At 70.4% G+C, this 56,551-nt stretch carries 52 protein-coding genes (2 of these 52 cut by a window edge); 18 read left to right on the plus strand and 34 right to left on the minus strand.

The genetic code is table 11. The features are described from left to right. From pruA to LL946_RS01605, 5 genes are all read right to left on the minus strand, one after another. Window positions 1-795, minus strand: the 5' portion of a protein-coding gene (pruA, locus tag LL946_RS01585) for an L-glutamate gamma-semialdehyde dehydrogenase (RefSeq protein ID WP_404384097.1). Its footprint begins 837 nt before the window's first position; the window shows 795 of its 1,632 coding nt (coding positions 1-795); it begins with the start codon at window positions 793-795; its stop codon lies beyond the left edge, outside the window. A 321-nt stretch (window positions 796-1,116) separates the two neighbouring features. After that, complete coding sequence (locus tag LL946_RS01590; RefSeq protein WP_404384099.1) at window positions 1,117-1,548, minus strand: DUF6912 family protein; 432 nt, start codon at window positions 1,546-1,548, stop codon at window positions 1,117-1,119. Between the two features lie 11 nt (window positions 1,549-1,559). Further along, window positions 1,560-2,990, minus strand: a complete 1,431-nt coding sequence (locus LL946_RS01595) for a wax ester/triacylglycerol synthase family O-acyltransferase (RefSeq protein ID WP_404384101.1) — start codon at window positions 2,988-2,990, stop codon at window positions 1,560-1,562. A 146-nt stretch (window positions 2,991-3,136) separates the two neighbouring features. After that, entirely contained in the window at window positions 3,137-4,606 is a 1,470-nt protein-coding gene (locus LL946_RS01600) for a CpaE family protein (protein ID WP_404384103.1), read from the minus strand. After that, window positions 4,603-5,280 carry a hypothetical protein gene (locus tag LL946_RS01605; protein ID WP_404384105.1) on the minus strand — a complete coding sequence of 226 codons (678 nt, stop codon included), beginning with the start codon at window positions 5,278-5,280 and terminating at the stop codon, window positions 4,603-4,605. Before LL946_RS01605 ends, LL946_RS01600 begins: the two co-directional genes overlap by 4 nt. 250 nt (window positions 5,281-5,530) lie before the next feature. Here LL946_RS01605 and LL946_RS01610 point away from each other — a divergent pair, with 250 nt between their 5' ends. Continuing rightward, entirely contained in the window at window positions 5,531-5,743 is a 213-nt protein-coding gene (locus LL946_RS01610) for a helix-turn-helix domain-containing protein (protein WP_404384107.1), read from the plus strand. Between the two features lie 30 nt (window positions 5,744-5,773). Here LL946_RS01610 and LL946_RS01615 read toward each other — a convergent pair whose 3' ends face one another. Then, on the minus strand, window positions 5,774-6,316 hold the full coding sequence (locus LL946_RS01615) for a hypothetical protein (RefSeq protein WP_404384109.1): 543 nt from the start codon (window positions 6,314-6,316) through the stop codon (window positions 5,774-5,776). A 72-nt stretch (window positions 6,317-6,388) separates the two neighbouring features. On the opposite strand from LL946_RS01615, the gene LL946_RS01620 reads away from it, so the two are divergent. Both LL946_RS01620 and LL946_RS01625 read left to right on the plus strand, forming a co-directional pair. After that, window positions 6,389-7,459, plus strand: a complete 1,071-nt coding sequence (locus tag LL946_RS01620) for a LysM peptidoglycan-binding domain-containing protein (protein ID WP_404384110.1) — start codon at window positions 6,389-6,391, stop codon at window positions 7,457-7,459. Beyond that, window positions 7,456-8,001: an Rv3235 family protein gene (locus LL946_RS01625; protein WP_404384112.1), complete on the plus strand. Its 546-nt coding sequence runs from the start codon at window positions 7,456-7,458 to the stop codon at window positions 7,999-8,001. Before LL946_RS01620 ends, LL946_RS01625 begins: the two co-directional genes overlap by 4 nt. 250 nt (window positions 8,002-8,251) lie before the next feature. On the opposite strand, the gene secA is transcribed toward LL946_RS01625, so the two are convergent. After that, on the minus strand, window positions 8,252-11,137 hold the full coding sequence (gene secA, locus LL946_RS01630; RefSeq protein ID WP_404384114.1) for a preprotein translocase subunit SecA: 2,886 nt from the start codon (window positions 11,135-11,137) through the stop codon (window positions 8,252-8,254). Between the two features lie 165 nt (window positions 11,138-11,302). Here secA and LL946_RS01635 point away from each other — a divergent pair, with 165 nt between their 5' ends. After that, window positions 11,303-12,445: a GNAT family N-acetyltransferase gene (locus LL946_RS01635; protein WP_404384116.1), complete on the plus strand. Its 1,143-nt coding sequence runs from the start codon at window positions 11,303-11,305 to the stop codon at window positions 12,443-12,445. Between the two features lie 46 nt (window positions 12,446-12,491). Here the strand turns inward: LL946_RS01635 and LL946_RS01640 are convergent, their stop codons facing one another. The 7 genes from LL946_RS01640 to mtrA all read right to left on the minus strand — a co-directional run bounded on the left by LL946_RS01640 (window position 12,492) and on the right by mtrA (window position 20,354). Beyond that, complete coding sequence (locus tag LL946_RS01640) at window positions 12,492-13,691, minus strand: winged helix-turn-helix domain-containing protein (protein WP_404384118.1); 1,200 nt, start codon at window positions 13,689-13,691, stop codon at window positions 12,492-12,494. A 56-nt stretch (window positions 13,692-13,747) separates the two neighbouring features. After that, window positions 13,748-14,356 (minus strand): LuxR C-terminal-related transcriptional regulator, encoded by a 609-nt coding sequence (locus tag LL946_RS01645; protein WP_404384120.1) that lies wholly within the window; start codon window positions 14,354-14,356, stop codon window positions 13,748-13,750. 182 nt (window positions 14,357-14,538) lie between these two features. Then, complete coding sequence (gene hpf / locus LL946_RS01650; protein ID WP_404384122.1) at window positions 14,539-15,204, minus strand: ribosome hibernation-promoting factor, HPF/YfiA family; 666 nt, start codon at window positions 15,202-15,204, stop codon at window positions 14,539-14,541. A 119-nt stretch (window positions 15,205-15,323) separates the two neighbouring features. Further along, window positions 15,324-16,055, minus strand: a complete 732-nt coding sequence (locus LL946_RS01655) for a ComF family protein (protein WP_404384124.1) — start codon at window positions 16,053-16,055, stop codon at window positions 15,324-15,326. Between the two features lie 98 nt (window positions 16,056-16,153). Then, window positions 16,154-17,935 (minus strand): GerMN domain-containing protein, encoded by a 1,782-nt coding sequence (locus LL946_RS01660; protein ID WP_404384126.1) that lies wholly within the window; start codon window positions 17,933-17,935, stop codon window positions 16,154-16,156. Continuing rightward, window positions 17,932-19,545, minus strand: a complete 1,614-nt coding sequence (mtrB, locus tag LL946_RS01665; RefSeq protein WP_404384128.1) for an MtrAB system histidine kinase MtrB — start codon at window positions 19,543-19,545, stop codon at window positions 17,932-17,934. Before mtrB ends, LL946_RS01660 begins: the two co-directional genes overlap by 4 nt. A gap of 131 nt (window positions 19,546-19,676) precedes the next feature. Continuing rightward, entirely contained in the window at window positions 19,677-20,354 is a 678-nt protein-coding gene (gene mtrA, locus LL946_RS01670; protein WP_404384130.1) for an MtrAB system response regulator MtrA, read from the minus strand. Window positions 20,355-20,639: 285 nt separating this feature from the next. On the opposite strand from mtrA, the gene LL946_RS01675 reads away from it, so the two are divergent. Together LL946_RS01675 and LL946_RS01680 are read left to right on the plus strand one after the other, a co-directional pair. Continuing rightward, window positions 20,640-21,545, plus strand: a complete 906-nt coding sequence (locus LL946_RS01675; RefSeq protein ID WP_404384132.1) for a peptidoglycan-binding protein — start codon at window positions 20,640-20,642, stop codon at window positions 21,543-21,545. Between the two features lie 116 nt (window positions 21,546-21,661). Beyond that, on the plus strand, window positions 21,662-22,129 hold the full coding sequence (locus tag LL946_RS01680) for a T6SS immunity protein Tdi1 domain-containing protein (protein ID WP_404384134.1): 468 nt from the start codon (window positions 21,662-21,664) through the stop codon (window positions 22,127-22,129). 27 nt (window positions 22,130-22,156) lie between these two features. On the opposite strand, the gene LL946_RS01685 is transcribed toward LL946_RS01680, so the two are convergent. The 10 genes from LL946_RS01685 to LL946_RS01730 all read right to left on the minus strand — a co-directional run bounded on the left by LL946_RS01685 (window position 22,157) and on the right by LL946_RS01730 (window position 31,710). Further along, window positions 22,157-23,251, minus strand: coding sequence for an acyltransferase family protein (locus tag LL946_RS01685; protein WP_404384136.1), 1,095 nt, complete (start codon window positions 23,249-23,251; stop codon window positions 22,157-22,159). A 39-nt stretch (window positions 23,252-23,290) separates the two neighbouring features. Further along, complete coding sequence (locus tag LL946_RS01690; protein ID WP_404384138.1) at window positions 23,291-24,196, minus strand: type II secretion system F family protein; 906 nt, start codon at window positions 24,194-24,196, stop codon at window positions 23,291-23,293. Window positions 24,197-24,199: 3 nt separating this feature from the next. After that, window positions 24,200-26,161, minus strand: coding sequence for a type II secretion system F family protein (locus LL946_RS01695; protein ID WP_404384140.1), 1,962 nt, complete (start codon window positions 26,159-26,161; stop codon window positions 24,200-24,202). Beyond that, window positions 26,158-27,525, minus strand: coding sequence for a CpaF family protein (locus LL946_RS01700; protein ID WP_404384142.1), 1,368 nt, complete (start codon window positions 27,523-27,525; stop codon window positions 26,158-26,160). The genes LL946_RS01695 and LL946_RS01700 overlap by 4 nt, the downstream gene beginning before the upstream one ends. Further along, window positions 27,522-28,688, minus strand: coding sequence for a CpaE family protein (locus LL946_RS01705; protein WP_404384144.1), 1,167 nt, complete (start codon window positions 28,686-28,688; stop codon window positions 27,522-27,524). The genes LL946_RS01700 and LL946_RS01705 overlap by 4 nt, the downstream gene beginning before the upstream one ends. Continuing rightward, complete coding sequence (locus LL946_RS01710; protein WP_404384146.1) at window positions 28,685-29,512, minus strand: RcpC/CpaB family pilus assembly protein; 828 nt, start codon at window positions 29,510-29,512, stop codon at window positions 28,685-28,687. Before LL946_RS01710 ends, LL946_RS01705 begins: the two co-directional genes overlap by 4 nt. Before the next feature lie 28 nt (window positions 29,513-29,540). Continuing rightward, window positions 29,541-30,806 (minus strand): pilus assembly protein TadG-related protein, encoded by a 1,266-nt coding sequence (locus tag LL946_RS01715; RefSeq protein ID WP_404384148.1) that lies wholly within the window; start codon window positions 30,804-30,806, stop codon window positions 29,541-29,543. Then, window positions 30,803-31,222, minus strand: a complete 420-nt coding sequence (locus tag LL946_RS01720; protein WP_404384150.1) for a TadE/TadG family type IV pilus assembly protein — start codon at window positions 31,220-31,222, stop codon at window positions 30,803-30,805. The genes LL946_RS01715 and LL946_RS01720 overlap by 4 nt, the downstream gene beginning before the upstream one ends. 114 nt (window positions 31,223-31,336) lie before the next feature. After that, window positions 31,337-31,507: a Flp family type IVb pilin gene (locus tag LL946_RS01725; RefSeq protein WP_404384152.1), complete on the minus strand. Its 171-nt coding sequence runs from the start codon at window positions 31,505-31,507 to the stop codon at window positions 31,337-31,339. 35 nt (window positions 31,508-31,542) lie between these two features. After that, a complete protein-coding gene (locus LL946_RS01730) occupies window positions 31,543-31,710 on the minus strand; it encodes a Flp family type IVb pilin (protein WP_404384153.1) in 168 nt (55 codons plus the stop codon). 342 nt (window positions 31,711-32,052) lie between these two features. On the opposite strand from LL946_RS01730, the gene LL946_RS01735 reads away from it, so the two are divergent. From LL946_RS01735 to LL946_RS01745, 3 genes are all read left to right on the plus strand, one after another. Then, window positions 32,053-32,676 carry a methyltransferase family protein gene (locus LL946_RS01735; RefSeq protein WP_404384155.1) on the plus strand — a complete coding sequence of 208 codons (624 nt, stop codon included), beginning with the start codon at window positions 32,053-32,055 and terminating at the stop codon, window positions 32,674-32,676. A gap of 68 nt (window positions 32,677-32,744) precedes the next feature. Then, a complete protein-coding gene (locus LL946_RS01740; RefSeq protein ID WP_404384157.1) occupies window positions 32,745-34,142 on the plus strand; it encodes a hypothetical protein in 1,398 nt (465 codons plus the stop codon). Between the two features lie 125 nt (window positions 34,143-34,267). Further along, window positions 34,268-36,535, plus strand: a complete 2,268-nt coding sequence (locus tag LL946_RS01745; protein ID WP_404384159.1) for a spermidine synthase — start codon at window positions 34,268-34,270, stop codon at window positions 36,533-36,535. Window positions 36,536-36,599: 64 nt separating this feature from the next. Here LL946_RS01745 and LL946_RS01750 read toward each other — a convergent pair whose 3' ends face one another. Together LL946_RS01750 and LL946_RS01755 are read right to left on the minus strand one after the other, a co-directional pair. Continuing rightward, a complete protein-coding gene (locus tag LL946_RS01750; RefSeq protein ID WP_404384161.1) occupies window positions 36,600-36,851 on the minus strand; it encodes a hypothetical protein in 252 nt (83 codons plus the stop codon). A 176-nt stretch (window positions 36,852-37,027) separates the two neighbouring features. Continuing rightward, window positions 37,028-37,663: a DUF1294 domain-containing protein gene (locus tag LL946_RS01755; protein ID WP_404384163.1), complete on the minus strand. Its 636-nt coding sequence runs from the start codon at window positions 37,661-37,663 to the stop codon at window positions 37,028-37,030. A 188-nt stretch (window positions 37,664-37,851) separates the two neighbouring features. Between LL946_RS01755 and LL946_RS01760 the strand changes: the two genes are divergently transcribed. After that, window positions 37,852-38,631, plus strand: coding sequence for an NYN domain-containing protein (locus LL946_RS01760; protein WP_404384165.1), 780 nt, complete (start codon window positions 37,852-37,854; stop codon window positions 38,629-38,631). Window positions 38,632-38,665: 34 nt separating this feature from the next. Here LL946_RS01760 and ahcY read toward each other — a convergent pair whose 3' ends face one another. Then, window positions 38,666-40,099 carry an adenosylhomocysteinase gene (gene ahcY, locus LL946_RS01765; RefSeq protein WP_404384167.1) on the minus strand — a complete coding sequence of 478 codons (1,434 nt, stop codon included), beginning with the start codon at window positions 40,097-40,099 and terminating at the stop codon, window positions 38,666-38,668. Between the two features lie 182 nt (window positions 40,100-40,281). Here ahcY and LL946_RS01770 point away from each other — a divergent pair, with 182 nt between their 5' ends. From LL946_RS01770 to LL946_RS01780, 3 genes are all read left to right on the plus strand, one after another. Continuing rightward, window positions 40,282-40,608, plus strand: coding sequence for a hypothetical protein (locus LL946_RS01770; RefSeq protein ID WP_404384169.1), 327 nt, complete (start codon window positions 40,282-40,284; stop codon window positions 40,606-40,608). A 249-nt stretch (window positions 40,609-40,857) separates the two neighbouring features. Continuing rightward, a complete protein-coding gene (locus LL946_RS01775; RefSeq protein WP_404384171.1) occupies window positions 40,858-41,874 on the plus strand; it encodes a DUF808 domain-containing protein in 1,017 nt (338 codons plus the stop codon). 5 nt (window positions 41,875-41,879) lie between these two features. After that, window positions 41,880-42,428, plus strand: coding sequence for a YbaK/EbsC family protein (locus LL946_RS01780; protein WP_404384173.1), 549 nt, complete (start codon window positions 41,880-41,882; stop codon window positions 42,426-42,428). Between the two features lie 207 nt (window positions 42,429-42,635). Here LL946_RS01780 and LL946_RS01785 read toward each other — a convergent pair whose 3' ends face one another. The 3 genes from LL946_RS01785 to LL946_RS01795 are packed head-to-tail and all read right to left on the minus strand — an operon-like array spanning window position 42,636 to window position 45,467. Beyond that, a complete protein-coding gene (locus tag LL946_RS01785) occupies window positions 42,636-43,817 on the minus strand; it encodes an SIS domain-containing protein (RefSeq protein WP_404384175.1) in 1,182 nt (393 codons plus the stop codon). Between the two features lie 29 nt (window positions 43,818-43,846). Next, window positions 43,847-44,032 (minus strand): Trm112 family protein, encoded by a 186-nt coding sequence (locus LL946_RS01790; RefSeq protein ID WP_404384177.1) that lies wholly within the window; start codon window positions 44,030-44,032, stop codon window positions 43,847-43,849. 1 nt (window position 44,033) lies between these two features. Then, on the minus strand, window positions 44,034-45,467 hold the full coding sequence (locus tag LL946_RS01795) for a phosphomannomutase/phosphoglucomutase (RefSeq protein ID WP_404384179.1): 1,434 nt from the start codon (window positions 45,465-45,467) through the stop codon (window positions 44,034-44,036). Window positions 45,468-45,532: 65 nt separating this feature from the next. On the opposite strand from LL946_RS01795, the gene LL946_RS01800 reads away from it, so the two are divergent. Then, window positions 45,533-47,905 (plus strand): ATP-binding cassette domain-containing protein, encoded by a 2,373-nt coding sequence (locus tag LL946_RS01800; protein ID WP_404384181.1) that lies wholly within the window; start codon window positions 45,533-45,535, stop codon window positions 47,903-47,905. 42 nt (window positions 47,906-47,947) lie between these two features. Here the strand turns inward: LL946_RS01800 and LL946_RS01805 are convergent, their stop codons facing one another. Further along, a complete protein-coding gene (locus LL946_RS01805) occupies window positions 47,948-48,271 on the minus strand; it encodes a DUF3499 domain-containing protein (RefSeq protein WP_404384183.1) in 324 nt (107 codons plus the stop codon). 108 nt (window positions 48,272-48,379) lie between these two features. Here LL946_RS01805 and LL946_RS01810 point away from each other — a divergent pair, with 108 nt between their 5' ends. Further along, window positions 48,380-48,805 carry a metallopeptidase family protein gene (locus LL946_RS01810; protein ID WP_404384185.1) on the plus strand — a complete coding sequence of 142 codons (426 nt, stop codon included), beginning with the start codon at window positions 48,380-48,382 and terminating at the stop codon, window positions 48,803-48,805. 23 nt (window positions 48,806-48,828) lie between these two features. Here the strand turns inward: LL946_RS01810 and LL946_RS01815 are convergent, their stop codons facing one another. Genes LL946_RS01815 through LL946_RS01825 form a run of 3 tightly spaced genes read right to left on the minus strand, consistent with a single transcriptional unit; the run spans window position 48,829 to window position 53,607 of the window. Further along, the gene (locus LL946_RS01815) at window positions 48,829-50,283 is read right to left on the minus strand and encodes a DUF5719 family protein (RefSeq protein ID WP_404384187.1); all 1,455 of its coding nucleotides are present in this window, start codon (window positions 50,281-50,283) and stop codon (window positions 48,829-48,831) included. Beyond that, entirely contained in the window at window positions 50,280-53,324 is a 3,045-nt protein-coding gene (locus tag LL946_RS01820; protein ID WP_404384189.1) for a glycosyltransferase, read from the minus strand. The genes LL946_RS01815 and LL946_RS01820 overlap by 4 nt, the downstream gene beginning before the upstream one ends. Window positions 53,325-53,343: 19 nt before the next feature. Beyond that, window positions 53,344-53,607 carry a WhiB family transcriptional regulator gene (locus LL946_RS01825; protein WP_147061817.1) on the minus strand — a complete coding sequence of 88 codons (264 nt, stop codon included), beginning with the start codon at window positions 53,605-53,607 and terminating at the stop codon, window positions 53,344-53,346. A 196-nt stretch (window positions 53,608-53,803) separates the two neighbouring features. Between LL946_RS01825 and cofD the strand changes: the two genes are divergently transcribed. From cofD to LL946_RS01840, 3 genes are all read left to right on the plus strand, one after another. Beyond that, window positions 53,804-54,772 carry a 2-phospho-L-lactate transferase gene (cofD, locus tag LL946_RS01830; protein WP_404384191.1) on the plus strand — a complete coding sequence of 323 codons (969 nt, stop codon included), beginning with the start codon at window positions 53,804-53,806 and terminating at the stop codon, window positions 54,770-54,772. A gap of 18 nt (window positions 54,773-54,790) precedes the next feature. After that, on the plus strand, window positions 54,791-56,002 hold the full coding sequence (locus LL946_RS01835; RefSeq protein ID WP_404384193.1) for a coenzyme F420-0:L-glutamate ligase: 1,212 nt from the start codon (window positions 54,791-54,793) through the stop codon (window positions 56,000-56,002). Window positions 56,003-56,116: 114 nt separating this feature from the next. Further along, window positions 56,117-56,551, plus strand: the 5' portion of a protein-coding gene (locus LL946_RS01840; RefSeq protein ID WP_404384195.1) for a hypothetical protein. Its footprint extends 195 nt past the window's final position; only the first 435 of its 630 coding nucleotides appear in the window; its start codon is at window positions 56,117-56,119; its stop codon lies off the right edge, out of view.

Consider the following 56,551-nt stretch of genomic DNA (forward strand, 5'->3'; position numbering starts at 1 on the left):
GGTGAAGTGCAGGCCGGCGAACTCGGGGTGCTTGAGCACGACGTCCGAGACCTCGGTGCCGTGACCGGTCACGAGGTTGATGACGCCGGGGGGCATCCCGGCCTCCTCGAGGATCTCGAGGACGAACTGGGCCGCGAGCGCCTGCGTGTGCGACGCCTTCCAGACGACCGTGTTGCCCATGAGCGCGGGGGCGGTCGGGAGGTTGCCGGCGATCGCGGTGAAGTTGAACGGCGTGATCGCGTAGACGAAACCCTCGAGCGAGCGGTAGTCGGTGCGGTTCCAGATGCCGGGGGCGTTGGCCGGAGGCTGCTCCTCGATGATCTGGCGCGCGAAGTGCACGTTGTAGCGCCAGAAGTCGATGAGCTCGCAGGCCGCGTCGATCTCGGCCTGGTATGCCGTCTTGCTCTGTCCCAGCATCGTCGCGGCGTTGACCTTGGCCCGGTAGGGACCGGCCAGCAGGTCCGCGGCCTTGAGGAGGATCGAGGCACGGTCGTCGAAGGACATGTCGCGCCATGCCGGAGCCGCGGCGTTGGCTGCGTCGACGGCCGCCTGCGCGTCCGCCTTGGTGGCGTCGCGCAGGGTGCCGAGCACGGACCGGTGGGCGTGCGGCTGACGGACGTCGATCTTTGTGCCACGGCCCTCGACCCGCTTGCCGCCGATCGTGTGCGGGAGGTCCCACTTCGTGCTGCCGACCTCGGCGAGCGCGAGCTCGAGCGCTGCCCGCTCGGGGCTGCCGGGTGCGTAGTCGCGCACCGGCTCGTTGATCGGGGCGGGGACGTGGGTCACAGCGTCCATCGGTGTCTTCCTCGATTCCGTGGGGGTCTGGGGGTTGTCCCCATGGTGTCACGCGTGCGAGAGGTGCTCCGAGGTGAGCCGGGTCAGGCGTCGGGCCTCGACCCCGTCGTCGCCTCCGACCCCCGCGCGCCCCACGCGCAACCTTCGACCAATTGGTCAGAAGGTGTCGCGCAACTTTCGACCAATTGGTCAAGAAATGTCGCGTGGCCCAGCCGTCGGGCGGCGCGCCCGCGCGCAACTTTCGACCAATAGGTCAGAAGGTGTCGCGCAGCTTTCGACCCATTGGTCAGAAGGTGTCGGGCAGATCGGAGGTGCGCCGGGTCAGGCGTCGGGCTTCGACCCTGTGACGAGGGCGATGACGTCGTCGAGCTCGGTGACGTCGTACCAGAGGAGGTCGGCGACCTCTCCGCCCGGCTGCTCGTCGATGTGGAACGACGCGATCCGCGGCAGGGCCACGACGCTGTCGAGCTCCACCGCGGTCTCACCGTCGGTCACGGGGCGCACGACCGCCGCGTCGACGTCGGCGGAGGCGACGACGCGCCGCTCTCCCTCTGCGGCACGCTCGGCGGCGTCCGTCGCGGCAGCCGACCACGCGGCATACTCGCGCTCCTCGTCGTCGTTTCCGAGTCCCGGACGGGTGCTGGCCGGCACGGCGGCGTGTCCGAGGACCGGGGCAGGGCCGAGCTCACCGGTGCGGCGCAGGCCGTCCAGGGCGGAGGAGTCGAGCGGGAGGTAGACACGTACCAGGGGCATGGGGGGTCCTTTCAGCGCGCTCGGGCGCGCGGAGCCTCGAGCAGCTCCTGCAGGGCGTCGACGATGGACTGGCCGAGCACGTCGGCGTCGGGCAGGGCATCGCGGTCGGCGTAGAGGCCGTAGTAGACCCCGCCGTCGTAGGACGTCAGGCCGATCGAGAGCGCCCGGGACGGCCCGAGGGGCATGACGGGGTAGGTCGAGGCCATCTGGGCACCCGCGACGTAGAGCGGGTGCTGCGGGCCGGGAACGTTGGTGATCGCGACGTTGAAGAGCCGGCGCGAGACGGCGCCGCCGAGCCGGGCCGCGAGGGTGTGCATCGTCGGCGGGGCGAACCCGCCGAGCCCCGCGAGGGTGTCGGCACCGACCGCTCGGCCGGCCTCCATCTGCTGACGCATCGCGAAGGCGATCTGGTGCAGGCGCATCGAGGCACCCGGCTCGCCGACGGGCAGGTCGACGAAGCACGCGGCGAGGTGCCGACCGGCCGAGAGCTCGCTCTCGTCGTCGTGGACGCTCACCGGGACCATGGCCCGGATCGTCGTCGAGCCGTGCACGCTCTCGCCGCGGGTCATGAGCCACGTGCGGAACGCACCGGTCACGGTCGCGAGGACGACGTCGTTGATGCTCACGTCGTCGGCGAAGGCGCCCTTGGTGAGTCGGGACCGCACCTTCTTGTAGTCCTCGAGGTCGGTGCCGACCATCACGAAGCGACGGGCCCGTCCGACGCGGGCGTTGAGCGGCGACTCGGGCGCGGGGCTGGTCGAGGCGCGGGCCAACGCGGAGACGACCTCGCCCGCGGCACCGAGGACACGCCCCGCGGTCGCCTTGACGTCGGTGATGCCGGACTGCACCGTGTCGACGATCTGGCTCGGGGCGCGCACCGTGTCGGCGAGGGCGCTCACCACGAGCTCGGTCTGGGACGGCTCACGACTCGGGCGCCAGGTGTCGTGGACGCTCTCGGCACTCGGCGTCTGCGAGTCCTCGAGGATGAGGTGGGCGATGTCGACGGCATTGACGCCGTCGACCAGGGCCTGGTGGGTCTTGGTGATGATCGCGAACCGGTCGTCGGCCAGGCCCTCGACGAGGTAGACCTCCCAGAGCGGACGGCTGCGGTCGAGCTGGCGCGGCTGGATGCGGGCGATGAGCTCCTCGAGCTGCTCGTCGTCGCCCGGTCGGGGCAGGGCCGAACGGCGCACGTGGTAGGTCACGTCGAAGCGCTCGTCGTCGATCCACACCGGGTTCGCGAGGCGGCCCGGCACGAAGCGCACCCGTTGCCGGTAGCGCGGGACGTAGGCGATCCGCCGCGAGATGATCCCGACGAGACGGTCGTAGTCGAAGCCACCGTCGGGGGCGTCGAAGACCATGACCGACCCCACGTGCATCGGCGTCGACGAGTTCTCGAGCGTGAGGAAGCTGCTGTCGAGGGTGCTCAGGCGGTCGGACACGAGCCCATGGTGTCAGATGGTCACGCAGCACCGAGTGAGCACGGCACCGGTGTGACGGGTCACCCAGCCGTCGCTCCCGCCAGGTCCGCTCGCAGCCGGGCCCATCGCGCCCGTCGGGCTCACCGGGCCCATCGCGCCCGTCGGGCTCACCGGGCGCGGCGCGAGGGCAGACCGAGCCGGCGACCGCGGGACCGACGCCCGCTCCGCGTCGCACCCGCGGCGAGTTCGGGGCTCACCGCCTCGACGACGCGACCGTTCGCACGCGTCACCGCAGAGTCGGGCGCCTGCTCGACGAGGCTGCGGCCGGCCAGCAGGGCGGCGTCGCACTCCTCGGGCGCCCACGGCACGAAGATCGGGTCCTCGAGGCCGGCGAAGCGCCCGAGCACCTCGGCGATGGCCTGCTCCGGCTTCGACCCGGTCGCCGACGCCCTGACCTTGTTGACGACGACGACCGGCTCCGGTGAGGGCACGACGCCGACGTCCTGGACGGCCCGGACGAGCCGTTGGAGCCCGATCGGGTCGGCTGACCCCACGACGACGAGGCTGTCGGCGCACTCGAGGGCGGTGAGCGTCGTCGCGTTGCGGCGTGGGGCCGCGGTGTCGTAGCTCAGCTCCTCGTCGTCCTCGATCGAGAACCCGCAGTCGACGACGACGTGGCCGACGAGCGCGCGCGACTTCTCGAGGACGTCCTCGACCGCCGCGGCCCGGAGCTCGGGCCACCTCTCCGGCTTCGGTATGCCGGTCAGCACCCGGAGCCCGGACGTCACCTCGGGTGCCACGCGCGACAGGGAGGCACTGTCGAGGGTGCCCTGCTCGGAGGCCCGGGCAGCGGCCGCCACCCCGGGTGCCTCGTCGATGAGGGCGAGCGCCTGCGCGATGCTGGCGCCCCAGGTGTCGAGGTCGACGAGGAGCGTCCGGACACCCCGGCTCGCGAGCACCGACGCCATCGTGACGGCGAGCGTGGTGCGGCCCGGCGAGCCGGTCGGTCCCCACACCGCGGTGATGGGCGCGCGGGTCGGCCCGCCGTCGAGATGCCCGTCCTCGTCGCCCGACCCGGGTCCCGCGTGCGTACCGTTCGACCACGGGTCCGACGCCGTCCCCGCGGGCCCTCCCGGGGAGCCGCCATCGAGCCACCGCGTGAGGTCCTCGTCGCTCACCGTCGAGGGGGGCATCGCAGCCGTCCATCCTCCGGGCCCGGCAGGTCCACCCGGCCTACCGGGTCCGCCGCTCGCTCCCGGCGCGCGTGGACCCGTCGCCGCGCCGCCCTCGGCGAGGTCGACGAGGGTGCGGGCGATCTCGTCGGGCTCGGTGCCCGGCCGCAGGAGGGTGCCCACGCCAAGCTGGCGCAGTCGGGCCTCACCCACGTCGTCCCCTGCCGCGACGAGTCCCGCGACGCGGACCCCGTGGCCGGCGAGGTGACGCAGGGCGTCCCGGTCGAGGCCGCGGAAGTCCGCCGAGACGACGGCGACGTCGGCCACCCCGGAGGCGCCGGTCGACAGCAGCTCGGCGACGTCGGCACAGCGGCGCACGACCGCCACGCCGGACGACGAGTCCACCGCCGTGACGAGCTCCTGCTCGTGGTGGTGGGAGACCCCCGTGATGACGCCGGTGGTCATGAGGCCCGCGCTCCGATCGCGCCGGGAACGGCGACGAGGGTGATCTTGGCGCCGAGGTCGACGTCGCCGACGAGCGACTGCACCTTGTCCTTGGGGACCATGACCTGCACCGGCCTGGTGTCGCCCGAGCCACCCATGACCCCGTCGTCCTTGGACACCGCGACGACGGTGACGCCCTCGAGCGCGAGCTCGGGACCCTCGAACGACTCCGTCCCGACGCTGCCCCGGGCGGGCGCCGAGGGACGGTTGACGTAGACGTCGACGACCGACCCCTTCTCGAGGGTCGACGCCGAGGTGGCGTGGACCTGCAGGGCCACCGGCTGGCTCGTGGCCTGCGCGCGCGGGCCCACCGCGGAGAGCGGGATGAGCTCACCGGCTCGCACCTCCCGCAGGACGACGTGCTCGGCCGGCAGCCCTGCGTCCGCGCCGACGTAGTCGCTGCCGGCGTCACCCAGCTGGACGTCGACGCGCACCACGTCCTCGGCGGTGAGTGGCTGCCCGGCCATGAGACCGGACTTCGCGGCATACATCGGGACGCGGTCGTCCGCACGGCTCACGACGTAGGCACCGATGGCGGTCGAGGCGAGCACGAGGAGCAGGCCGACGAGGAGTCGGCTGTCGCGCCAGGAGGGTGCGCGCAGTCGCTGGGCGGTGGGCGTGGGCAGGTCGCTCATCGGGATGCTCCGTGTCGTGGGAACTCGGCGGTCGGGGCAGGGCCCGACGGATCAGCACGTCCCTCCCCCGTCACAGATTGTGGCCCACCGGGAGACCTGCCGCCCGTCGAGCGCCGGCGCCTGTGGACAACGTCGCCGACGCGCGCGCTCTGTGGACGAGCGCCTCGGTGGCGCCGACCGTGCGTGGCAGACTGGATCGACGCGCACCCGAACGCGCACGCCCGACCGGAACCACCTGAGGAGCAAGCCCGTGGCCAAGCGGTTCATCCCGCTCACCGAGGTGTCCGAGATCCTCGACATCTCCTCGGCGCAGGCCTACGCGCTCGTGCGCTCGGGCGAGCTGCCCGCGATCAAGATCGGCGGCCGGGGCCAGTGGCGCGTCGAGACCACCGTGCTCGAGGACTACATCCAGCGGATGTACTCGCAGACCCGGGACTTCGTCCGCGCCAACGGCGACGACTGACCCGCCGCCGGACCTCGCGCGCGGCTCGGCTCAGCGTGCCTCGACGACGACCACGGCCCCGAAGGGCACGGTCTGGCGGCTCCTGACGTTCTCGGTGCGCCGACTCTCCCCCAGCTCGTGCTCGGCGAGGTCCACGAAGTCGGCACCGACGACATCGATCGTCCCGGTGACGACGTGGCCACTGGTGTCGGTGACCGCCACCGGGGCACGGTCCCGCGAGAGCCCGCGCAGGGCGTAGCCGAGGCCGAACCGCCGAGCCGTCCGGGCCGACGACGCGCGCAGCGGCAGCCCCACCACGCCCGTGACGACAGCTGCCGGGATGACAGCCTCTCGACCGGACGCGAGCCGGACGAGCAGCCAGTCCTCACCGACGTCGACCAGCTCGCCCTGGACCTCGGCCCCGGTGACCAGCCGCAGGCGCAGGGACGCACCCAAGGCTGCCACGAACCGGGCTGCGAGCTCGACGTTCGCCCGCTCGCGCCGCGTCCGGTCCGCCACCTCGGAGTCACGGTCTCGACGCTCCTCGGCATCGAGCTGGGCCTCGAGGTCGTCGAAGAGCTGGTCCCACCGCATGCGGGGAGCCTAGGGCGCTGGGCGCCACTGTTCCTGTTGCGCCACCGAAAGACATGAAATACCGTCAATCTCATGCAAACTGCACCAAACGGCCTCAAACGGCATACGGCGAGCTCTCCTCGCAGATCGCTCACCCGCGTGGCACGCGTGGCCGCCGTCGGTGCGACGGCGACCGTCGTCGTCGTGGGCGCCTCGTGGCTGCTGGCCCTCGCGTGGCTCACGGCTCACGCCCAGGTCGACGCGCCCGGGCCCGCCTCGACCGACGAGCTCCTGGCCCTCACCATCGCGACCCTCGCGGTGGGGATCGCGGGGTGGCTGGGGCTCGGCGTCGTTCTCGAGGTCCTGTCGCACGCACCGGGCCGGCTGGGTCAAACAGCCGGGCGCTGGGCCCACCGGCTCACGCCGGCTCTTGCTCGCCGGGTCGCGGCGTTCGTCCTGGGCGTGGGCGTCGGCGTCGCGGGCGGTCCGTCCCAGGCCGTCGCCGGCTCACGGGCGGCCCACGCGGTCGCGGTCCCCGCCGACGCGCCGTCGGATGTGCGTATGCCGGCCGACCCGGGCTTCGTCCCCGCAGGCTCGTCGGCCGGGCTCGGTGTGCCGGCCGACCCGGGCTTCATGCCGGCCGACCCGGGCTTCGTGCCGGCCGACCCGGGCTCCCTCTGGGCGGACCCGGGCTTCGTGCCGACGGGCTCGGGCTTCGGCTCGGCAGACCCGTCGGCCGGGCTCGGCCTCCCGGCGGACCCCGGCTTCGTGCCGACCGGTGCCGAGGCGGGCGCCCGCACCGACGCGGTGCCGGGGGCCACTTCCGCTCCCACGCCTGCCCCTTCGGGCACCCAGGTGGCGCCTCCTCACCCCGGCTTCACGCCCCGGGCCCCGCGTGTGCGCCCGCAGGCCGACCCGGGGCTGCTCGGTACCCGCGGACGGTCCTTCACCGACCACGAGGTCGTCGTCCACCGTGGGGACTCCCTCTGGTCGATCGCCGCCCGGCACCTCGGCCCGGACGCCGTCGACGCCGAGATCGCCCACGCCTGGCCCCAGTGGTACGCCGCGAACCGCGACCGGATCGGCGACGATCCCGACCTCCTCCTCCCCGGCCAGGTCCTGCGTGTCCCCGACTCCCGCCAGAACGAAGGTGCCCACCGATGAGCCCGTCCGTGACGTCGCACCTCCGACCCGTCACCGTCCACTCCCCGACGAGCCGACGCCCACCGGCCATCCCGCTCGTCGAGGCCATGCAGCGGTCGGCCGACTCCCTGGGGCACCCGGGCTACATCCAGGACGCGCTCGCCGTGGACCTCGCCTCAGCCAGCGACGAGCAGATGTTCGGCCCGCAGAGCACTGCGCGAGCAGACCTTCCCGAGCCCGAAGCGTGGGCCGCCCAGATCGCTCAGGCGATCGTCGAGGTGATGTCCGGACTGCGCCCGGCGGCCCAGGTCGTCCGCTGGACGACACCCCAGGTGTATGCCGTCGTCGCCCGTCGCGGAGCCCTCGCCGCCCGCCGCCGCGCCTCCGGCGCGCGCGCGAGCGCCACCCGGGCGCTGGTCCGCTCGGTCCACGTGTGCGAACCCGCGGACGGGGTCGCCGAGTGCAGCGTCGTCGTCACCGAGGGTGCTCGCGTTCGCGCCATGGCGGTGCGCCTCGCCGGGCAGGACGGCCGCTGGCGCGTCGAGGCGCTGCAGATCGGCTGACCCGCCGCCCTCGCGAGCCCGAACCCGCCGCGCCCCGAGCTGGAACCGCCGCCCTCGCGAGTCCGAACCTGCCGCTCCCCCGAGCTGGACCCGCCGCTCTCCCGAGTCCGCCGCCATCCCACGACGTGAGCGACGCCGTCGACCGACCGGGGGCCGTCAGGACGACGAGATCGGGCAAAGTGCTCGGGATCGCGGGGATCCTCGACACTCCGCCCGATCTCGTCGGACCTCGGCTGCTGAACCCTGCGGCTCAGGCGTCCTTGCCGTGGCACATCTTGAACTTCTTACCCGAGCCGCAGGGGCACGACGCGTTCCTCGGCGTGTTCGCCAGCTGCTCGGCGGTGAGCCCGCCGCGACCGCTGCCGTTGCTGCTCGCCCCGGCCGCGACGTCACGCTCGATGACCTCGCCGGACTCCGACGGCGCGGTGTAGTGCAGCTGCGCGGGCTGGCGCGGGCGCTCCACGCCCACACCGGCGACCTCGACGTGAGGGGCAGCCTCGGCGGCCGCAGCCTCAGGCTCCTGCATCCCGCCCGAACCCGCCAGCCCGCCGAACATGTCGGACACGTGCTGCGGCGCGGTCGCCACCTGCGGGGTGGTCGGCTGGTCCACCTGGACGTCGACGTGGAAGACGAGACCGACGGCCTCCTCCTTCACCGACTCGTTCATGGCCTGCCACAGCTGGAAGCCCTCGCGCTGGTACTCGACCAGCGGGTCGCGCTGGGCCATGGCACGCAGGCCGATGCCCTCCTGGAGGTAGTCCATCTCGTAGAGGTGCTCACGCCACTTGCGGTCGAGGACGGAGAGCATGACGCGCCGCTCCACCTCGCGCATGACCTCGCTGCCGAGCGCCTCCTCGCGAGCGTCGTAGGCGTGGTGCGCGTCGGAGAGGATCTCCTCCTTGAGGGTGTCCGCGTTGAGGCCGGAGCGCCCGCCGGCAGCCTCGACGACCTGCTCCTGCGTGAGCGAGATCGGGTAGAGCGCCTTGATCGCGGTCCACAGCCGGTCGAGGTCCCAGTCCTCGGGGAAGCCCTCGGCGGTCTCGGCGTCGACGTAGCCCGAGACGACGTCGTTGACGAAGAAGCGCATCTGCTCGTGCAGGTCCTCACCCTCGAGGACGCGGCGCCGCTCCTCGTAGATGACGGTGCGCTGACGGTTGAGGACGTCGTCGTACTTGAGGACGTTCTTGCGGATCTCGAAGTTCTGGGCCTCGACCTGGCTCTGGGCGGAAGCGATGGACCGCGACACCATCTTCGACTCGATCGGGGTGTCGTCCTCCATACCGGTGGAGCTCATGACCCGGTCGACCATGCCGGCGTTGAACAGCCGCATGAGGTTGTCCTGGAGGGACAGGTAGAAGCGGGACTCGCCCGGGTCACCCTGACGGCCGGAACGACCTCGCAGCTGGTTGTCGATGCGGCGCGACTCGTGCCGCTCGGTGCCGAGGACGTAGAGACCACCGAGGTCGGTGACCTCCTCGTGCTCGGTCGCGACCTTGCCCTCCGCCGCCTCGAGGGCGGCGTCCCACGCGGCCTCGTACTCGTCCGGCGTCTCGACCGGGTCGAGCCCACGGTCCTTGAGCGCGCCGACGGCCATGAACTCGGGGTTGCCACCGAGCATGATGTCGGTGCCTCGACCGGCCATGTTGGTGGCGACCGTGACGGCGCCCTTGAGGCCGGCGTCGGCGACGATCGCAGCCTCACGCTCGTGGTGCTTGGCGTTGAGGACGGCGTGCTTGATGCCGCGGCGGCGCAGCTGCTCGGAGAGGTACTCGCTCTTCTCGACGCTCACGGTGCCGACGAGGACCGGCTGGCCCTTCTCGTGGCGCGCAACGATGTCGTCGACGACGGCGGTGTACTTGGCCTCCTCGGTCCGGTAGACGAGGTCGGCCTGGTCCCTGCGAACCATGGGGCGGTTCGTGCGGATCGGCACGACACCGAGCTTATAGATCGAGTTGAGCTCGGCGGCCTCGGTCATGGCCGTACCCGTCATGCCCGAGAGCTTGTCGTACATGCGGAAGTAGTTCTGGAGGGTGATCGTCGCGAGGGTCTGGTTCTCGTTCTGGATCGTCACCCCCTCCTTGGCCTCGATGGCCTGGTGCATGCCCTCGTTGTAGCGGCGGCCCTTGAGGATGCGACCGGTGTGCTCGTCGACGATGAGCACCTCGCCGTCCATGACGACGTAGTCCTTGTCGCGGGTGAACAGCTCCTTGGCCTTGATCGCGTTGTTGAGGTAGCCGATGAGCGGGGTGTTGGAGGACTCGTAGAGGTTGTCGATGCCGAGGTAGTCCTCGATCTTCTCGATGCCGGGCTCGAGGACGCCGACGGTCTTCTTCTTCTCGTCGACCTCGTAGTCACCACGGCTCGGGATGCCGCGCATCTGGTCGCCACCCTCGCCGCGCTCGAGGTGCTGCACGGCCTTGGCGAACTCGCCGTACCACTTCGTCGGCTGGTCGGCCGGCCCCGAGATGATGAGCGGCGTGCGGGCCTCGTCGATGAGGATCGAGTCGACCTCGTCGACGATGGCGAAGTTGTGGCCGCGCTGCACGAGCTCGTCGGTCGACCACGCCATGTTGTCGCGCAGGTAGTCGAAGCCGAACTCGTTGTTGGTGCCGTAGGTGATGTCCTTCGCGTACTGCTCGCGACGCTGGTCCGGCGTCATGCTCGCGAGGATGACACCGGTCTCGAGGCCGAGGGCGCGGTGGACGCGACCCATGAGCTCGGCCTGGTACTCGGCGAGGTAGTCGTTGACGGTGACGACGTGGACGCCCTTGCCCTCGATGGCGTTGAGGTAGGACGGCAGCGTGGCGACGAGCGTCTTGCCCTCACCGGTCTTCATCTCGGCGACGTTGCCCATGTGCAGCGCGGCGCCACCCATGAGCTGGACATCGAAGTGCCGCTTGCCGAGGGTGCGCTTGCCCGCCTCGCGGACCGCGGCGAAGGCCTCGGGGAGGATGTCGTCGAGGGTCTCGCCGTCGGCGAGGCGGGACCGGAACTCGTCGGTCATGCCGCGCAGCTCCTCGTCGCTCATGGCGACGAAGTCCTCCTCGATCGCGTTCACCTGGTCGGCGATGTTCTCGAGCTTCTTGACGATCCGGCCTTCACCGGCGCGCAGCAGCTTCTCGACGATCTTCACCACGGGTAGGACTCCTCGTTCAACAATGTCGTTCTCGGCCGTCCCTGTGACACTCCACGAGACCTGCCAAGGGTAGTCGAGCCATGGGCTCGGGCCGCACCTGATGCGGCTCTGCACCACACTCCAACGTGGCGCACGGGTTATTCGGTTCCGGCCCTCGGCGCGTCCGTGGTCAAATCCCGTATGCCGTTCCCCGACTCCGTGCCGATCCTCACCGATGGCGTCGTCCGCCTCCGTCCGCACGGCGAGGCCGACGTCGACCGGATCGTGGATCAGTGCACCGACCCCGAGAGCCTGCGCTGGACCCAGGTCCCGCGTGGCTACTCCGCGCACATGGCCCGGGAGTGGCTCCGGGACATCGCGCAGGGCTGGGACGAGGGCGGCGACCAGCGCTGGGCCATCGAGGAGGTCACAGGGGTCGACGGCGACGGGTTGTTCCTCGGCTCGATCGACCTGCGACCGCGTGATGCAGGCCGCGCCGAGATCGGCTACGGACTGCACCCGCAGGGCCGCGGCCGGGGCCTCATGGCCCGAACGCTCAGGCTCGTCTGCCAGTTCTGGTTCGACGCCGGCGGGAAGCGGGTCGACTGGCACGCCGAGCGCGGCAACTTCGCCTCGTGGGGCGCGGCCCGCGCCGCCGGCTTCGAGTTCGTCGCCACCCTCCCCGAGCACGTGGCCCACGGTGAGGGTCATCTCGTCGACGCCTGGTTCGCCAGCCTGGGGCGTGACGACCCGATGGAGCCCCGGTCCGAGTGGGTCACTCCGCCGGTCCTGGAGGGGGACGGCATACGGCTGCGGGAGTGGCGGGACGGCGACATCGAGAGTATCGAGTCCTCGGACCACCCACCGCACTTCGTCCCGGCCCGCGCGATCCCGACCGCCGAGACCTGGGGCGACTGGCTCATGCGGCGACGCCTCTTCATGGCACGCGGGGCGAGCGTCAACTGGTGCGTCGCCGATTCCGAGTCCGATGTCGCCCTCGGTGAGGTGCTCGTCTTCGTCCACGACGGGGCGCTGGCCGACGGGGACACCGCCGAGCTCGGCTACTTCCTCTACCCCCGCGGCCGCGGCCGGGGCGCCGCCCGCATCGCCGCCCGCCTCGCCGTGGGCCACGCCTTCGCCGCACGTGGGGCCGGGGGCCTCGGCCTGCGACGCCTCGTCGCCGAGACCGCCGCCGACAACGCGGCGAGCAACGCGGTCCTGACCTCCACCGGCTTCAGCCGGTGGGGACACGAGGCGGCAGCCACCGCACCCGACGGCTCGGTCGGCCCGGCCGACCACTGGGAGCTGCTCACACCTTCTCTCGACTGATTGCCCGTTCGGACGGAAGTCACCGGCGAGCGGTCCCAACGGCCAATCAGGCGCTGAGCGGCACGACCTCGACCTCGGGGAGGCCGAGCCACTGCGCCATGAGGTCGAGCTCCTCGTGCAGCTCACGCGTGTCGTCGACTCCCCCGCGACCGGGCTCCCACGTGATCCTGCGGGCGAGCAGCCGGCCACCGATCCGGTCGGCCTTGAGGTCGACCCGCGCCACGAGGTCCTCGCCGAGCAGGAACGGCAGGACGTAGTAGCCGTGGACGCGCTTCTCCTCGGGCACGTAGATCTCGAGGCGGTAGTCGAAGCCGAACAGCGCGCTCGTCCGGTCGCGCTGCCAGATGAGCGAGTCGAACGGCGAGAGCAGCGCCCGCGCGGCGATGCGTCGTGGTCGTCTCGCGGTCGGGTCGAGGTATGCCGGCCGCCTCCACCCGTCGATCGTCACCGGCACCAGCTCGCCCGCCTCGACGAGCGTGGCGATGGCCGGGCCGGCCTGCTCGGGCCTGAGCCGGAAGTAGTCGCGCAGGCACTGCTCGGTGCCGACCCCGTGGGCGCGGGCCGAGATCCTGATGAGCTCGACGAACGCCTCCTCGTCGGTGGGCCGCAGGTCGACGGACTCGGCCACGTCGCGAAGGTGGGGTGGAAGGACGCGGGAGGGGACGGCATACCGGCGCTCGAACTGCGTCGTGCGCCCGGCGGAGCTGACCTCACCCGACCAGAAGAGGTGCTCGAGCGCGGCCTTGACGAGCGACCAGTTCCAGCCCCACTGCTCACGGTCTCGCGGCAGGTCGTGGGCCAGTGCGGTCTCGACCTGACGGCTCGTCATCGGGCCGCGAGAGCGGACCTGGGCGAGGACGGCGGCGACGAGCTCGGGGTGCTCGCGCTGCACGCTCTGCATGCCACCCCAGGACTCCTCGAGCGCCCGGCGCATCCGGAAGGTCAGCAGCGGCCAGGTCGCGGGCGGGACGAGCGAGGCCTCGTGCGCCCAGAACTCGACGAGGCGTCGCGGCGCGCGGTCACGGGCCCGGTCGACGAGGTCGCGGTCGTAGGGACCCAGGCGGGAGAAGAACGGCAGGTAGTGGCTGCGCGAGACGACGTTGACACTGTCGATCTGCACGACGCCGACGGTGTCGATGACCCGCTGGACGTGACGCGAGGTCGACGACCACGGCTCGGGGCGCGGGACACCGAAGCCCTGTGCGGCGAGCGCGATCCGTCGCGCGGCGATCGTGCTGAGTCGCATGCGCCCATCATGGCCGCCGTCACCGACAGCCGCGCGGGTCGCGCCCTCGGAGCGGCTCAGGCTTCGGGCTCGATGAGGTTCCGGCGCATCGCGTAGAGGGCAGCCTCGACCCGCGAGTGCAGCTGGAGCTTCTCGAGGATGTTGCGGACGTGGTTCTTGACCGTGTTCTCGCTGATGAACAGCTGGGTCGCGATCTCCTTGTTGGCCTTGCCCTTGGCCACGAGCGAGAGGACCTCGAGCTCACGGTCGGTGAGGCGCGGACCACCGACCGCGTCCTTGGGCGGCTCGTTGCTCAGCCGGGAGAACTCTGCGATGAGCTGGCTGGCCATGTGGGGCGGGATCATCGACTGGCCTGCGTGGGCCAGCCTGACGGACTGGGCGATCTGCTCCGTCGGGAGGTCCTTGAGCAGGTAGCCGCTGGCCCCCGCCTTGATGGCCGAGAAGAGGTCTGCCTCGTCGTCGGACGCGGTGAGGATGAGGATCTTGGTGCGCGGCGCCTTCTCCTTGATGGCCATGCATGCCTCGATCCCGCTGTTGCCAGGCATCCGGACATCGAGCAGGACGACGTCGGGGTCGTACTCGAAGACCTTCTCGACGGCCTCAACGCCGGAGGCTGCCTCCGCGACGATCTCGAGGTCGGGCTCGAGGCCGATGACAGCCTGCATGCCACGTCGGTAGAGGTCGTGGTCATCAACAATGACTATGCGGATTCGTTCGCTGACCTCCCCATTGGATGAGGCCAGTGAACCCGGCTCATAGGGGGGCGGACTCATGTGGCAATAGTGACACGGTGGGTCCGCCCCCGTCCGAATTTCGCACAACTAGCCCGGTTCAGCCGGGTGAGGTGCTAGGACGCGGCTGCGCGCTCCGCCTGGCTACCTGCGGTCGCCTCGGCATCGCTGGCGACGTGGGTCGCGCTGCCGTTGAGGTCGAGGTGCAGGACGCCATAGGACCAGCCGCGCCGCCGGTAGACGACGCTGGCCTTGTCGGTGTCGAGGTCGTGGAAGAGGTAGAAGTCGTGGCCCACGAGCTCCATCTCGCGCAGGGCCTGGTCGAGCGTCATCGGGGCGGAGGTGTGGACCTTCTCGCGGACCTCGATCGGCGAGTCGCCGTAGGCGCCACCGTCGTCGTCGGTCGACGCGTCACTGTCGGTCTCGGGCTCCGGAGGCACGAACGCGGTCGCCGTGGCCACGGACTCCTGGTGCCGTCCGCGCCGGACCGTGCGGTCGTGCTTGCGGCGGAGGCGTTCGAGGAGCTTCTCGAGGGCGACGTCGAGGGCGGCGTACTTGTCCTCCTGGCACGCCTCGGCTCGCACGACGGGACCCTTGATGTGACACGTGATCTCCACACGGTCGCAGGCCTTGGACTGTCGGCGGTTCGCCTCGTGACTGAGAACCACCTCGATTCGGCGAGTTCGCGGAGCCAGCTGTTGAACCTTCTCGAGCTTCTCTGCGATGTGCTGCCGGAATCGGTCCGAGACGGTCGTGTGACGGCCGGTGACGACGATGTCCACTTGTCCTCCTTGGTTCGGGGGGCGTGCCTGGAATGCCTGTCGAGGGCTAAGGGCGGCGGCACCACCTCCGGGGGAGGATGCGTCTCATGCAATGACGTTAGACCCCTCCCCAGACCCTTTCAAGGGAGGGGCCCCGGCAATGTCGCGCGAGCCTCGATCTGTCTCCTCGTGGCCCCGATCGCCGCCGCCAGGACTCGACTCGCACCTGCCTCGCGCAGGGCCCGAGCCGCCTCGGCGAGGGTCGCACCGGTCGTCACGAGGTCGTCGACGACCACGCAGACATTGCCCCTCACGACGCCCTCCTGTCGCTCACGCACCACCATCGCGCCCGCCAGGTTGGCTGCGCGGGCGGCCGCGTCGAGCGTGGACTGGTCGCGCGTGACCCGCGTCGGTCGGAGCACGTCGGCCACCGTCGCGCGGCCCGCGAGGCCCTCGACCGAGCGCGTCACGAGCGGCATGAGCGGCACGTCCCCGCGTCGCCGACGGGCCCGCGGCGACCCGGGCACCGGGACGACGAGCAGCCCTCTCCCCCGCAGCGCCTCACGCGCCGCGACGTCCGCCCCCACGGCCGCCCGGAGGGCGGGGGCGAGCCAGCCGGCCAGCGTCCGGTCGAGGTCGCGCCGCCCTTCGTCCTTGTATGCCGTGACGACCGCCCGCAGCGCACCGCTCGCCTCCGCGGAGACCCAGCAGGACGGCATACCGGGTGGTGGGGGTGAGGGCATGGCCTGACGAGGTGACGGGTGGAGGCACTCGCCGGCTGCGTCGCGGCACGAGGGGCAGAGCGGACCGCCCGGCCGGTGGCACAGGGCGCAGGTGGCCGGGAGGACGAGGTCGAGCAGCTCGGCGAGCACCCCTGCAGACTGGGGCCCGTGGCGATGCCCGCGCCAGCCCGCTCAGGGGCCTCTGTGGACGACTGCGGTGCCGAGCCGGGGGTGTGGACCGATGTGCGTCAGCGGGTCGGGACGAGGACGTCCGTGCCCGGCCCGAGCGAGAGCCACTGCTGGCCGGCCCGGCTGATCACGGTGCCGTCCGAGTTCGAAACGAGGATGTCGCGCTCCCCGCCCGCCGAGGTGATCGAAATCCCCCGTGGGGTCTCACCGAGCGCCTGCGCCTGACCGTCGATGGAGAGGACGTAGGGCCGCCGCTTCTCGGTGGTGCCCGCACGCTGGGCGAGCGTCGCCACGGACGTGTTCGACAGCCACACCAGACCGGTGGGCCGGAGCAGGTGCCAGCCGAGGCGCAGCGGCGTGGCGAGCCGGACCGGCTGGCCACCGGCTCCGCGCGCCACGCCCGAGACCGCGACCTGGGCGTCGGTGCCGTTCTCGGCCGTGTGCAGGATGGCGACGCGGTCACCGGAGGGCGAGGGCTTGGACTCGACCACACGGCGCTTCGAGAGCCAGTCCGCGGCCACGGCCACCCCGGCCGGCAGCCGTTGCGCGGCGGGGTCACCCGCGACCGAGTGGGCCCATAGGCGCTTGGCCGAGTCCTCGTCGAGACCGATGCCTCCGACCCAGAGGAAGTTGCGCGTGTCGTAGGCGGGGTGGCCCACCTTCGTGCCGAAGAACGGGACCTCGTAGCGGTTCTCGCCGCGGAAGCGCGACAGGCCGGAGCCGTCCTGGTCGACGGCGGCGATGTCGGAGCCGTCGACCGACAGGGCGAGCGAGTGGAAGTCCTCGACGATGTCGACGTTGCCGGACTCCTGTGGGTCCTTGTCGATGAAGCTCGTGCTCGGCAGGAGGTAGAGCGTCTCGCCCCTGCGGATGAGCGGCCGGCCCAGCGGCACCACGGGCGGGGCCGGGAAGCCCACCTGCTCGATGGTCCTCACGGGGAGGTCGACGTCGGGCAGCTCGAGCGTGACGTCGCGCACCCGGATGGTGACGCCCTGCACCATCGGGTCCTGCAGGAGGGTCGAGACGAGCTGGGCCCAGACGTTCTCGCGCTGGGTCTTGTCGGTGGGGACCCGTCCGGTGATGTCGACGCGCGCCACCCCGTCGGTCACCGAGACGGAGTCCGCGGTGAGCCGTGAACCGCGCGGGATGTCGTTGCGCACGGCGTCACCGAGGTATGCCGGCGGGTCGGAGAGCTGGGCTCGCGCGAGTCGCGTGGCGAGGTGGTCGGGTGGGAACCAGCGCCGGTCGGGGACGAGGGCCCGACGGTCTGAGGCGAGGTAGTGGAGGGAGTACGGCTGGAGGAGCCGCCCGAGGTCCGAGGTGGTGATCCAGCGGCCAAAACCCTTGGGGACATTGCTGATTCGCCACTGCCCGTCGATGCGGGCGAACTGGAACTCGAGCCGACGGGTCGCGCCGCCCGCGGCGTTGACATAGCGGCCGTCGGTGCCGATCGAGGCCTCCACCGGGCCGGAGAGGACGGCGACGTCGGGGGTCCGGTTCGTCACGTTCAGCGGCGTGGTGGCCGAGTAGAGCACGACCTCGCCCTCGGGGTTCCAGCCCTTCTCGCCGTCCTGCGTGAGGAAGCTGCGGGCCGTGTCGAAGTTGCCGTCGCTCGCTGCTCCCGCTCGGACGAAGCCGAGCACGATGTCGCGCTGGGTGGCCCCCCTGGCCGGCCCGGGGAAGAACGCACGCACGGGCTGGACGTCGCCACCGCGGACCTCGAGCCCGGGCTGCACCGTGGTGTCACTGCCGATCCCGCTGCAGGCGCTGAGGAGCGCGGCGACCAGGACCAGCACCCCGCTGAGGCGCAGCCGGTGACGCCGTCGCTCGCGCAGGCTCACGTCCGCTCCCCCGGCGAGAGTGCGAGCGGCGAGGAGGTCAGCGAGTGCCCTGACTTCTGCGGCAGCGTGAGGCGGAAGCGCGAGCCGATACCGGGCTCACCCCACGCCTGGAGCCAGCCGTTGTGGAGCCGGGCGTCCTCGAGCGCGATGGAGAGCCCGAGGCCCGTGCCGCCGGTCGTGCGGGCCCGGGCAGGGTCGGCGCGCCAGAACCGGTTGAAGACCATCGACGCCTCCCCCTGGCGCAGGCCCACCCCGTGGTCCTCGACGACCACCGCGACCGCCCCGTCGCCCTCGCGCAGGTGGACGGTGACCGGCTTGCCCTCACCGTGCTCGACCGCGTTGACGACGAGGTTGCGCAGGATGCGCTCCACCCGGCGTCCGTCGACCTCGGCCTCGACCGGACCGGAGTCGACGACGTGGATCGTCGAGCCACGCCGGTCCGCCAGCGGCCGGGCCGCGTCGACGACGTCCTCGACGATGTCGCGAAGGTCGATCGGCTCGAGCTCCAGGGCCGCCGCACCGGCGTCGAACCGGCTGATCTCGAGCAGGTCCGCCAGCAGCAGCTCGAAGCGGTCGAGCTCGCCCTGGAGGAGCTCGGCGGACCGGCTCACGACGGGGTCGAAGTCGGAACGCGAGTCGTAGAGCAGGTCACCGGCCATTCGGATCGTCGTGAGCGGCGTGCGCAGCTCGTGCGAGACGTCGGAGACGAACCGCTGCTGGACCCGGCTCAGCCCTTCGAGCTGGCGGATCTGCGACTGGAGGCTGTCGGCCATCGCGTTGAACGACGTGCCGAGGAGGGCCAGGTCGTCCTCGCCACGGGACGGCATACGTTCGTTGAGCTTGCCCGACGCGAGACGCTCGGACACCTCGGCGGCCCGACGGACGGGAGACACCACCTGCTTGGTGACCACCCACGCGACAGCGCCGACGAGCGCCGTGAGGATGATGCCGGCGATGCCGAACGCCGTGGAGATCAGACTCATCGTCCGGAGCTCCTGCGTCATCGGGTAGATGTAGTAGAGGTCGTAGCGGCCCGCACGCGGCACCTCGACACCGGTGCCCACGAACACGGCCGGCACCTGACGTCCGTTGATGAGGACGTCGCTCACCATCGTGTGCTGCCGGGTCGGGTCCTCGGCCACGGCCTGCCGGATCGGCTGGGTCACGGCGGCGAGGCCGACACCACCTGACTCGAGCGAGTCGAGCACCGTGGGGTTGGAGTTCTTGACCCCGCGGAGCATGACGACGTAGCGGGAGGGCTCGGGACCCACCGGCGTCAGCGTGGACTTCATGATGTCGAGCGCGACGAGGTTGAGCTCCTGGGCCGAGGTCGCCGTCGTGTTGTCCCACTGGGTCTGCGCGGACTGGGTCAGCGTCCGGGCTTCGTACTCGCTCGTGGCGACGCGGTCGTCGCGCAGCCCGCTCGCGATCTCGTTGTAGAGGTAGGACCCGAGCAGCGAGACGACCACGATGCCGAGGACCACGGTGGTCGAGACCACGCGGAACTGCAGCGAGCGGCGCCACGTGCGCATCAGGGCGGCCGCGAGGGCGACGATGCGCCGGGAGACGGCGCGCAGCACGTCCATGACCCGGCCACCGATGTGCCGCACGTGGCCGGACAGCGTGGGTGACGTCGCCGGTGCGGCCGAGGGTGACTCAGCTGACGCAGGTGACGGTGACGACGTGCGTGACGGTGACGTCCCGGCGCCAGGTGCTTTGGCGATCGGCGTCCCCGACATGGTCAGGCCGGCCCGGCCCGGTAGCCCACGCCACGCACGGTGACGACGATCTCGGGCCGCTCCGGGTCCTTCTCGATCTTGGACCGGAGGCGCTGGACGTGCACGTTGACGAGGCGGGTGTCACCGGCGTGGCGGTAGCCCCAGACCTGCTCGAGGAGCACTTCGCGGGTGAAGACCTGCCATGGCTTGCGCGCGAGGGCGACGAGGAGGTCGAACTCGAGCGGCGTGAGGCTGAGCGACTCGCCGTCGCGCTTGACCGAGTGGCCGGCGACGTCGATCGTCAGGTCGCCGATGGTGAGGCGCTCGGGCTCGGCGTCGTTGTCGCGGCGCAGGCGGGCACGCACGCGGGCGATGAGCTCCTGCGGCTTGAACGGCTTGACGACGTAGTCGTCGGCACCGGACTCGAGACCGACGACGACGTCGATGGTGTCGGTGCGTGCGGTGAGCATGACGATGGGGACACCGGACTCGGCGCGGATCCGGCGGCAGACCTCGAGCCCGTCGATGCCCGGGAGCATGACGTCGAGCAGCACGAGGTCCGGCCGAGCCTCGCGGAACGCAGCGAGCGCCCCGTTGCCGTCGGCGACGTGGCTGACCTCCAGCCCCTCGTTGCGCAGCACGATGCCGAGCATCTCCGCGAGAGCGAGATCGTCGTCGACGACGAGCACGCGACCCTTCACGGTCAGTCCTTCCGTTCTGGCGACACGTCGGTAGCACGACGCGTGCCGACGCGGTTCACGCGCCGGTGCCCCATGTTCGCACAGCAAACTGTGCTCCCCCGGCAGCTCCGCGCCCAGCGGGTGCCTCGTGGCGCGTCCTCGTGCCTCCGTGGCGGGGAGTGCTCCCCATTCTCCTCCTCACGGCGTCGCCCTACCTTCGGTCGCGGGGGCGCCGACCGGCGCCGACCGGCGTCGGGCCGGCACAGCCGCCGGGCACGCCCGCAGACCGTATGGAGGGGAACTCTCATGAACCGCACTCTCGTGGGCCGCAGGTCGGCTCTCGCCGCGCCGCTCGCGCTCGCCGCCGCTGGCGCCCTGGCGTTCGGCACCGCCGCAGCCGCACCGACCGCGGCACCGACTGCCGCTGCGCCCACCGTGGCCACGGCCACGACCGCCCTGCCCGTCGTCGACATGGCTCGCGTCCTCGCCGCTGCCCAGGTCGAGCCACGCTGCGGCGACAGGGCCGGCCTGTCCGACAACGCCTCGACCAAGCTCGTCCAGTCGGCGCTGCGGGCGAAGAGCATCAGCACCACCGTCGACGGCTGGTACGGCAACGGCACCACGAGCTCCTACGCCACGTGGCAGCGCCGGCTCGGCTACTCCGGCATCGACGCCAACGGCCTGCCCGGAGTCACCTCGCTCACCAAGCTCGGCACCAACCGCTTCACCGTCGCCCACAAGGTCAGCACCGGCAGCCGTTTCTCGTCCTACGGCGGCAAGCGGGTCAACGACCGCACCCGCCAGATGCTCGCGGCCGCCGACGCCAAGGTGGCGTTCGCGATCCGCCTCAGCCAGGGCAGCTACAACCCCGGAGGCGTCTCCGCGTCGGCGGGCACCCACGACGGTGGCGGCGTCGTCGACATCTCGGTGTCGGGCCTGACGTCGACGCAGCGCTGGCAGCTCGTCAAGGCGCTGCGCACCGTGGGCTTCGCCGCGTGGCTGCGGACCCCGGCGCAGGGCTTCAGCTACCACGTCCACGCCGTCGCGATCGGCGACCCGGACATCTGGCAGAAGGACGGCGGCCACGTCGCCCGCGACCAGGTCTGCGACTACTACATCGGCAGGAACGGGCTCGCCAGCCACGCGGCCGACAACACCCCGACGAGCTACCGCGTCCCGTTCACGTGGTGGGAGCGCTACAAGGGCCTCTGACCGTTTCCGTCGCAGGCGACGGACCAAGGCCGCGTGTGCCGTGAGCGCGCCTCCCGGCATACGCGGCCTTGCGCTCTCCTTCGCTGTGGCGAAGAGCTCGCCCTAGGGTCGTGCGTATGGAGCTCATCCGCAGATTCGATGCCGGCCTGCTCGCACAGGGACTCGAGGACTGGTCGTGGCTGCCCGACCTGAGTGGCAAGGCACCCGTCGCGACGTCGGCCTTCGGAGACGTCTTCCTCGAAGGGGATGACGGGGTGTGGTTCCTCGACACGATGGAGGGCCGGCTCACGCGAGAATGGGACAGCACCGCCGCGCTTCAGGAGCAGCTCAACACCGTCGAGGGCCAGGACCAGTACCTCCTGGCCGGGCTGGTCGAGGCTGCCCACGAGTCGGGTCTGGAGCCGAGTGCTGAGCAGGTGCTGTCGTTCAAGGTCGCGCCCGTCCTCGGTGGTGAGATCGAGGTGGTCAACGTCGAGGTGACGGACCTCGTCGTCGCGCTGTCCATCGCGGGTCAGATCCACCGGCAGGTCAAGGACCTGCCACCCGGCACCCCGATCTCAGGCATCACCGTCGACGACGCGTAGTCCGGATGCGCTGTGCTGCAGCGTTTTTCACCCTTCGGCCGGGTCGGCCAGCAGGGTCGTCGATGAGGAAACGCCGGAATGTGATGTCACCGGTTGCGTCACGGGTCTGAGCACGGGCTTCTCGAGGAGGGTGAAGCTGATCCACACGACGGGCACCAGCGCGACCGTGGCAAGGATGACACGCGATGCGACGGGCAGGTCGGGTATTCCCCAGTAGGCGATCCAGAGGACTGGGAGGTGCCAGAGGTAGAGGCTGTAGCTCGCCTGGCCGATCGCGACCATCGGCCGCGACTCCAAGAGGCGCCGGGCAAGTCCGCCGGTCCCCGGGCGCTGGTCGATGAGGACGATGGCGAGCACCACGGCGATGGGGACATAGGTGACGCGGTAGATCCACACGCCGGACAGTCCGGTGCTCGGCAGGAGAACCGCCGCGACGAAGGCGAGGAAGGCCAGGTCTGCGACTCCTGCGTCCCGACCGCCGGTGCGCCGAGGCTCACGCGCGTGGGCAAGCGCGAGCGCCGCACCGGCGAGCATCACGGCGCTGTTTCCGACCGGGAGGTAGTAGAAGGCTTTGGGAGACAGCGGCATCGACGCCAGGTAGAGCACTGCTGCCAGCGCGAGCGTCATGCGCATCGCCGTCGTGGTCGACAGCTCACGCCGTCGCAGCACGGCGAGCGCCAAGGGCCAGCAGAGGTAGAACACCCACTCCACGGTCAGGCTCCACGTCGGTAGCCACGCCTCGACCGGGAAGGCTCCGAAGACGTGCCAGAACGCCACCAGCTGTGTGAGGACGACGAGGCCCGCTCCGACCGTCGGTTCGCCTTCGCCGGAGAAGACCAGCGACATCAGGACACCCGAGACGAGCATCATCCCGACCATGGCCGGGGCCAGCCGCAGCATCCTCCGGTGGACGAAGTCCCAGTACGCCGATCGTGGCCGCCCGTCCACTCGCCACAGGATGCCGGTGATGAGGTACCCCGACAGAACGAAGAACACCAGCACGCCGATCTGGCCGGCACCCGGCGCCGACGTCAGGCCGGAGTAGAACAGGTAGTGGTTGTGAACGACGCCCAGAGCCGCAGCTGCTCGGAGCCCGTCGAGCATCCGGTTTCGGCCTGTCATGTGGTGCGCGACAGGCGCTGCCTCGCTGCCCAACGCGGCCTAGCGCTTGCTGAAGAGGTCGTAGATGTTGATCGCCGCGGGACCGAGGATGACGACGAAGATGACGGGGAAGATGCAGAGCAGCACGGGGAAGACCACCTTGACGGTGACCTTCTGGGCCTTCTCCTCGGCGAGCTGACGGCGGATGACTCGCATCTCCTTCGTCTGCTCACGCAGGACACCGGCGATGGGCACGCCCAGCCGGTCGGCCTGCACCAGGGCCGAGACGAAGTTCTTCACTTCGGGCGAGGTGTTGCGTTCTGCCATCGCCTGGAAGGCCTCGCCCCGGGTCTTGCCGATCTGGAACTCGGACAGGACGCGGGCGAACTCCCCGCCGATCGGTCCCGTCACGTTGCGAGCGACCTGCCCGATTGCCGCATCGAAGCCCTGGCCCGACTCGACGCAGACGGTCAGCATGTCGAGGGCATCCGCGAAGCCCTTGCGGAGCTGCTCCTGACGACGGACACCCGCGTTGTAGACGAGCAGGTCCGGGAGGAAGAAGATCGCGGCACCGCCTGCCACGGCGTACAGAACACCGGTGAGGTTGAGCCCGCCGAAGAAGAGGCCGAGGAGGGCACCCGCGATGAGCCCGATCCCCTTGGCCCCGAAGATTCGCTCGACCGGCCAACTCGGCGGGTTGCCTGCTCGGTTGAGACTCGCGGCCAGGCGGTCGGCGGTTCCCGCGGGCGAGAGCCGGCGCGCGAACCCCTTGAGTCCCTGCTCGAACGGCACCACGAGCCGGTCCCTGGCCGCCAGCTCGGACTTGGCGACACTGCGACTGTCGGGGCGGTAGTTGATCATCTCGAGGGACCGTGCGACACCCGTGGTGCCGACTCCCATCGTGCCCACGAGCATGACGGCGACACACAGTGCGACCGCGACGAGGACGACTCCGACGATGAGCATCTTTCAGACCTCGATCTGGATGACTTTGCGCATCCACAGCGCGCCGACGACCATGCTGATCCCGCTCGCCACCAGCATGAGGATGCCTGGCACACGCGTCCAGAGCAGCGACGTGTAGCTCGGGTTGCTCCAGGCCATGTAGAGGAAGAGCAGGATGGGAAGGCCGATGAGGATGTAGGCCGACAGACGTCCCTCGGCCGAGAGAGCGTTGACCTGACGTTTGAGGGACTCGCGCTCCCGCAGCGTGTGGGCAGTCGTCCGAAGTGTCTCCGCCAGGTTGCCACCCACCTCACGCTGGATGCGGATGGCCATCGTCGTCCACCGCATGGCTTCGCTGCTCATTCGAACGGACATGTTCTCCAGGGCGTCGGACACATCGGCACCGATACGGGTCTCGGCGAGGGCCCGCGAGAACTCCTTGCCTGCAGGTTCCGCGGCGTCACGTGCGACGGCGTCGAGGGCCTGGGTGAGGCTGAAGCCGCTGGCGAGTGTGGTCGCCACGAGCATGAGGACGTCGGGGAGCATGCCCTCGAACTTCTTGGCCCGACGACCAGCGAGCACCCGCAGGACCATGGCGGGGAGGGCGATGCCCAGGATGATGCCCACAGGAGCCGTGAACCACCATGGCATCGGCAGCAGGAACGGGAACATGAGCCCGCCGACGATCACGGCGACCACCCGCAGGACGAACCACTCGCCTGCCCTCAGCGGCAGGTCGGCGCGCTGGATGAGGAGCATGGTGTGACTCGTGGAGTCGCGTTGGGCCATGACACGTTCGCCGAGGGCTACCGCGGACTGCGCCACTGCCGACGGCGCGGCTTCCTGGTGCCTCGCTGCGACTCGCGTGGCCGCCCCCAGGGTGTACTGCTCGACCTCGGCGACCCGCTCGTGCCGTCGCGACTTGAACGGGTCGACGACGGCGATGATGAGGGTGACCGCCCCGATGAAGATGGCCACCAGCGCCGCGATGAGCGACCGGCTCGGGCCCGAGTCGTTGCGCGTGAGGACGGTGGGGCCGGAGACCACTGCTTCCTCCGGCGACGTGGTCGCACTCGCCGAGACCGTGGGCCTCGCGCCGAGGTCGACGTTCACCTTGACGGAGAAGGGCCGCCCGTCTGCTGTGCCCGTGAGCACGACGGGAACCTTGCCGGTGGTCCCCGGCGGGCGCGGGATGTCGAACTGCACCTGCGACTCGAGCACCTTCGCGGCAGCGAGGAATGCGGCCCTGACTGCGCCCGTGTCGTTGGCCTGGACCACCGTCCCGCCCCCCGCCTTGGCGAAGGCGGCGAGCGCCTCGGGGTCGTTCTCGCCCGTCGTGAACCGGACGACCTCGACACGCACCTGAGACGTCGTGAGCGCCTTGACGGAGGCGGCAAGCCCGGGCGCGCGGTCACCCACGGTGTTCTTGCCGTCACTGAGCAGCACGATGCTGCGATCACCGACCGTTCCCAGCATCTTGACGGCCTGGGTCACCCCACTGAAGAGCGCGGTGTTGCCGTCGGCGCGCAGTGAATTGACAACGCCTTGGACGGCGGCCCGGTTCGTCGTCGGGCCGATCTCGGACCCGGCGGTGTTGCCGAAGGAGACCACGCCGATTCTGACGTCCTTGGGCACTGAGGCCAAGAAGTCCTTGACGGCTGCCCGGACGGTGGCCATTCCGGCGCTGCCCATGGAGCCGCTGGTGTCGATGAGCAGCACCGTCGTGCGTTGGGAGCGCGCCGCCGGCGTCGACGAGGCCAGCACGTCAGCGTCACCCACCGAGGCCTTCATGCCCGGGTCGATGGTCACGTCGCGCACCCCGGAGCGGAGCGTGAGGACGCCGGTGACACTGCCTTCGGTCACCTGCACACCACTGATGGTGCCGGGGATCGGGTCCGCCGCGGAGGCGACCGATGGTGCCCCCAACATCCCTGTCACCGAGATCAGGAGCACCAGCGCCAGCCGCCAGCGCAACTGGAGGATCATCGCATCCGGGGGGCGAAGAGCTGGATGGGCAGCTCGACCCCGAGGTCATGGAGGTCCGACGTGAACTTCGGTCGAATGCCGGTGCTGCGCAGCTCCCCCAGGAACCGACCGTTCTCGTCGCGACCCGCGCTGTAGTCGAAGGTGAACAGGTCCTGGAGCGTGATGATGTCTCCCTCCATGCCCACGACCTCGGTGATCTGCGTGATCCGGCGCGTGCCGTCCTTCAGACGGGCCTGCTGGATGATGAGGTCGACCGCACCGGCCACCTGTTCGCGGATGGCACGGACGGGAAGGTCGACTCCGGCCATGAGCACCATGGTCTCGAGACGCGACAGCGAGTCCCTGGCGCTGTTGGCGTGGACGGTGGTGATCGAGCCGTCGTGACCGGTGTTCATGGCCTGGAGCATGTCGAGGGCCGCACCGTCACGAACCTCACCGACGACGATGCGGTCGGGGCGCATGCGTAGGGAGTTCCGCACGAGGTCGCGGATGGTGACCATGCCCGATCCCTCGATGTTGGCGGGACGGGACTCCAGCCGCAGCACGTGCTCCTGGTGGAGCTGGAGCTCGGCAGCGTCCTCGATGGTGACGATCCGCTCGTCCTCAGGGAGGAAGGAGGAGACCACATTGAGGGTGGTCGTCTTCCCGGAGCCGGTCCCCCCGGAGATGATGATGTTGCGTCGGCCACGGACGCACGCCCAGAGGAAGTCGCGCACGGGCGGCGTGAACGTCCCGAAGGACATGAGGTCCTTGTCGGTGAAGGGGTCGGCGGCGAACTTGCGGATGGTGAGAATCGCACCGTCCAAAGCAATGGGCGCCACCACCGCGTTGACGCGTGAGCCGTCGGGGAGGCGCGCATCGACGAGCGGACTGGCCTCGTCGACGCGACGGCCGATGCGGCCCACGATCCGGTCGATGATGCGGCGGAGGTGGGTCTCGTCGGTGAAGCGAGCCGAGGTCGGATAGAGCTTTCCAGCACGCTCGATGAAGATGCTGTTGGCGCCGTTGACCATGATCTCGGTGACTTCAGGGTCACGCAGCAGCGGCTCCAGTGGCCCGTGCCCGAGGATCTCGTCAGACACCTCTTGCGCAATTCGGGTGCGGTCCGCGAGGGAGAGGGGCTTCTGCTCCGCATCGATGACCTCCTGGAGGGTCTGCCGCACTTGGTTGGCGAGGTCGGCCTCCTTGAGGTGCGGGTCGTAGAGCCGGGGCCCGAGGGAGTCGATGAGCCCTTGGTGGACGCGCTCCTTGACCTCGACGAACGGGTCCACGACTCGGTGCTCCGTGGGAGACATCCCACGGGCAGGGACGATCGGCTCCTGAGAGCGGCGGACGGTGTCGAGACGGTCGGCAAGGCTGCTCATCGACTTCTCCTGCTGAAGAGGCTGCGGCGGTGGGGCTCGTCCACGGGGCCGCCGAAACGGGCGCGGATGTGGATGTCGGCGATCTCTCGAAGCGCGACGCTCACGGGATCCCGTGGAGACTCGAGAACGATCGGGACCCCGCGGTTGACCGAGGCTGGTACGGAGATGCTCGCCGGGACACTCACGGCGATGGGCGCACCGATGGCCTGGACGACGTCCTCTGGACGCAGCCCGACCTTGACGTCCGCGCGGTTGAGCACGATGACCCGCGAGTCGCGCGGGCTACCCAAGGCATCGAGCGTCTCGAGCGCGAGCTTGAGGTTCTTGACGGCCGGGATGTCGAGCGTGGCGATGAGGACGAGCAGGCTGCTGACGTCGCACGCCGCCAGCACGTGCTCGGTGAACGACGGCGGGGTGTCGACGATGACGTAGTCGTAGGACGCCGCCGCCACCCTGAGCAGCTCTGTGACGACCTGGGCGCTGACGCGGTCTGCGAGTGACGGGTCCGTGGGCGCGGCGATGACGTCGAGCCCGCTCGGCTGGTGATGGGTCACCAGCTGGGCCAGACCCTCGGCGTCGAGGTGTCCGTGCATGGCAACCGCGTCGTGCACCGAGCTCGTCGGGAGCAGCTGCATGCTGATGCCGACATCACCGAAGGAGAGGTCCAGGTCGACGAGCACCGTCCGCAAACCGCTCAGGGCGAGGTGGGTCGCGAGGTTCGTCGACAGCGTCGTCTTGCCGACCCCACCCTTGGCCGAGAAGACCGTGACGATCCGTCCCTGGGGTGCGGCTGTTCCGCCGTGGTGCCCTGCGAGCTTGGCCGTGAGGTCTCGGCTCCTCCGCACGGCGTCCGACAGCGCTGGGGCGTCGTCGGACGCGATGACCTCTCTGAAGCCACTGCGCAGGGCCTGTCCCATCGTCGTGACGTCGAGCCGGTGGCGCAGCAGGATGAACCCCACCTCGGGCCGGTCCGCACGCACCGACTCGACCAGCATGGACGCCTCGTCGAGGTTCACCAAGGGGCCGATCACCACGAGGTCCGCGCGCGGGTCGTCATCGAGCGCCCGGTGGACGAGGGGGGCAGAGCTCAGGAGGGCGACCTCGCCCAGCGCGAAGTGGTAGCGGTCACTCGCGCCCGGCTCGTTGTCCCACAGGATCGTCATTTCGGTGTCCCGTGATAGCTGAAGTCGTCGGCCGTCAGGTTCGGCGGGATGGTCGTGTCGGGCCCTTCGAGTGCGAAGTAGATGTGCTTGGCAGGGTTGTTCTGCAGGTTCGGGGTGTGCTGGATGGCATGGATCAGCTTCACCGAGTCGGCCGGTGTCACCTCGACCGTGACGAGATAGGTCTGCACCGGGGTCGCCGCGGTGGGGGCGGCTTCCTCGTCCTTCTCGGCCGCCTGGGTCACCGAGGCGCCGGACAGGCTGGTCGTGCCGATGCCGATCACCTGGACCTTGGACAGGAGCACGCTGGTGCCCTTGACGCCAAGCTCGTTGTACTGCGTGGTGGCCTCGTCCGTCCCGAGCTTCTTGATGTCATAGGTGTCGTAGAGCGTGATCTTGCTTCCGGGGGTGACGAAGGCCCCGACCCGGTTGGGGTCCTCCAAGCTGATCGAGACCGCGACCTTGCCGGGTGCGACGCCGATCGCCTTCTGTCCCAGTCGTTCCGTACCGAAGGCATTCTCGAGGACGACCTGGCCGGGAGGAAGATCAGCGATCGCGACCAGGGAGCTGTTCTCCGCCGTGACGGAGGGGAGGGCACCTGCCGGCCTGGCCTTCCCCGCGACCTGGGTGCGCTTGATGAGCCCGCCCCGCTCCGCGTCCTTGAGCGTCGTGCCTGCAGGCACGACCTCCTCGGACACGTAGACCGACTGAGGCTGCTGGCCCTCGAGCGCGCGCTCGTCGGCTCCCTGCGCATAGAGCAGCACGAGGACCGCACCGACGAGTGCGAGTACGACGGCTGCGGCAAGAGCGAGGACACGACGACCCATGGAGGGAATGCCTTTCGAGGAGGTTTGATCAGCCGGCCGCAACGACGGCGATGAGGCCGAAACCGTTGCCGGGGGTGGGAGGAACGATCGAGACGGTGGGGGTGTTCAACACTCCTTGGACGAACCAGCCCGAGATGCACCGACGGGGGTTGTCACACGGAACGACGCCTGAGACTCTGCTTGGCATGGCCTCGCCTCCCCCGATGCGGTAGCCGCTGAGGTAGAACTTCGCCACGCCGGCCACGTGGTAGTACGTATTCGCGCCGCCGGCATCGCTCGGGTCACAGTCCGCAGGTGGGGAGCCGGACGGGGTTCCAGTGGTGGACTTCACCATGCAGTCAAAGACGGGCAGGTCGATGACCGGTCCGCTGGTCCAGATGTTCGCCAAAGCCGACTGGCAGCTTCCCGTCGTCGAGGAACCCGTGTCGATGTTGGCCCACACGTCCACGCCGTTGGTGGTGCTGAGGGTGGTGCTGCACGAGCCCGTGGTGTCCAGGTAGCCGAAGCCGCCTGCGGTGTCCTTGCCGTTGTAGGAGCAACCGGGCTTCGTTGGGTCGTGGAGGTCAATGATGACCTCGCGCCCGGCAGTGTTGGGTGTCGTGGCAGGAAGGGGGTAGGCGGGCTGCCCGGCGCCGCCGTAGCCCGGCCATGGCGCCACCGGAGGCTGCGCGACATAGGTCGAGCCATTGTTGGTGTACGTCTGCCACTCGCAGGTCGAGATGGTGATCGGCGAGGTGAACTGCGCGCTTGTCGGGGTACCCCACGCGGCGCGAGCGCACGAGAGGACGTTGCTGTCATCAGGACCAGTGTCGTTGGCCCGGGTGAAGGGGTTCGGGATGAGGCCCGGTGACGTCTCGTTGGCGTGGACCCGTACCTCCACATAGGGCAAGCCCGCCGCCAGGCCGGTGGGCAGCGGTGGGCACTCGCGGAGTGCGGTGACACTCGGCGTCGACGTGCACACGGGGAGAGTGCCCGGGATCGAGGAGGTGGACTTGCACTGGCGCTCGATGGTGTGGGTGCGCAGACCGTTGTTGATGGTGTTGGCGTTCACCAGCGCCGGCAGGCTGTCGGCGTCGACGTTGCAGTTGGCCTTGGCGCAGCTCTGAGCGAGCGCGAAGGCCGCGGCATCAGCGGCGTTCTGGGTCTGTCGCCGCTCCAGGATGACCTGCCCGACGTCGACGGACCACGCCAGGAGGCCGGTGACGACGAAGACACCGAAAAGAGTTCCGACGAGAACGCCGACTGCGCCCCGCTCGTCGCGCTGAGCCGAACGTCGGGCTGCGCTGCTGATCATCCGAGACACCTCATCGACGACGTGGCTGTGGGCGTGGGCGCGGCGATGCCGCCTCCCGGGAACAGCCCGCTGATGGCCCCCAGCGCGACCCAGCTGAAGCCCGTGACCGTGACGGTGACCGTCCCTGCCTGGGTCGCGGTGGGCGCCGCGGGGCACGTCGTCACAGGGGTGACGGCGTGGGACCCACCAGAGATGGCGTCGAGGGAGGGCATCGAGGCATCTGCGCGAATGGTCACGTCACCCGCCGGCTGGCGGAGAGCCACCATCCGCGCGCCCTCACGGGCCCCGTTGGTCACCATCGCCTGGACGAGGAACATCCGGCCCATGTCGATGAGCCCGAACAGGACCAGGAGGAGGAGAGGCAGCAGGAGGGCGAACTCGACCATCGCAGCACCACGCTCGCGTCGACGACGCATGAGCCAAACCCCCTTTTCTTGCGGCATGAAAGAGCGAACAGCGCAGGGCTCAGTGCTCTGCGACACCGCAGGGTCGGCGGCCCGTGGGGCCACCGACCCTGCTGCGGAAACCGCTCAGATGGAGGCGGCGACGCTGGCGAACATCGTCGAGATGCCTTGGCCGAGCGTCGTGGCGGCGACGGCCACGACAACGGCGACGAGGGCGACCATGAGGCCGTACTCGACCATCGTCGCGCCCACCTCGGAGGCGAGCCGCTTGCGGACTCGAAGGATGAGCTCAGACATCTTGCGTCCTTCCCCGTGCTTCTGGCAGGTGCGGATCAGGGGAACTTGAGGCCGGCGAACATCGTGCTGATGTTCGTGCCGAGGACGGTGGCAGCGACGGCGACGACGACGGCCACGAGGGCGACCATGAGGCCGTACTCGACCATCGTTGCGCCCTTCTCGGCGACCAGGCGCTGGTGGAACTTGACGAGAGTCTTGGACATTGCATTCCCCTTTTGGGTGTTCGTGGTGACAAGCCGACGACGTCGACCCGGCGTTGATCTTCCTCTCGCGGCGGAGATTCCGGACATGGCCCGAACTAGTCAAAAGTAGTTGGTACATATGACTAGAAGAAATGAACCAGATGACTCCCACGAAACCCGGTTTCAGGCGGTTTTGTGTGGTATTCACCCTGACGCAGGGCTAGTCCTACATCATCTGAGCCGAGATGTCCATAGTCAGACCGTGCCTACTGAGGGTAGCCCCCAGCGTCGACTAGTCATGTGCGCTAGTCCATTTTCACCGTGAGCCTGCACTTGGGCTTTCGTGCGGACATACTCGGCGCCATGCACAGTCTTCGCCAGATCGATCTGGGACGCCTCCTCTTCGTGCCCCTCTGCGTGGGATTCATGATCCTCAACACGAAGAGCCTGCTCGATGGGGGTAGCGGTCGTTCGGCCCTTCAGGTCGTGAGCACGGTCGCTGCGCTGGCGTTCTACACGGTCCTCACCGTGATGTATCTCCGCCGCGGCGCCGCATCGCGCACGGACCGGCGCCTCGGCCGGTGGATCGTGGCCGGGCTTGCGACATTCTCCGGGTTCGTGATCCCGCTCGTCGGCTCCAAGGACGTGGCGGAGGTGGTCGTGGGAACCGGCTCTGTGCTCATCGCGGTGGGAGTGCTGTTGTCCATCTGGGCCCTGCTCCACCTCCGGACGAACATCAGTGTGGTGCCGCAGTCACGCGAGCTCGCCTCCAGTGGCCCCTACCGCTTCTTCCGGCACCCCCTCTATGTCTTCGAGTACATCAGCGCCATCGGCCTGACGCTGGTCAGTGGTGGCGGGTGGGGTTGGGCAGTCGTCGTGGTGCTGGCAGTTCTGCAAATCCTTCGGGCCCGCTGGGAGGAAGAGCTTCTTCACGAGCAGGTCGAGGGGTACACGGCATACGCCTCACGCACCCGCGGCTTCTCGTGAGGGCTCGCTGGGACTGGATCGTTCTCAGCGGCTGGATCCTCGCGCTCGTGGCGCTTCGAGGGGCACGGATGACCGAGCGCGACCCGTACTGGCAGGCTAGGGACGGGATCGAACGATGGTCCGGTACGCCACTGTCCAGGCCCGACTCATGGAGCTGGGCGCATCCGGAGGGACTTTTCCGCCCGACATCCCCGGCCTGGAACAGCGCCCTCGGCGTCGGCCACGACGGGCTCGGGGTCGCTGGGATCGCCCTGGTCGGTGGGATCGGCATGCTGGCCTACTTCGGCACCGCCCTTTTCGTCGCACGTCGGCTAGGTGCGCGCCCCCTGCCCAGCTTGGCGGCGACGATCCTCGCGGCGGTTCTGGCGCTTCCCATGGTCTCGCCCCGAGCGACGATCGTTGTCCAGGCCATGCTCCTCCTGACCATGGCCTTGGGCGATGTCCTGGTCACGGCGCCGGTGCCCCGTACCTGGTGGGCGTTCTCCGGCGCCTTCGCGGTGGCCGCCATGGTGGGTTGGCTCGGTGCGTGGCTCCACGTGTCATGGTCGGTCACGTCGCTCGGCCTGGGCGCTGCCCTCCCACTCCTTGCGCTCCTCGCCGGCGTCGCCCGATGGCGGGTGGGCCTCGCCACGACTGCGGGCGTTGGGCTGGCCATCGGCAGCTGCCTTGGCCCATACCGGCTGTCGGTGTGGCGACTGCTGCTCGACGTCAGCTCGGCGTCGGACGGCCAGATCGTCGAGTGGCTCTCTCCCCTGACTGCGGGGCTGCGCCTTCGATGGCTCCCCGTTGCCGTACTCGTCCTGGCCCTTGGCTCAGCCATTGCGCTGAGGCTCCTTCGCCGGCGCAGTGGCGCTCCGGGATCGCGCGAGCGTGGTCGATGGGCGCTGAAGGTCGCGCTCGTAGCGATCAGCCTCGTCGCTGCACTCGCCGGCGTCGTGGCGATCCGATTCCTCGGGGTCGCGGCACTGACACTCCTGCCTGTCCTTGCCGCTGAGCTCTCGGCTGCCACCACGCGTTGGCGATCTGACCCTCGGAGCAGCGCCGTCCTCCGTACCCGGCTCACGGCGGCCTACTGGCGGCCGATTCTCACCGCCGTGCTCGTCCTCCTGCTCCCGCTCGCCCTGCTCCAAGCACGTGATCCGGGTCGCCCGGCGGAATCCGCGATCGTCACGTCACTTCCTGCGGGATGCAACGTGTTCACCGACCCGGACACCGCTGGAGCCGTACTGCTCCTCCGACCGGACGTCAAGGTGTGGATCGACATGCGCACCGAGGTCTACGGCACTGCGGCCTACAGCGACACCCGGCGTCGGCTCCTCGCACCAGACGGCGTGAGGATTCCCGAGAGAGCCACCTGCGCGCTCATACCGCCGTCCCTCCGAGTGGTTTCCAGCGACGGTTCAGGCAGCCCCTCGTGGGTACGCGTGAGAACGAGTCTCGACCTCAGCCTCTGGGTCCCTGCCTGAGTCGCGTCGCCGACCCGCATCGTGGAGCCTGCCCCACTGCCACGGCCCGGAGGCCGCCAAGTTCAGCCGTTCGGTGACGCCATGATGCCCCGCCCACTTACCCTCTTTCCGGACAAGGGAGATCCATGACCGAGGACACCTTCACGGCCAGCATGCCCACTCAGCTCGACGCCGCGAGCGCAGCAACCGCGCCGCGCCGAGTCGGCGCGCCCGGCATCGTGGTCCTCTTCACCGTCACCGCCTTCGTGGGTGCGTCCCTGCTCTTCGTCGTCCAGCCACTCATCGCGCGCATCCTGCTGCCTGCCTACGGTGGCTCGGCCACGGTGTGGAGCACGAGCAGCCTCTTCTTCCAGGTGCTTCTGCTCGTGGGCTACCTGTACTCCCACGTCACCACGCGGCGCCTCGGCTCTCGGTGGCAGCCCCCGGTCCACCTGCTCGCCCTGCTGGCGCCACTCGTCGTGCTCCCCGTGGCGCTCCCCCTCGAGGCAGTGCCGGGCGCAGAGACCTCGCCGGTCCTGTGGCTCCTCCGCACCCTGACGCTGATGATCGGCCTTCCCTTCGTGGTCATCTCCACCTCGGGCCCACTGCTCCAGCGGTGGTACTCATGGTCCGGAGGCCCGCGAGCCAAGGACCCGTACTTCCTGTTCGCAGCCAGCAACGTCGGCAGCTTCGTCGGTCTGCTGGCCTACCCGTTCGTCATCGAGCCGCTGCTGACCGTCGACCAGCAGCGCGTCGCCTGGTCGGTCGGATTCGTCCTCATCGCCCTGCTGACGGCGACGTGCGGCCTCGTGACCCGGTCTCGAGCATGGGCGGCGACGCACGGGCCGAGCGCAGCCGTCTCGGTTCCTGAGCCCGTTCCCAGCGCGACAGAGGGCGGCAAGGGCGACATCAGCCGCCGACGCGTGCTGAACTGGCTCGTCATCAGTTTCCTCCCGTCGGCGCTGATGCTCGCTGTGACCTCCCACATCAGCACGGACGTCGCCGCGATCCCGCTTCTGTGGGTCGTCCCGCTGGCGCTGTACCTCGCGACCTTCATCGTGGCCTTCGCCCGAACTGGCCGAACGGTGCCGCGCCTCCCCCGCCGGCTGGCCGTCGTGGCGGCCGTGGTCGCCCTGGCTCTCATCCCCCAGGAGGCGGGCGGCATCCCGCTGTGGCTGATCGTTCCTGTGCTCATGGTCATGCTGACCTTGGTGTCCTACGCCGCGCACGCGGAGCTCGCGGCTGACCGGCCGGATGTGGAGCACCTCACCGCGTTCTACCTCGTCGTCGCCGCCGGTGGGGCGCTCGGCGGCCTTCTCAACGGGGTCATCGCGCCCCTTGTCTTCGACCGTGTGTGGGAGTACTGGGTCCTGCTGGCCCTTGTCCCTCTTCTCCTCCTGGGACGTGGGGGCGTGCCCTCACGCATCGGCCGCTATGCCGACCGCAACTGGGCCGCCTTCGGGATCGTCTGCATGAGCGGCGCGATCTTCGTCCTCGTCGTTGCTCTGGCGGGCGCCGCCCTGTCGGGCACATTGGCGGCCCTGGCAACAGTCGTGGTGGTTGCCTGTGGGGCGTGGTGGCTCAGCGTGAGGCGTGGTCTCGCAGCGGTCCCTGTGCTTGTCATCCTCGTCGCGTTCGCAGTTCTCCAAGGGCAGGGCGCGATCGACCAGCGCCGAACGTTCTACGGCAGCTACCGCGTGGTCTCCACGGACGGGCAGCACCAACTGATGCACGGAACAACTCTTCACGGTCTCCAGTGGCAGGACGACCGACGGAATGACCCCACGGCCTACTACTCGCGGTCCGGACCGCTCGGGAGTGTCTTCGCGCAGCCCGTGCTCAACGACGTGGCCGTCGTCGGGCTGGGAGTCGGCACCATCGCCGCCTACGGGCAGCCGGGACAGCGGTTCACCTTCGTCGAGATCGACCCTGCAGTGGTCGACATCGCCCGGGACCCGAGCCTCTTCACCTACCTCGCGGACTGCAAAGCCGAGGTCGACGTGCAGGTCGGCGACGGGCGCTTGGCGCTGGAGGCGATGCCCGATGCGTCGCAGGACCTCATCATCCTCGACGCCTTCAGCTCGGACTCGATCCCCGTTCACCTGCTGACGGTGGACGCGATGCGGTCCTACGCGTCCAAGCTCCGTCCGGACGGGCTCCTCATGGTGCACATCAGCAACCGGGTCTTCGACCTGCGACCGGTGCTGAGAGGCGCTGCCGACGACCTCGAGTGGGACGCGGCCTTCGGCACCAAGGCCGAAGGAGTGAGGTCGGCAGTCGGTGAATGGGTGGCCCTGTCCCCCCGCGACGGGCGGGTCGCCGACCTGCGTCGCAACACGGCGTGGGCTCCCCTTACGGAGGACTCGACCACCTGGACCGACGACTACTCGTCGGTGCTGTCCGTGCTGCGCTGAGCTTCCCGCGGCACGCGCAGCTGCATCGGTGTCGACGCCTTGGCGACCCCGGTCGTGCAGGCGCCTACAGAACGGACGTGACGACTGCCGCGACCGTCGCGGTGACGAGGACGACCCCGAGTCCGAGCAGCCACAGGAGCAGGCCACCCCGCTCGAGCGACCGGTGCTTGGGGCCCGAGTAGTTCTGTGCATCTGCATGACGGGGATCGACTCCGGCGCGGTACTCGTCCGTCCACACCAGGCCGTCCCAGAAACGGAAGGTCCCGTTGCCGACGTAGTACCACCGCGGCTTGTCCGGGTTCACGGAGTCACCCACGATTGCCTGCCCACAGCGCAAGGCTAGGCGTGACGACGGCCCCATATCCGGTGTTCGGCCAATCCCGTGACCGTGAGTTGCAGCAGGCCCATCCGGCCGCCGCCATCACCGGCCAGAGCCCCCACGAGACCCCTCACGACGAGGTGTGTCGGTAGCTCGGCGAGACGTCTGCGCCGTCAGACCTGCAGCACGCTGCGCAACAAGGTCCTCACCGACTCACCGGCGAAGACGAACGATCCAAAAGCCGCACAGTTCGCGACGACCGTGGCCCAGAAGATGGTCCGGAATGGCTGCTTGGTCGTCTTGTGCCGGAAGACATGTCGAGCCGCCAACGCACCCGGCCAGCCACCCAGGAGGGCAATCAGGTGAAGGGTGATCTCGGACGTGCGCCACTCACCTCTCAGAGCCGCCGTCTTGTCGGCGCGGTAAATCAGGAATGCCAACACGCTGAACAAGAGATAGATACCCAATGTCCAACCGGGCACCTCGCCCAGCAGCACCAGAGCCGCCACGAACGCGAGGAACGTCGCAGCGACGGCATGTGCCAGGGGGTCGCCAAGACCGCCACGCCTCCTCGTGCGATCGGCTGACAGGTAGCGCACCGTCGACGCACGCGCACGGTGACGCGAGTCCCTGACCTCCGCGTAGGTCACCTCGCAGCCGAGCGTCGGCCGACGGGAGCGCGGGAAAGCAGTGATGTGGACGAACACTCGCGCACCCCCCGAGGACGGCGTGATGAAGCCGAAGCCTCGCTCATCGTTCCAATCCGCCAGCACGCCACGCTGGCGCCCGCCGGCGCTTCCTTCAGGCACGGCGCCCCCTCCCCTCTCGGCTGTCACCAGCCCCGGCAGCCTAGTTGCCGGCAACTGTGGGGCGTCGAAGAACCCGTCACGACGCGCGACACGGTCCGCTTTCCACATCCCCTGCACCGCGGCCAGCCCATGGCAGATTGGCGCATCGAGGCTTCCATCCGTGAGTCCTCACCAATGGGGAGACAGGCGTGGCGGGAGAAACACGGGTTGCAGTGCTCATCGACTGCGACAACATCAGTGCAAAGCACGCTCAGACGATCCTCGCGGAGACGGCCGCGCATGGGACCTTGAGCATCAAGCGTGCCTACGGGGACTGGGTCGGCAGCCAGCTGTCGGGATGGAAGCCGGAGCTGTTCAAGCTCGCCATCCAGCCGGTCCAGCAGTTCGCGTACGTCACAGGCAAGAACGCAACGGACACGGCTCTGATCATCGACGCGATGGACCTGCTGTACTCCGGCAACGTGGATGCGTTCTGCATCGTCTCCAGCGACAGCGACTTCACCCGTCTTGCCATGAGACTCCGCGAGTCGGGCCGACGCGTCTACGGCATCGGGGCGCAGAAGACACCCGAGTCGTTCACCAATGCCTGTGACCGCTTCACGTTCCTCGAGGTTCTCCTTGAAGAGCCCCAGGCTGAGAACGTCAATACGGTCAACGACATCGCCCCAACCCTGCCGAATCCGCGGCCCATCGTCACGGCGGCCATCAAGGCCACTGCGGCGGACAACGGATGGGCACAGCTGTCGACTGTGGGCTCATTCATCGTCAACAACCACCCCACCTTCGACTCGCGCAACTACGGCTTTGCCAAGCTGGGCGCACTCATGCGCTCCCTGCCATTCGTCGAGGTCGGTGACACCCCGGACGCCAAAGACCTGACTCAGCCAAGAGTGAGGTTGCGGCCCCAGAAGGAGACTCCCGCGAAGAAGGCGCCCGCGAAGAAGGCAATGCCGTCCGCTCGGAAGTGAGCGGACGGCATACCGGAATGCGTTGTGGGAGAACTCAGTAGCGGTAGTGGTCCGACTTGTAGGGACCGGCCACGTCGACGCCGATGTACTCGGCCTGCTCCTTGGTGAGCTCGGTGAGCTCGACGCCGATCGCGGCGAGGTGCAGACGGGCGACCTTCTCGTCGAGGTGCTTGGGCAGCACGTAGACCTGCTTGTCGTAGTCGCTCGTCTTCGTAAACAGCTCGATCTGGGCGATCGTCTGGTTCGTGAACGAGTTCGACATGACGAACGACGGGTGACCCGTGGCGTTGCCGAGGTTGAACAGGCGACCCTCGGACAGCACGATGATGCTGTTGCCACCGGAGAACGTCCACTCGTGGACCTGCGGCTTGATCTCGGTCTTCGTGATCCCCGAGACCTTGGCCAGACCGGCGATGTCGATCTCGTTGTCGAAGTGGCCGATGTTGGCGACGATCGCCTTGTTCTTCATCTGCTGCATGTGCTCGGCAGTGATGATGTTGAAGTTGCCGGTCGTCGTGATGTAGATGTCGGCGGTGTCGAGGACGTCCTCGAGCCGGGCGACCTGGTAGCCCTCCATCGCGGCCTGCAGCGCACAGATCGGGTCGATCTCGGTGACGATGACGCGGGCGCCCTGGCCACGCAGCGCCTCGGCGCAGCCCTTGCCCACGTCGCCGTAGCCGCAGACGACCGCGACCTTGCCGGCGATGAGGACGTCGGTCGCACGGTTGAGGCCGTCGATGACCGAGTGGCGGCAGCCGTACTTGTTGTCGAACTTGGACTTGGTGACCGAGTCGTTGACGTTGATCGCCGGGAAGAGCAGGTCGCCGGTCTTGGCCAGGTCGTAGAGGCGGAGGACACCGGTGGTGGTCTCCTCGGTGACGCCCTTGATCTCCTCGGAGACCTTGGTCCACTTCTGCGGGTCCTGCTCGAGGGTGCGGCGGACGAGCGCCTTGAAGACGCCGACCTCCTCGGAGTCCTTCTCGTCGGTGGGGGGCACCTGACCAGCGGCCTCCCAGGCACGACCGTTGTGGACGAGCATCGTGGCGTCGCCACCGTCGTCGAGGATCATGTTGGCGCCCTCACCGGGCCAGGTGAGGATCTGCTCGGTGCAGTCCCAGTACTCCTCGAGGGTCTCGCCCTTCCAGGCGAAGACGGGGACACCCTGCGGGTTGTCGACGGTGCCCTCGGGTCCGACGACGACGGCCGCGGCGGCCTCGTCCTGCGTGGAGTAGATGTTGCAGGAGGCCCAGCGGACCTCGGCACCGAGAGCCGTGAGCGTCTCGATGAGGACGGCGGTCTGCACCGTCATGTGGAGCGAGCCGGCGATGCGGGCGCCCTTGAGCGGCTGCGAGGAGCCGAACTCCTCGCGCAGGCTCATGAGGCCGGGCATCTCGTGCTCGGCAAGACGGATCTGGTGACGGCCGGCCTCGGCGAGGCCCAGGTCGGCAACCTTGTAGTCAAAGGACATGCGAAATCTCTTCCGTTGAGTGACTGGTTTGCGACCCGGCGCAGCCCATCTGGGCGAACACGTGTGAGAGCGGGTTATCACCCGCGCCGGCGGCCCCCACTCTACCGACTGCACACGGTAGACATGGAATGCCGCGGGGCTGGCCCGTGGGCACGAGCACCGCTGGACGAACGGAGCACACGATGAGCGAGACCATCGACGGCGCGGGAGCGGACGGCATACAGGACGCAGACCAGGACGCGGGTCACGACGCCTCGCAGGGCGCAGCCCAGGCCGCGGGGAACGACGAGGTGAGCGACGAGGTGCGCCTCGACCTCGACGAGGCGAAGCTCGACACGTGGGACGAGGTGCGTGGCGACTACGCCGTCGACCCCGAGTCCGAGATGACCCGCCCAGCCCTCACGGAGGAGGAGGACGACCCCGAGGACGCCCCTCCGCTGCGCGAGGACGACGAGGAGGACGACCTCGCCGAGGACGACGAGGACGGGCGCGCCGACGAGGAGGAGTGACGCGGCGCCAATCCCCCTGCGCCAATCCCCCTGGGGCGTCCCGACGTGGCTACCGTGGATGGGGTTCGCAGCGCACGACGCAGGACCGAGGCGGGCCCATCCACCGGGCTCCCGCCCCCACGAACAGCCGGCCGCACGGCCCGACCAGATCGGGCCGTGCGGTTCGTCGTCTCCGCGGCGGTCTGCCCCATCAGCCCGTCTGTAGTCTGAGCGCGTGCTCGACTCCCCCACCGACCCGAAGGCGACCTGATGGCTGGCGGACTCTTCGCCCTGCTCGACGACATCGCGGTGCTGGCCAAGGCCGCAGCCGCCTCGATCGACGACGTCGCCGCCGCTGCCGGCCGCGCGAGCGTCAAGGCGAGCGGGGTCATCGTCGACGACACGGCGGTGACGCCGCAGTACGTCCACGGCATCGACCCCAAGCGCGAGCTCCCGATCATCAAGAAGATCGCCATCGGCTCGCTGCGCAACAAGCTCCTCTTCATCCTCCCGGCCGCCCTGCTGCTCAGCCAGTTCCTGCCGGCGGCGCTCACACCGCTGCTCATGGTCGGCGGCACCTACCTCTGCTTCGAGGGCGTCGAGAAGATCTGGGAGCGGGTCAGCGGGCATTCCGAGGACGCCGCCGACAAGGCGCACGAGGCGGGCGAGGTCGCCGACGAGGACACCATCACGAGCGGGGCGATCCGCACCGACTTCATCCTGTCGGCCGAGATCATGGTGATCTCGCTCAACGAGGTCAAGGACGAGCCGTTCCTCCTGCGGGCCGCGATCCTCGCCGTCGTCGCCGTCGCGATCACCGCGCTCGTCTACGGCGTCGTCGCGCTCATCGTCAAGATGGACGACGTCGGCCTCCACCTCGCCGGCAAGTCCGGCAGCCAGGCCAGCATCGGCCGCGGCCTCGTCGCCGCCATGCCCAAGCTGCTCACCACCCTGTCGGTCGTCGGCATCGCCGCGATGATCTGGGTCGGTGGCCACATCATCCTCGTCGGGCTCGACGAGCTCAGCGAGTACTGGTCTCCGCTGCACTACCCGTACCAGTGGGTCCACGGCGTCGAGGAGTGGGTGCACGAGGCCACCGGCGCGCTCGGCGGCGTCCTCGGCTGGGTCACCAACACCATCGGCTCGGCCATCCTCGGCCTCATCGTCGGCGCGATCGTCGTCGCGATCATGCACGTCATCCCGCGCAAGGGCGGCCACGGAGAGCACGAGGAGGGTGCCGCGCACCCCGCGAGCGACGCGGACGTCCCCGAGAAGGACGCCCACTGATCCGTATGCCGTCCGCCCGAGGAACGCTTGCCTGGTCACCTGCCGTGGGGTCTCCCGACCTCGTCGCGCCACCCGTTGCCGCCGCGCTCACCGACGCTGCCGTGACAGCGGGCGTCGCGACAGCGGAGGTGGCGACCATCGACCCGACGCACGCGGACACCGAGGCGTTCTGCACGGCATACGACGTCGCGCCGGAGGCGAGCGCCAACTGCGTCGTCGTCGCCGGGAAGCGGGCGGGTGAGACGACCTACGCGGCCGTCATGGTGCTCGCGACCGACCGCGCCGACATCAACGGTGTCGTGCGTCGCCATCTCGGCGTCCGCAAGATCTCGTTCGCCCCGCACGACGACGCGGTGGCGCTGACCGACATGGAGTTCGGCGGTATCACGCCGATCGGGCTGCCCGCCGACTGGCCGGTCCTCGTCGACGCCGCGGTCGTCGCCGCCGGAGAGGTCGTCATCGGCAGCGGGCTGCGCTCGAGCAAGATGCTGCTTCACGGTGCGGCGCTGGCCGAACTGCCCACCGCCGAGGTCCTCGACCTCGCCCAGCACTGAGCCGCCCGGGCGTGACAAGGGAGGGGGCTTCGTGACCGCCTCCATACGGCGAGCTGGTGTCCTGACGTCCGTCGATCGGCGCACCGGTGGGACCACGGTCGGACTGTTGGTCCATGCGACCGTGTTGCATGAGGCAACGCTGTTGCATCGCACAACGGTCCGCTCAGGCACACTCACAGAGACGGCAATGAGCTGCCGGACGATGGCTCAGGACGTGCGGTCGCGCAGCTCGGTGACGTGGCGTGACACGGCCGGGTCGAGCCCGAGCCCGAGCGCGAGGTAGGTCGCGACGTAGTCGGTGAGCGAGAGCACCGAGGCCAGCCGCTCGATCGGGTGACCGGCGAGGGCCTCGACCTCCCACACCTTGACCCCGGCGTCCCGGGCCGAGTCGGCCACGGCGTCGGCGAGGTCGCGCGGTGGCACCGTCGACGGCGGCAGGGGCGACGGGGGTGTCGCGTCCGGGTGGTCGCGCAGGAGCATCAGCCCGAGCTGCGGAGCCGGAGGGCCGTCGAGGAAGGGGTCCGCGAAGATGTCGCCTCCGTTGGCCCGCCCGTGCTCCCCCGACCCGCTGAACGGGCCGTCGAAGCAGGCGACCACCTGCGCGGCCGCATCGGGCAGTGCGCCGTGCGTGGCCGGCATACGGGCGGTGCGGGCGAGCATCGCGGCAGCTCGTCCGGCAGCCACGCCCATGAGCGCCCCGTCACCGAGGACGACGGGCACGGTCTCGGCCAGCCCCACGGCGAGGACCTTGGCGGGGTTGACGAAGGACTCCGACGACGGCCGGCACTCCTCGGCGCGGGTGTCGAGGACGTCGGCCACCCGCTCGAGCACGGACTCGGGGCACCCGACGAGACCCAGCCGGTCGGCGGCGAGCAGCACCGGGGTGAGCATCGACCACAGCGCGGCGCGGGAGGTGGGCACGTCGGTCGCGATGTCGACGTGGACACCACGGCCCTGGGCGCAGACGTCGGCGAGCGGGGAGCCCGGCGCCCCGACGGTGAGCAGGGAGGCTCCGCGGCGGGCCGCCTCGGCCGCGAGGGCGAGAGGCCCGACGGCACGCCCCGACTGGGACACGGCGATGACGAGGTCGAGCGGGCCGATCCACCCCGGAAGCGGCGCCTCGCGACGAGTCGTCAGCGGGACCGGCGAGCCCGGCTCGGCCAGGACGTCGAGGACGTCGCAGACGACGGCGGAGCCACCGAGCGAGGCGACGAGCACCGACCGCGGCCGGTCACCGCCGGCCACCCGGTCGATTCCGGCCTCACGGGCGGCGACGATGGCGCGGCGCACCTGGGCGCCGGACGTGGCGAGTGCACGGAGCGACCCGCGGCTGTCGAGACGCTCGAGCGACTCAGCCGAGTCGAGGAAGTCCTCGTCCAGGTGCGGCATGTCGATGCAGCTCCGCCCGGGCAGGCCGGTCAGACCGGCTTGCGGCCCTCGTCGACGAGCAGCACGGGGACGCCGTCGTCGATGCGGTAGACGAGGCCGCACTCGGTCGACGTGCAGGCGAGCTCGGGGCCGTCGGCGCCGGTCTCGTCACGCAGCTCGGCGCGGCAGTTGGGGCAGCGCAGGATCTCGCGCAGCCAGGGCTCCATCATCGCCATCTCAGTTTCCTCTCACGATGCTCAGGACATCGTCGCGTATCGCGGCCATCGTGTCCGCATCGGCTGCCTCGACGTTGAGCCGCAGCAGGGGTTCGGTGTTGGAGGCGCGCAGGTTGAGCCACCACATCGGGTCACCCTCGCCACCGCCGTGGGTGATCGTGAGGCCGTCGAGCTCGTCGACGGTCGTGTCCTTGTCCAGCGCCCACTCGCGGACCTCCGCGGCCTTGGCTGCCTGGTCGTCGACGGTCGAGTTGATCTCGCCCGAGGCGGCGTATGCCGTGTAGTCGGCCATGAGCGCGCTCAGGGGTGCGTCCTGCTCACCGAGGGCGGCGAGGACGTGCATCGCGGCGAGCATGCCGGTGTCGGCGAACCAGAAGTCGCGGAAGTAGTAGTGCGCGCTGTGCTCACCGCCGAAGACGGCGTCGGCCCTGGCCATCTCGCCCTTGATGAACGAGTGCCCGACGCGGGTCCGCACGGCCCTGGCGCCGAGGGAGGCGATGACCTCGGGGACCTGGGCGGAGGTGATGACGTTGTGCACGATGGCGACGTCCTGCGCCGGGGTGCCGGCGGCGACCTCGCGGGCGACCTCACGGGTGGCGATGAGCGCCGTGATCGCGCTGGGGCTCACCGGCTCGCCGCGCTCGTCGACGACGAAGCACCGGTCGGCGTCGCCGTCGAAGGCGAGCCCGAGGTCGGCGCCGTGCTCGACGACGGCGGCCTGGAGGTCGCGCAGGTTCTCGGGCTCGAGCGGGTTGGCCTCGTGGTTGGGGAACGTGCCGTCGAGCTCGAAGTAGAGCGGTACCACGGTGAGCGGCAGCTCGGGCAGGCCGGCCGCCGTCTCGAGCACGGCGGGGACGGTGTGACCGCCCATGCCGTTGCCGGCGTCGACCACGACCTTGAGCGGCCGGATGCCGGAGAGGTCGACGAGGCCGCGCAGGAAGCCCGAGTAGTCGGCGAGCAGGTCGCTCTCGGTGACCGTGCCCTCCTCCTCGTGTCGCGGCTTCGCGGTGCCGTCGAGGAGCTCCTGCGCGAGGTCGCGGACCTCGCCGAGGCCGGAGTCCTGACCCACCGGGCGCGCACCGGGCCGGCAGAGCTTGATGCCGTTGTATGCCGCGGGGTTGTGGCTCGCGGTGAACATCGCCCCCGCGAGACCGAGGTGGCCGCTGGCGAAGTAGAGACCGTCCGTGCTCGCCAGACCGATGTGGGTGACGTCGACGCCCCGGCTCGTGACCCCGGCGCCGAACGCACGGGAGAGCTCGGGCGAGGTGGCACGCATGTCGTGCCCGATGACGCAGCCGGAGCCGCCCTCACGCCGGACGACGACCTCCGCGAAGGCCGCTCCCAGGGCCCAGGCGACGTCGACGTCGAGCTGCTCGGGGACGAGACCTCGGACGTCGTAGGCCTTGACGAAGTCGGAGAGGTTGCGAGACGGCACGCAGTGACCCTACTAGGGGGTTGGATCCCGCTCCGGTGTCGCCCGCGCCCACTAGCGTGGCCCGAGTGACCTCATCGACGCATGCCGCTGACACCCACGACCTCATCCGCGTGCAGGGCGCCCGGGAGAACAACCTCAAGGACATCAGCGTCGAGCTGCCCAAGCGCCGCCTCACCGTCTTCACGGGCGTCTCCGGCTCGGGCAAGAGCTCACTCGTCTTCGGCACGATCGCCGCCGAGTCGCAGCGGATGATCAACGAGACCTACAGCGCCTTCGTCCAGGGCTTCATGCCGTCGCTGGCCCGGCCCGAGGTCGACCACCTCGACGGCCTGACGACGGCGATCATCGTCGACCAGGAGCGGATGGGCGCCAACCCGCGCTCGACGGTGGGCACGGCGACCGACGCCAACGCGATGCTGCGCATCCTCTACAGCCGCATCGGCGCGCCCTACGTCGGTCCGCCGACGGCATACAGCTTCAACGTGCCGACCCGGAAGGCGAGCGGGGTCATGACGACCGAGAAGGGCGGCCACACCGAGAAGCGGGTCGCCCAGCAGCAGGTCTACCTCGGGGGCATGTGCCCGCGGTGCGAGGGCATGGGTCACGTGAGTGACATCGACCGGACGGCTCTCTACGACGACTCCAAGTCGCTGAGCGAGGGCGCGCTCACCGTGCCCGGGTACTCGATGGATGGGTGGTACGGCCGGCTGTTCGAGGGCATGGGCCTGCCGATGGACAAGCCGATCTCGACGTTCACCGCGAAGCAGCTCGAGACGATGCTCTACGCGCCCCCGACCAAGATCAAGGTCGAGGGGATCAACCTCACCTTCGAGGGCATCATCCCCAGGATCCAGAAGTCCATGCTCTCCAAGGACACTGAGGCGATGCAGCCGCACGTGCGCCGCTTCGTCGAGCGGGCCGTGACGTTCCAGGAGTGCCCGGAGTGTGGGGGGACGCGCCTCACCGCCGAGGTGCTCACGTCCAAGATCGGCGCCAAGTCGATCGCCGACGTCTGCACGATGCAGATCAGCGACCTCGCCGACTGGGTCCGCGCGCTCGAGGAGCCGTCGGTCGCTCCCCTGCTCACGGGGCTGCAGCACCTGCTCGACTCGTTCACCGAGATCGGGCTCGGCTACCTGTCGCTCGACCGGCCCGCCGGCACGCTGTCCGGCGGCGAGGCCCAGCGCACGAAGATGATCCGCCACCTCGGGTCCTCTCTCACCGACGTCACCTACGTCTTCGACGAGCCGACCATCGGGCTGCACCCGCACGACATCGCCCGCATGAACGACCTCCTGCTGCGGCTGCGCGACAAGGGCAACACCGTCCTCGTCGTCGAGCACAAGCCCGAGACGATCTCGATCGCCGACCACGTCGTCGACCTCGGGCCCGGCGCCGGCTCCGGGGGCGGCGAGATCGTCTTCGAGGGCTCGGTCGAGCAGCTGCGCAAGGCAGGGACGCTCACCGGACGCCACCTCGACGACCGGGCCCGGCTCAAGGACGAGGTGCGCCGGGCGACCGGCACCATGGAGGTCCGCGGTGCCTCGACCCACAACCTGCGCGACGTCGACGTCGACATCCCGCTGGGCGTGCTCGTCGCCGTGACCGGTGTGGCGGGGTCCGGCAAGAGCTCGCTCATCCACGGCAGCGTCGACGGGCGCGACGGCGTGGTCGTCGTCGACCAGGCCGCGATCAAGGGGTCACGCCGCAGCAACCCGGCGACCTACACCGGGCTCCTCGAGCCGGTGCGCAAGGCGTTCGCCAAGGCCAACGGCGTCAAGCCCGCGCTCTTCAGCTCCAACTCCGAAGGCGCCTGCCAGACGTGCAACGGCGCCGGGGTGATCTTCACCGAGCTCGGCGTCATGGCGACCGTCGAGTCACCGTGCGAGGAGTGCGAGGGCCGGCGCTTCCAGGCGGCGGTGCTCGAGTACACCCTCGGCGGGCGCAACATCGCCGAGGTGCTGGCGATGTCGATGGACGAGGCGCTGGCGTTCTTCGCCGAGGGCGAGGCCCGGATCCCGGCCGCCCACACGATCCTCGAGCGGCTCGTCGACGTCGGGCTGGGCTACCTCACGCTCGGACAACCGCTCACGACGCTGTCCGGCGGCGAGCGCCAGCGGCTCAAGCTCGCGGTGCAGATGGCCGACAAGGGCGAGGTCTACGTCCTCGACGAGCCGACGACGGGGCTGCACCTCGCCGACGTCGAGAACCTCCTCGGCCTGCTCGACCGTCTCGTCGACGGCGGCAAGTCGGTCATCGTCATCGAGCACCACCAGGCCGTCATGGCCCACGCCGACTGGGTCATCGACCTCGGCCCGGGTGCCGGGCACGACGGCGGCACGGTCGTCTTCGAGGGAGCGCCCAAGGAGCTCGTGGCGCAGAAGGGCACGAAGCTCACCCTGACCGGCAAGCACCTCGCGGCCTATGTCGCCAGCTGAGCCGGCGGGGGGCGGGGCGACCGCTCACCGCGGCTCGGGCGGTCAACCCTCGTTGCTGCCGGGCAGGACCCGGAGGTGGCCGCGGCGCTGCTCGCCGGGCACCGGCATCGCACTGACGACGGCGCTCGCCACGGTCGGGTGCGCCACGGGGCGCTCACGCACGGCGTCGACCACGGCGAGGAGGTCGTCGACCTCGGGCGCGGGGGCGTAGCCGTCGGACTCCAGGCGCAGGAACTCCCACCCCTGCGGCACCGTGAGGCGGGTCGCGTGGTCGGAGCAGAGGTCGTAGGAGTGGGGCTCGGCATAGGTGGCGAGCGGCCCGAGGACGACGGCCCGGTCGGCGTACGCGTAGGTCAGGGTTGCCACCGCAAGCTGGGAGCAAGCGGTCTTGCTGCACTTCCTTGACGCGTTCACCCCATGGACTCTAGGTCACCGCTCCGACAGGGGTGAGGTGGCGCGCCGTAGTCTCGTCCCGTGGCTCCCGTCGACCCCCGATCCCCCGCTTCCGCGCGTCGTCGTGACCGCCGCGGACGCGGCCCCCGAGGCCCTCTGGCGTGGCCGGCCGTGCCGGCGATGCGCTCGCGCCGCGAGACGTTCGACGACGTCGTCATCGACGTGGCGGAGCGAGCCCGTGAGTACCTCGGGAACCGGTATGCCGCAGTGGAGTTCGCGGTCGAGGAGGTCCCGCCGACCGATCCCGCGCCGTGGGAGGAGCAGGCCGCCCCGGTCGGACGGCTCGTCCCCGTGGGCGGTGCCGTGGGGCACCGGATCGTCGTCTATCGCCGCCCGGTGGAGGCCCGCGCGAGGGACGCCGGCGAGGTCTCCGTCATCGTGCGTGAGGTCGTCGCCGAGCAGGTGGCGGCCCTGCTAGGCGTGCCCACCTCCGAGATCGACCTCTGACCGGAAAGAACCGGCGCAGCGCGTCAGGGCGCTGGGTGCGCCCGACTCACCGCTGAGGTCACGGCGCTGTCGGCCAGCGGGACGACGGAGACCAGGCGTGAGCCTGCCCCGCCGCCCATCGTGGCGACCCCGGCGCGGACCTCTCCGCGGCCGGAGACGCGCCGCACCCACACCGCCGTGGCCTCGCCCAGGTCGACGGTCGCCGAGGTGTCCTGCGACAGCGTGACCGCCTTGGTGGTCCACCTGCTCTTGGCTCCCCACGTCACGGACACGGTGGCCGGTCCTCGCACGCTGGAGACGACGAGCGACCGCCCGGCCCGCACCCCCTCGGGGAAGGCGGCACCGAGCAGGCCACTGGCCGCTGGAGCCGACGCGGACCACGCAAAGTCGCCGGCCTTGCCGTCGTAGCGCCAGGCGGAGAACATCGAGGCCACGACAGGGACGTCGGCGGTGATGCGCAGGGCGTAGCGACCCGGCGGGAGCCCCTTGACGGCCAGCTCGCCGGTCGACCGGGCCGGCACCCGCAGCACGCCGCCCGGGAGCGGCGAGACGCCCTCGGGCCCGACGACCTGTGCGCTCACGACGGCCTGCTTGTCACCCGGGACCGCGACCCGCAGCGAGCCGGACGTGCCGGTGACGTAGGCGGGGATGACCTGGGTCGTCGACGGCTCGGCCGTGGGACCCGTCGTCTCGGCGCCGGCGGGCACCGAGCCGTCGAGCCACATGTCGCTCATCACGGCATGGACGGCGCCGCCGTTGACGCGCACGCGCAGGGCCGGCGACTCCTCAGCCCCGCTGATCGCGTCGACGAGCAGGGCGACCCGTCCACGAGCCGGCACCACGGTCGCTCCCGTGGGTGACGGAACCGGTCCGCGGCGCCCCAGGACCTGCAGGTCGACCGTCACCTCGTTGGCGCCGGGGTTGGTGAGGACGAGACGCTCCTGGCGGCCGGGGTCTCCCCCACCAGCGAGCAGCCACAGGTCCGAACCGGGCCTGGCGCACGAGACCGTCGACAGCCCGCGGATCTCGTCGCGGTCGACCGACCACTCCTGCCCGGCTGCCAGACCCGGAGCCATGCGCCCGGTGGCCAGGATCTCGGTGCTCTCACCGGACCTCGCGCTCTCGGTGGTCGTGACCTCACGCGCGTCGACGGGCGACGACTCGGCGTCACCCGAGCGCAGGACGAGCCGGCCCGGTGCACCCAGGTCGAGGGCGCCCAGGACCTCGTCAGGCGCGGTGGCCGCAGCGATCCGAGCCTCGACGTCGATGTCGTCGACGGAGTCGACCCCGCTGAGCTCCGGTCCGGGACACGACACCGAGGCCGAGGTGACCGCCGCCAAGGACGAGCGTTCACCGGCGCGCTGGTCGGTCGACTCCTGGGGCGCGGCGGGCGAAAGGGTCGCCCACGCCACGAGACCGGTAGCGGCCAGAGCGGTGGCCGCCAGCCGGACGGGCCCGACCCACGTCGCGCGGTTCATCGCCGCCTCCTCGAGGCGCGGTTGCCGATGGGGACGGAGAGGAAGGCCACGACGGCGATCGCCAGCCCCTGGAGCAGCCGCCACCACGCGTTCTCGGTCAGCACCTCGACGGTGAGCTCGTGGGTGCCTGCCGGGACGGCGTAGGTCGGGCGCGCGGCACCCGGGGCCGCGGTGAGCTCTCGTCCGTCGATCTCGACGGTGGCGTGGTCGGCCCAAGCCGGAGGCTCCGCCACGACGAGCGCGGACCCGTCACGAGCCGTCACCGTGGTCTCGGTGGCGCCGTGCTCGCCGGTCGTCGCGACGAAGGCGGGGTTGCCGCGCTCGACCAGGGAGAGTCGGGTGGGCGCGACCGCCCGGTCAGCGGATTGACCGAGAGCCGCGATGCGCCAGAGGTTGTAGCCACCGCGGCTGGCCAACCGGGACAGACCCTGGGCGGAGTCGAGGCGACGGGCCACGTCGTCGCCGGCCGACTCCGCGACGGCCACGAACCCGATGGCGTTCTGGGCGAGGCGGGGGCCCGCGTCGACCCTGCTCCCGTCGAGCAGGCGGCTCACCTCGGGGGCCAGCAGCGCGTCGTTGGCGGGGTCGCGCGGCAGGTCGCGCGCGAGGACTCCGCTCTCGCGACCGACGATCCGGTATGCCGCTCCGCTGGGTCCCGGGTCGACGAAGAGCGTGCGGTTGGCCAGGTCGTTGCCGGCCTGCTCGATCGCGACGGCCGGCCGGGGGTCGGACCACGTGCGCAGGACGCTGCCGAAGCCGAACCAGCCCAGCGCCGCCGCGGCCACGACGCTTCCGAGTGCCAGGCCCAGCACCGCACTGCTGCGGGCTCGGCCGCGCAGGGCCTCGATGCCGAGGAGGGCCGAGGCGAGGAGGGCGAGGGTGAGGGGCAGGAGGAAGGTGCCGACCCATGGCGTGACGACGCCCTCGACAACCGTCGCGCCGGACCCGAGGTCGAGTCGGGGTGCGGCGAGGACGCCCGCCAGGGAGACCAGACCGAGCAGGGCCGCGCCGGTCGAGACCGAACGGAGGCGGCGGGGTGCGGCGAGCCCGGCCAGGCCGGCGACCACGACGAGCGCGCCGACCCACCACGGCATACTGCCCGCTCCGCCGGGACTGAGCAGCGCGAGAGTGAGCGGCTCGGTCGAGGTGGCTCCCCAGTGGCTGAGCCCGGGCCCCGTAGCGGCGAGTGCCCAGTCGTCGACGGCGGCGGCGAGCCAGGGGCCGAGGAGGAGCGGGGCCAGCACGGCAGGGACGAGGGCACGCGCCCGCGCACCGTTGTCGCCGACGACGGCCAGTACGAGGCAGGTGAGCACGATGAGGGCGAGCAGCGGCGGCGCGAAGGCGCCCAGGACCGCAGCGCCGAGCGTCGTCGCGAACGCGCCGGTCGCGGTGCCCGTCGGACGGGCGAGCATGACGACTCCGGCGAGGACCGCCGGCAGCAGGACGAGGGCGACGAGGGCGCCCAGTCGTCCCTGCGCGACGGACGCGCCGGCTGCGCCGGTGGTCGCCCACAACAGGGCTGCGGCGCCCCGGACCGGGCGCGACCGCGACGAGGTGATGACGCGCGAGGAGATGTAGGCCGACAGGGCCGCGAGCGGCAGGGCGAGGACGAGCAGGGCGCCGACGACGGCGCCGGCCGAGGAGGTGAGGCCGCCGGCCCCCGGGAGCTGCTCGAGCACCCAGGTCGGGATCGCGAGCACGGCGAGGGACGGGCTGGCGGGCCCGTCGGCGCCGAGGCCGGAGCCGTGCCAGCCGTCGAAGGCGGCGTGCCAGAGCGTGCTCGCCGTGGCACGCGAGGTGACGAGCTCGCCACCGGTCACGCCCGAGCCGAACCGGCTGACAAGGCCACCGCCGATGTCACGACCTGCGGCGACGACGACCGCGAGGGTGGCGAGCACGGCGAGCAGGGCGGGGTGCACGAGCACCCGCCCCAGCCCCGAGGACCCCTCGGGGTCGCGGACGCCCTCGTCGGGGAGCCGCGACGGGGCGATGACGGCCTCGTAGGCCCGGTCGAGCGAGCGCCGCACGATCGTCGACGCGGGGACGAACAGCGTGCCGATGTCGCGGTGGTGCACCTCGCGACCCCCGCGGGTGCGGAGGCGGGCAGCCACGACGCGCACGAGGTCGAGGGCCGCTGCGTCCGAGAACGCCGCGGCGGCGGCACGTGGTCGCTTGAGCAGGAGCAGGCCGATGCCTGCGGCCACCGAGCTGAGCAGGACCCAGAGCGCGAGGAACGGCACCTGCCACCACGGCGCGCGGGCCATGGCGACCCGCCGGGCAGCACGCCGTCGGGTGCCGCTGGTGGCGGTGGCGAGACCCAGGGCCGCCACCGAGCGCACCCGCGCATCGGGAGCGACGACGACCCTGTGGCCGGCGAGCTGGGCCCGCCAGCCGAGGTCGAGGTCCCCGCCGAGGTCGCCGAAGGAACGCTCCCACCCCTTGAGGGAGCGCAGGGCGCCTGCCGTGGCGAGCATGCCGGCGAGCGGCACGGCGATGACGTCGCGGCGCAGGTCGTACTGGCCCTGGTCGGGCTCACCGAGCGGCGGGTCCTCGACGATTCGGCCGGAGCGCGTCGTCGTGATGCCGACCGAGCGCAGCGCGCCGGGCGCGGACGCGTCGACGTGCTTGGGCCCGACGAACCCGACCGACGGGCTGCGCCGGTGGGCGGCGAGGAGCCGCGCCAGTGCACCGGACTCGGGCACGCAGCCGACGGGCAGCAGCCAGAGGAGGTCGTCATCGGCGAGGTCGGAGGAGGTGACCCACCGGGAGACCGCAACGCGATCCGGCATACGGGAGTCGAGGCGGACGTGCTCGACCGAGAAGGTGCGGGAGGTCGCGGCGGCGAGCACGTCGGCGATGGCCTCGTCGGAGGAGGTGTCGAGGACGACGACGTGGTCGAGGCGGGAGGACGACGCGGCGAGCGCGTCGAGGAGGGCGCGAAGTCCCGGTTGCGCTCCGGAGGTGAGGACGACGGCCCGGACCACCTGCCTCGCGGCGGAGGCGGGCGCAGGGGGCAGCACGGTGGCGGTCGTCAGCGTCATGGGGCGGGCGCGGGCCCGGTCAGACCGCGCGCTTCTTGAGCTTGCGACGCTCCCGCTCGGACAGCCCACCCCAGATACCGAAACGCTCGTCGTTGGCCAGTGCGTACTCGAGGCACTCGGACCGGACGTCGCACCCGACGCAGACCTTCTTGGCCTCGCGGGTGGATCCGCCCTTCTCCGGGAAGAACGCCTCCGGGTCCGTCTGTGCGCACAGACTGCGCTCCTGCCAGGAGAGAACCGTCTCCTCCTCGACCATGGCGTCGATCAACGTCAACTCGTGCATCGCTGCCTCCTCGACCCTCTGCGACCAACATGCCCCCGGCCTTCTCCCTGAGAGAGAGAACGTATTCGCTGGGACACAATGGTGAAATTACACGCGTGTCATCCCCATCCGTCAAGCCGAGTTCTGATATCTAGGGCAGGTTTTTCGGCAGGACCGGCGTGTCGGGCGAAATCGCCGGTGGTCCAGACTGGCCCCCATGCGTATCACGGCCCTTGCGGGCGGCGTCGGCGGAGCCCGTTTCCTCAGGGGCCTGAAAGCCCATCTCGACGTCGTGGCACCGGAATCCGAGCTGACGATCATCGCCAACACCGGCGACGACATCAGCCTCTTCGGGCTCCGGGTGTGCCCGGACATCGACACGTTGCTCTACACCCTCGGCGGGGGGATCAACGAGGAGCAGGGATGGGGCCGCGCGGACGAGTCGACGCGGGTCCAGGGTGAGCTCGCGGCCTACGGCGCCGTGCCGCAGTGGTTCACCCTGGGCGACCTCGACCTCGGGACGCACATCGTCCGTTCGCAGTGGCTGGCCCAGGGGCAGACGGCGTCGGAGGTCACCTCGCGGCTCGCGGCTCGCTGGGGGCTCCCCGACCGCGGCATCCATCTGGTGCCGATGACTGACACGCCGGTCGAGACGCACGTCGTCCTCGACTCGGACGAGGGGCAGCGCGCCGTGCACTTCCAGGAGTGGTGGGTGCGCCTGCGGGCCGAGGTGCCGGCGTCGCGGTTCGTCGTCGCCGGGCTGGACCGCGCGACGGCCGCGCCGGGTGTCCTCGAGGCACTGCGCTCGGCCGACGTCATCGTCCTGCCGCCGTCGAACCCGGTCGTCTCCATCGGGATCATCCTCGGGGTGCCGGGTGTGCGCGACGCGCTGCGCGGATCGCAGGCGCCCGTGGTCGGCGTCTCCCCGCTCATCTCGGGACGGCCGGTACGCGGCCACGCCGATGCCTGCCTGTCGGCGATCGGCGTCGAGTGCACCGCTGCCGGTGTCGCCAGCCTCTATGCGGACTTCCTCGACGGGTGGCTCGTCGACCCGGCCGACGCGGGGGTGCGGGTGCGCGGGGTCGAGACCGCGGTCCACCCGGAAGCCCTGCTCATGACCGATGTGGATGCGGCGTCGCGGATGGCCGAGAGTTTGTTGGCGCTCGCCGAGCGGGTGCGCCGGTGAGTGCGCTGTGAGGCCTTGGTGACGCCGCTGTCCGTGGTGCCGGTGCTCGGACTGCCGGAGGTGGTTGCTGGGAACGACGTGGCCGCGTTGCTCGTCTCGGCGTTGGGAGCGGAGGGTCTTCGGCCCGGTGACGTCGTCGTCGTGTCGAGCAAGGTCATCTCGAAAGCGTTGGGGCTCAGGGCTGCTGGCTCCGAGAAGTCCGAGCTGGTGCTTGGTGAGTCCGTGAGGGTCGTGGCCGAACGCAGGTCGGGTGACGGCGTCACTCGCGTCGTCGAGGCCGTGGCCGGACCGGTCATGGCGGCAGCAGGGATCGACGCGTCCAACACGGGCCCGGCCGCGGACCTCCTGCTGTTGCCGCACGACCCCGACGCGTGTGCGCGCGACCTGCGCTCGGCACTCCTGTCCCGAGCCGGTATGCCGTCCGGCTCCCCCTTCGCGGTTGTCCTCAGCGACACCGCCGGTCGGCCGTGGCGGGCCGGCCTCACCGACTTCGCCTTGGGTTCGGCAGGGCTTCGCGTGCTGCTCGACCACCGGGGCGAGGCCGACGTCGACGGGCGGGTGATGTCGGTGACGGCGAGGGCGGTGGCGGACGAGCTCGCCGCGGCTGCTGACCTCGTCAAGGGCAAGGCCGACGGGGTGGCGGCGGCTGTGGTTCGCGGTCTGCCGGAGGCGTGGTTCGTTGGTGGGAGTGACGAGTTCGATTCTGGCGCAGCGGGACTCGTGCGCACGGGGCCCGGCGACTGGTTCGCGATGGGGCACGTGGAGGCAGTGCGCGCGGCACTCGGGGTGAACCCGGGATCGCCGGAGTCGGAGCTGGTGGGGATCCGGGCGGTCGGGGCCGAGCCGTTCGCGGATCGTGTCTCACGTGTCGTCGCGCTCACCCTGTTCCAGGACGAGGAGGCGAGCATCGACGTCGAGGTCAGATCGATTGCGGCTACGCCCACCGGTGGCGATGCGGCAGGTGGGGACGCGGCTCGCGACAGCGGCTCTCCCGTGTCCGCCATCGGCACCGGTGCGACCGGCAACGTCTCCCCCGGCTCCCCCGAGGCCGCCGTTACCCCCGGCTCCCCGGAAGCCGTTGTCACCCTCGGTGCGGCCGACGACTTCGCACTCGGCCAGCTCACCCAGCGCCTCGTCGTCGCGGCCGCGAGTGAAGACCTCCGGGCTGAGGTGCTGGGCACACCCTCAGGTGAGCACACCGTGACGGCACGCTTGTCCCCCGGGCGCTGATCCGTCGGGCGCATCCGCCGCCCCACCCCGGAGCGAGCCTTTGGTCAGCGCTCCGGACGCCTCCTGGGCCGAAATGCGTGGCGGGGGCGGCAGCCGTTTGCGACCCTCGTAGCCATGTGGGCAGCTGACCGGACGCGCACCTGGGTCCTCCTCGAAGGCGCGAGCGACGTCGCTGCGATCCGCGCGTTGAGGGCTGCGCGAGGGGTCATGCCCGAGGACGAGCCCTGCGTCCTCGTCGCCATGGGCGGCGCCACCAACATCCGTCGTCACGTCGCCGCACTCGCCGCCACCGCTGTCGCCGGCCGCCCGCCGCCTTTACGAGTCGTGGGACTGTGCGACGAACGCGAGGCGCCCTACTTCGTCCGCGCCCTCGAAGCCCATCGCCACGCCCTGGGGTTGCCCTTCACTCCCACCCTCGAGACGCTGCCCGACCTCGGCTTCCAGATCTGTCGTCGGGACCTCGAGGACGAGCTCATGCGGGCGCTCGGCGTCGACGGGACGCGCACTGTCCTCGAAGACCTTGGCCTCGGCCCGGCCTTCGAGGCGTTC

It is taken from the genome of Knoellia locipacati, from assembly GCF_044791685.1.
GTDB classification, from domain to species: domain Bacteria; phylum Actinomycetota; class Actinomycetes; order Actinomycetales; family Dermatophilaceae; genus Knoellia; species Knoellia locipacati_A.

What these genes read in the sequence shown, in the direction of transcription:
- LL946_RS01615 (WP_404384109.1), bottom strand. Translation starts at nt 6,316, where the DNA reads ATGCGGTGGGACCAGCTCTTCGACGACCTCGAGGCCCAGCTCGATGCC.
- LL946_RS01600 (WP_404384103.1), bottom strand. Translation starts at nt 4,606, where the DNA reads ATGACCACCGGCGTCATCACGGGGGTCTCCCACCACCACGAGCAGGAG.
- LL946_RS01700 (WP_404384142.1), bottom strand. Translation starts at nt 27,525, where the DNA reads ATGAGCAGCCTTGCCGACCGTCTCGACACCGTCCGCCGCTCTCAGGAG.
- LL946_RS01745 (WP_404384159.1), top strand. Translation starts at nt 34,268, where the DNA reads ATGACCGAGGACACCTTCACGGCCAGCATGCCCACTCAGCTCGACGCC.
- LL946_RS01825 (WP_147061817.1), bottom strand. Translation starts at nt 53,607, where the DNA reads ATGCACGAGTTGACGTTGATCGACGCCATGGTCGAGGAGGAGACGGTT.
- LL946_RS01590 (WP_404384099.1), bottom strand. Translation starts at nt 1,548, where the DNA reads ATGCCCCTGGTACGTGTCTACCTCCCGCTCGACTCCTCCGCCCTGGAC.
- LL946_RS01645 (WP_404384120.1), bottom strand. Translation starts at nt 14,356, where the DNA reads ATGCAGGCTGTCATCGGCCTCGAGCCCGACCTCGAGATCGTCGCGGAG.
- LL946_RS01785 (WP_404384175.1), bottom strand. Translation starts at nt 43,817, where the DNA reads ATGCCGCACCTGGACGAGGACTTCCTCGACTCGGCTGAGTCGCTCGAG.
- LL946_RS01640 (WP_404384118.1), bottom strand. Translation starts at nt 13,691, where the DNA reads ATGCGACTCAGCACGATCGCCGCGCGACGGATCGCGCTCGCCGCACAG.
- LL946_RS01680 (WP_404384134.1), top strand. Translation starts at nt 21,662, where the DNA reads ATGGAGCTCATCCGCAGATTCGATGCCGGCCTGCTCGCACAGGGACTC.
- cofD (WP_404384191.1), top strand. Translation starts at nt 53,804, where the DNA reads ATGCGTATCACGGCCCTTGCGGGCGGCGTCGGCGGAGCCCGTTTCCTC.
- LL946_RS01625 (WP_404384112.1), top strand. Translation starts at nt 7,456, where the DNA reads ATGAGCCCGTCCGTGACGTCGCACCTCCGACCCGTCACCGTCCACTCC.
- LL946_RS01725 (WP_404384152.1), bottom strand. Translation starts at nt 31,507, where the DNA reads ATGTCTGAGCTCATCCTTCGAGTCCGCAAGCGGCTCGCCTCCGAGGTG.
- LL946_RS01790 (WP_404384177.1), bottom strand. Translation starts at nt 44,032, where the DNA reads ATGGCGATGATGGAGCCCTGGCTGCGCGAGATCCTGCGCTGCCCCAAC.
- LL946_RS01820 (WP_404384189.1), bottom strand. Translation starts at nt 53,324, where the DNA reads ATGACGCTGACGACCGCCACCGTGCTGCCCCCTGCGCCCGCCTCCGCC.
- LL946_RS01705 (WP_404384144.1), bottom strand. Translation starts at nt 28,688, where the DNA reads ATGACGATCCTGTGGGACAACGAGCCGGGCGCGAGTGACCGCTACCAC.
- LL946_RS01770 (WP_404384169.1), top strand. Translation starts at nt 40,282, where the DNA reads ATGAGCGAGACCATCGACGGCGCGGGAGCGGACGGCATACAGGACGCA.
- LL946_RS01775 (WP_404384171.1), top strand. Translation starts at nt 40,858, where the DNA reads ATGGCTGGCGGACTCTTCGCCCTGCTCGACGACATCGCGGTGCTGGCC.
- ahcY (WP_404384167.1), bottom strand. Translation starts at nt 40,099, where the DNA reads ATGTCCTTTGACTACAAGGTTGCCGACCTGGGCCTCGCCGAGGCCGGC.
- LL946_RS01720 (WP_404384150.1), bottom strand. Translation starts at nt 31,222, where the DNA reads ATGCGTCGTCGACGCGAGCGTGGTGCTGCGATGGTCGAGTTCGCCCTC.
- LL946_RS01620 (WP_404384110.1), top strand. Translation starts at nt 6,389, where the DNA reads ATGCAAACTGCACCAAACGGCCTCAAACGGCATACGGCGAGCTCTCCT.
- LL946_RS01690 (WP_404384138.1), bottom strand. Translation starts at nt 24,196, where the DNA reads ATGCTCATCGTCGGAGTCGTCCTCGTCGCGGTCGCACTGTGTGTCGCC.
- LL946_RS01740 (WP_404384157.1), top strand. Translation starts at nt 32,745, where the DNA reads ATGACCGAGCGCGACCCGTACTGGCAGGCTAGGGACGGGATCGAACGA.
- LL946_RS01730 (WP_404384153.1), bottom strand. Translation starts at nt 31,710, where the DNA reads ATGTCCAAGACTCTCGTCAAGTTCCACCAGCGCCTGGTCGCCGAGAAG.
- LL946_RS01815 (WP_404384187.1), bottom strand. Translation starts at nt 50,283, where the DNA reads ATGAACCGCGCGACGTGGGTCGGGCCCGTCCGGCTGGCGGCCACCGCT.
- LL946_RS01685 (WP_404384136.1), bottom strand. Translation starts at nt 23,251, where the DNA reads ATGACAGGCCGAAACCGGATGCTCGACGGGCTCCGAGCAGCTGCGGCT.
- LL946_RS01695 (WP_404384140.1), bottom strand. Translation starts at nt 26,161, where the DNA reads ATGATCCTCCAGTTGCGCTGGCGGCTGGCGCTGGTGCTCCTGATCTCG.
- LL946_RS01605 (WP_404384105.1), bottom strand. Translation starts at nt 5,280, where the DNA reads ATGAGCGACCTGCCCACGCCCACCGCCCAGCGACTGCGCGCACCCTCC.
- LL946_RS01735 (WP_404384155.1), top strand. Translation starts at nt 32,053, where the DNA reads ATGCACAGTCTTCGCCAGATCGATCTGGGACGCCTCCTCTTCGTGCCC.
- LL946_RS01710 (WP_404384146.1), bottom strand. Translation starts at nt 29,512, where the DNA reads ATGGGTCGTCGTGTCCTCGCTCTTGCCGCAGCCGTCGTACTCGCACTC.
- LL946_RS01675 (WP_404384132.1), top strand. Translation starts at nt 20,640, where the DNA reads ATGAACCGCACTCTCGTGGGCCGCAGGTCGGCTCTCGCCGCGCCGCTC.
- LL946_RS01780 (WP_404384173.1), top strand. Translation starts at nt 41,880, where the DNA reads ATGCCGTCCGCCCGAGGAACGCTTGCCTGGTCACCTGCCGTGGGGTCT.
- LL946_RS01715 (WP_404384148.1), bottom strand. Translation starts at nt 30,806, where the DNA reads ATGATCAGCAGCGCAGCCCGACGTTCGGCTCAGCGCGACGAGCGGGGC.